The sequence below is a fragment of the Siphonobacter aquaeclarae genome (assembly GCF_900103285.1).
GTDB classification, from domain to species: Bacteria; Bacteroidota; Bacteroidia; order Cytophagales; family Spirosomataceae; genus Siphonobacter; species Siphonobacter aquaeclarae.
On record NZ_FNGS01000001.1, the window covers coordinates 346,030 to 403,700 of the forward strand.

Here is a 57,671-nt window from a genome sequence, read left to right on the forward strand (position 1 = left end):
AGAGAATATCCCTCCTTGTTTCCTTTCTAATCCTTAACTCAAAAACGGGAATACCCGCAAAAAACTCCGTCACTCGAATACGCTAACTGAAAATAACTTTCTCAATTTCCACTACCTCCCCTAACAACGTACACCCAACTGAAAACAAAAAACTGCAAACCGAAAACTGATCTCTCACTTTCCCACCATCTCCCGCAACCCCGCCACATCAATATGGGCAGTCCATTCCCGGATCATGCGGCGTTTGGCGATCATATCGGCGCTGTCTTCGTACCGGAGCCGTACCTGCAGGAAACGGATTGCCTCCGGCGGGAGTGACCGGCTGATCTGCCGCTCGTCGTAGGTTACCAGCCGGCGACCATTCCGCGCCTGTTCCTCGAACGTACTCTGCCCCCGGCTTTGGAGAAGCATGCCGGTAGGGTTGTCGACTACTGCCTGTTCGTGCCGCTCTTCAGCAGGCATGCGGTGCAGCAGGGAATCGATCTTCCGGAGAGAAGCTTCATAGGTGCGGACAGTCTTTTCCCGGCTTCTGAACCCGGACCGGATACTCTCCCGGGCGTCTTCCTTGTATTTTTCTCGCTCGGCCGGTGATTGGAAGCTGAGCTTGTCGGCCTGCCGGAGGGTTTCCTGAAGGCTTTCTTCCAGTTGCCGGTTGTATTGGTGGAACTGCGAAACCTCGTTTTTCACGACTTCATGCAGTATTCCGACGAATTCCTCCCGCGAAACAGGCCGCAACGGAAATTTCCCCGGAGGCGCGAGCAGGAGGGCTTCCCGGTGACGGTCGCCGCCGCCCTTCCGGATGCTGTAAAGCGGCTGCCCTTTGAGCGTACCGACCTGATAGGGCATGAAGTACACGGGCTTTCCGCCGGGTAGCTCCAGCCCGGCAGCCTCCATGAAACCGGTTAGTGAATTGACATAGCATTCGATCCAGGTACCTGTTTCGACAGATAATGTAGGCTTTCCGTTGAAACACCAGTAGTGGAAATAGGACGTTGAGACTGCGTACCGTCGCGCAGGATCCGCCCCGTATTCCAGATCATCAGAAATCCGTGGCCATGCCGCCGCACGTGCTTCCAGCCCTGCCGGCTGCGGATATGCCTGCCGGATCAGCGCGATTAGCTGCTGTTGGCGGACGGAAATACCGTCCTTTGCCATCTTTTTAGCATACACCCACGGCGTCCGGATCGTCATCAGGTACTCCGGCGTACAGGCAGATTGTGCACTGGCGACGCTCCCCGCCGCCAGCAATACCAGCAGTAGTTTCATCCCAGTTGGGGAATGCGGAATTCAACTGTCAGGGTTTTCTGAAGGATAGTCGGACAGGGATTCCCTGGTTTTTCCTGATAGACAACCCCTTCCAGCCGACCCGAAATGTACGTTTTGCCTCCGCTGGTTTCGACCCCGGCAATGATGAGTTTACCCGGTGATGCATGGTAGTCGCCCCGGCAATCGCCGTAGTAGCTGACCCAGCCTTCTTTTTTAGCTCCCCAGACCAGGACGGCAACGGCCTTACCCGCTTCGGTGTCGTCTCCGCCGCCGCTGAAGTAGGTGTAGGATTTGTCGCCTGACACGGGGCGGTCGTACAGCGTGATCGTGACATTTTCATTGGTTCCGATATTTCCGGTGAAGACAATGCCATCGTCAGAAAAGGTATACCCGGCAAACGTACCGTTGAGAAGCTGCCCGTCGACCGTCGCGTTGAAATACGTCTCCCCGTTGACCAGAATCGTACCCAGCAACACAGCTTTCCCGGTCGCTCCGGGGCGCTCCTGATAGCCTTTGGGAATGAAGTTGGTTACTTCCACACTGATTCCGACGGTCAGGCCGGTGGCCGGAACCTGTGCCGGCGCGGTATAGGTGGCGCTGACATTTCCGGGTTCAATGACCAGTTTTTCGTAGGTCGCCTTCCAGTTACGGATGTTTGACGCATTGTCCAGCGGACGGACGTCAGCGATTTCCAACGCTTGTTGTTTTCCGGTGAGATCGGCGATGAAAAACGGCGACATAATAGTCAGTTTCGCTGTCGCCCCCGGCTTGATCCGTTTGTTTGCGCCTTCCAGCCAGAAAGCGGCAAAAGGAGCCCAGTCGCTGAAGTGTGTCGTTTCAACGGTCAGCGTTCGCGCGGTGGCATCGAGTTTGGTATCCGGAAGAAATTGCCATATACCGTCGCCGCCCTGATAGGCAAGGTAGAGCGCGTCGGCGGAGGTACTATCCAGCGCCTCGGCCTCATAGGTATACCGGATCTGTACCGGTTTGCTGAAAGATGTGCCTTCGGGCAGGAGCCGGAATGATTTCCCGGGACTGCCCGGAAGGGTATTGACAACAGGTGTTATCGAAAAGGCAACCGGTGCGGCAACTGCGCCCGCCGGTATCGTCAGCGTAAGGCTGTTATCCGGGGAAGACAGGGTGCCGCCCTCGGGCCCGATGGTTTTTTGTACCGGCGTTCCGGCGAAATCGCCTTTTGAGCGAACGGTACCGCGGGTCGGTTCAGGAGTATGGGTTTCAGCAGTGTCGCGGCAGGCGGTCAACCCGCAGAGAAAAAGAATCGTGATCCAGAAGGATACTTTCATGGCGTCAAATTTTCCCAAAGGACTTATTTCGACCCCTTTTCGAAGACATCGCCGGTGTGAACTGCGCTTCCGGCTTCCCGAACCGTTCCACCGCCTGCATGAACCGGTTCATCGAAATGCGGTATCTTGCATCCAGACACGATCCTTTCCCATGAAAAACAGACTTGGACGCGTGATCCTGCTGGTTCACGACTACGACGAAGCCTTCGCCTTTTACCGCGACGTATTCGGCTGCTTTGCCCTTCACGACTCAACCACGCCGGAGGGGCAGCGCTACCTGCACGTCGGCTTTTCACCTGATGATGCCTTTGGTATCTGGCTGCTTCAGGCAACTTCCGGAGAGCAGCGGCAGCTGGTAGGCCGTCAGTCCGGCGGGCAGCCCTTCCTCGTCGTGTATACCGAGACCTTTGACGAGCTGCTCGAAAACCTCCGCCAATTCAACGTACCGCTGCTCGGCGAGCCGGTATCCTCTCCCGGCGCGCGCTTTGTTCACTGCCGGGATCTGTATGGAAATGAGATTATTGTTGTTCAGCTAATACCCTGAAAATGACCGCGCATTCGCACATACTGGAATTATTACTGGAGCTGGACGAACGACTGCTGGATCTGCTGGATACATTACCGGACCAGGATTGGAACCGTCAGACCGTCGCCCGTCAATGGAAAATAAAAGATGTAGCCGCGCACCTGCTCGACGGAAATATCCGGGGTCTGTCGCTCGGTCGGGATCAGTATTTCGGTGAAGTACCTGATATTCAATCCTATCAGGACCTGGTGGATTTTCTCAACCGCCTCAATGCCGATTGGGTACGGGCGATGAAGCGGGTCAGTCCCAAAATGCTCGTTACGCTGCTCCGTCAAACGGGCCGGCCGTATGTCGCCTACCTGGCATCCCTTGATCCGGATGAAAAAGCGCTGTTTTCGGTCGCCTGGGCAGGCGAGCACGAAAGCAGTAACCGCTTCCACATTGCCCGTGAATACACGGAAAAATGGCTGCATCAGCAGCAGATACGTGCGGCCATCGGCGATGTAACGCTGCTGTCAGCCAGGTACTTCCGGCCGTTCATCGATATCTTCATGCAGGCGCTGCCGCATACCTACCGGGATACGCTGGCGGATGAGGGTAGTACAGTCGAGATGCGGGTTTCGGAGGATAGCTGGGCGATTGGTCGGAGCGACGGGAAATGGCAGTTTCTTCCCGTTGCGCCTGCCGAACCCACCTGCCGCATAACGCTGGCGCCGGAAATCGCGTGGCCGCTGTTTTCAAAAAGTATCCGGCCGGAGGATATCCGGGAAGGAATATCGGTCGACGGCGATCCGATACTGGCAAAGGCCGGCCTGCACATGATTTCGGTCATGGCCTGAGAAAGGCGGGAAGGAGGTTGGCCGTTTGCAGGCTCGTTTTGTAGCTTTGGCGCTTCAAACCACTTTCGTATGGCCCAGCCGAAGCGTTCTGCTGCTCTGGTATTCATTTTCATTACGCTTCTCATTGACGTGACGGGACTTGGAATTGTCATTCCGGTCTTTCCGAAACTGATCGAACAGCTCATTCACGGAAACCTCAGCGACGCCTCCCGTTACGGCGGCTGGTTGACGTTTGCCTATGCCGCGATGCAGTTTCTCTGCGCGCCGGTGCTGGGTGGATTGAGCGACCGGTTTGGCCGTCGGCCGGTTTTGCTGGCCTCCCTGTTCGGCTTCGGGCTGGATTACATTTTGCAGGGACTTGCGCCAACCATCGTCTGGCTTTTTGCCGGCCGGCTCATTGCCGGTATCACAGGGGCGAGTTTCACAACGGCGAGCGCCTACATTGCCGACGTCAGTCCACCGGAAAAACGCGCACAGAATTTTGGGATGGTGGGAGCTGCATTCGGCGCCGGGTTCATCATCGGGCCGGCGATCGGCGGCTTTCTCGGATCATTCGGGCCGCGGGTTCCGTTTTTCGTGGCTGCCGGCCTGTCGCTGGCCAACGCGCTGTACGGCTATTTTATTCTCCCGGAATCGCTGGCGCCTGAAAACCGCCGGCCGTTCGACTGGAAGCGCGCCAACCCCGTAGGTTCCCTGCTTCACCTGCGTAATTATCCGATTATTCTGAGCCTGACCGCTTCGATGGTTTGCATCTATATCGCCGGCCATGCGATGCAGAGTACCTGGACGTTTTTCACGATGGAACGTTTCGGATGGGATGAAAAATGGGTAGGCCTGTCGCTTGCCGCTGTGGGTTTGGCTGTGGGTGTAGTACAAGGCGGCCTTTCCCGGATTATTATTCCGAAACTGGGACAAACCTGGTCGGTATACGTTGGTCTGGGATTATATGTAATTGGTTTTATCTGCTTTGCCTTTGCCGATAAGGGTTGGATGATGTTCGCGTTTCTCGTGCCATATTCCCTCGGAGGGATCGCCGGGCCGTCGCTTCAGGGTATTATTTCCAACCAGGTACCGCCGACGGAGCAGGGTGAGTTGCAGGGAGCGTTAACAAGTCTGATCAGCCTGACGTCGGTAGTAGGTCCTCCGCTGATGACCAACCTCTTTGCGCACTTCACCGCGCCGACGACATCGATCTATTTCCCCGGAGCCCCCTTTCTCGCCGGAGCCGTACTGACCGTTTTCAGCATATTATTTGCCGCTCGTACGCTCACGAAGCACGCGCCGGCCTGATCCGGCGCCGAAAACGACCTGCTCGTCGGCCGGAAGCAGGCATTCAGTGACGTCGTCTTTTTTTTCGGGACGAAAGCGGTTACTTTCAGGGAGTTCCTGTCGGCTTAACCCCGAACCCGCCGACACACTTCGTAACGCCTATGACGTTAAACGACCAGTTTACCAGCCGGCAAAAGTGGCAACTCGCCTTGAGCGTGTTTGTCATTTACTGGCCCATTCGCCTGTACGTGAACCTCGACTCCTGGAGTTGGGCGTACATGACAGGCCGGATTGCTATCTGGCTGATCGAGGTTCCGCTTACCATTCTCTTTTTCTATTTCTTCATCAGCCTGGCGGAATGGCTGCGGAGGCGGCTGTTGCGGTCGACCGACGCCCAGGTACTCACCGAAATGTCATTTCCGGTGCAACTGGCGACGCTCGGGGCGGCTATTGCTCTTGCGGTTTCCTTCAATATCGTCTTTCATTGGGTTTTGCGGTCGATGGACAGCTTTTTCCTCCTGCAATTTCCCAACCGGCCCAAAGCGCCACCGCCAAACTGGCCGGCTGATTTCCGGAATTACAACCGCGTATTACGGGGCCGCATGAACAACGGATTGACGGTAATGGCCATGCTGTCAGCCTTTTACCTGGCGGCCTACCGCCGGTCCAGCAACAAAATGCAGGAACTGGAAGTACGGGCCGAGCGACTGGAAAAGGAAAGCGTCAAAGCTCAGTTTATGGCGCTGAAGAATCAGGTAAATCCCCACTTTCTCTTCAATAGCCTGAGTATCCTGTCGTCATTGGTGGAAATTGACCCGCAGCTGTCGGTTCAGTTTATCAGCCGGCTGTCGAAGGCCTACCGGTATATCCTGGAACAGCGGGATAACGACAGTATTCACCTGAAAACGGAACTGGAATTCATCCGGGCCTATACCTTTTTGCTGAATATCCGGTTTGACGGAAAACTGCAGGTACATATCGATGTTTCCGAAGAAGAAGCCGGCCGGTACTTCATTGCGCCGCTTACGCTTCAGTTGCTGGTAGAAAATGCGGTGAAGCATAACCGGATGTCTGCAGGTAATCCGCTGATTGTCACAATCAAAACGGAAAATGACTACCTTGTTGTTTCGAATCCGATCCAGCTGCGGCCCGACGCCGAACATTCCACAGGAGTCGGCTTGCAGAACATCATCAACCGGTATGGATTACTGACCGACCGGCCGGTATCAGCCGCGCCGGAGGACGGTTGTTTCGTCATCCGTATTCCTTTGCTTACCGAACAGTAAACAAAACCTCTACTATGGATCAGCGCATTATTAACCTGTTTGACGAATACACGCATAAACCCCTCAGTCGGGAAGTATTTCTGAAGCGCTTGTCGCAACTGACGGGAGGTACTGCGGCGGCAGCGGCTATTCTGCCCCTGCTGGAGGTAAACTACGCGGCGGCGATGACGATCCGGGAAGATGATCCCGACCTGGTGGCGAAGGACATTACCTATCCCGGCGGCGATATGGACATGAAAGGCTATCTCGTCGAACCCAAAAAAGGCGGCAAAAAGGGCGCCGTCGTCGTCATTCACGAAAACAGAGGTCTGAATCCCCATATCCGTGATGTAGCCCGGCGTGTGGCGAAGGCCGGCTATATCGCGCTTGCACCGGACGCGCTTTCTCCCTTTGGCGGTACGCCGGCCAGTGAAGATGAAGCGCGGAACCTGATCGGTAAACTCGAAAAAGACAAAAACCTGACACATTTCACCCATTCGGTGGACTATGTGGCGACGTTGCCGAACAGCAACGGCAAAACCGGCTGCGTCGGCTTTTGCTGGGGCGGGGCGATGGCCAATCAGCTGGCGGTTCATTCCCCCAACCTGAAAGCGGCCGTCGCTTTTTATGGCCGGCAACCGGAAGCGGCTGACGTTCCGAAGATCAAAGCGGCGGTTCAATTGCATTACGGGGGACTGGACGAAGGGGTCAACAAAGGCATACCCGATTATGAGGCCGCGCTCAAAGCCGCCGGCGTCAAGTATGAACTCTACGTATACGAAGGCGCCCAGCACGCCTTTCACAACGATACCGCGCCGACACGCTACAACGAAGCCGCAGCCAAAACGGCCTGGGAGCGGACGCTTCGCTTTTTTAAAGACTACCTCTCCTGACCGATGCACTACAGGGAATGGCAGCCGCCTGCGTCGCTAAGCGGGTACGTCCGGTACTTCTGGATGCTCGAAAGCGATCAACCGGAGACATTCGTCTTCCGGCCTATTCCCGACGGCTGCCCGGGTCTGATTTTTCAGTCGGATTCGTTTTTCGATCAGGAAGGGAAAAAGCTTCCCGGCCTGTTTTTATATGGTCAGACAACCCGGCTGAACGAATTGACGTCGGCCGGGTTGTTTCGCACATTCGGCGTTTACCTCTATCCGCACGCTTTGCGGACGATATTTGGCCTGCGGGCGGACGAACTGACGGATTCCTGCCTGGACCTGACGCTTCGCCGCTACCGGGACGACAGCGCCCTGCATGAGCAGCTGAAGCATGCGACAGCTCCTGCGGACTGGATGAAGGTATTGTCCGACTACCTGCTTCAGGAAATCCGCCGGCATGAAGCGTCCCTCGATCCGGGTCTGCACCAGGCGCTGGAGCGGTTGCAGTGGGCGGGAGCGTCTCTCCGAGAGGTCCGGGAGGAGTTGCGTCTGTCGGAACGAACGCTGGAACGGAAATTCAAGGAGCACATCGGCATTTCGCCTAAGCTCTTTTCCCGTATCTGCCGGTTTCAGTCGGCCCTCGTTCAGCTTCGGCAGCAGTCGTTCGATAAACTCTCCGACATCGGGTATGAGCAGGAATATGCTGATCAGTCTCATTTTATCCGGACGTTCCGGGAGTTTTCCGGACTGACGCCGGACGAGTTTCGGCGGAGGTCGGCAGAGGTTGTCGAAAATTTTCCCATCGTCCGGCGGTAGTGTCGGGTTTGTTCTATTTTGCCGGTTATGCGCTGCTGAATTTTGCTCCGAACAAAAAACAGCATCAGCATGATCGCTTTAACTGCCGCCAGCGGAGGCCTTGGCTACGCCACGCTTCTTCACCTGCTTTCAACCGGCCGGCCCGTCGTCGCCATTGTCCGTGATCCGGAGCGGCTTCGTACCCGGCTCGATGCCGAAACCACTGATCTTTCGGAGCTTATCATTCGCCAGGCTGATTACAACGACCCCGGCTCACTCGACGACGCGCTGCGGGGCGTAACCCACCTCCTTCAGGTTTCCGCGTCGGATATCGGGGAGCAGGCGGAACGACAGGAATCGAACGTCGTGGAGGCTGCTTGCCGCCAGGGCGTCCGCCATATGGTCTATACCAGTACGCTGCATCCGGAATACGACGCGCACTTTCAATCAGCAGTACAATGCCGGCGCACGGAAGACCAGATACGGCAAAGCGGAATGACGTATACCTTCTTCCGGAACAGCATGTATTTCGAAACGCTTCCGCTCTTCATCGGGGCGGGATGGGAGGAAGGCACGATTCTTTTGCCTGTCGGCGGGGGTAAGGTGAGTTTCGTTTCAAGGGAGGATATTGCGGAGGCGCTGGCCCGGGTACTTGTTTCCAGTGGATATGAGAATCAGGCCTATAATATCACCGGAGAAGAAGCCTTCACGTTTGCCGACGTTGCTGATCTGCTGACTGCGCTCCGGCAACGCCCGTTCCGGTTTACGGATCTGTCGGCGGACGCATGGAAAGCCGCGCTTCCGGAAGGAATGATGCCTGAGGAAATGGCAGACTGGTTCCTGTCGATGCTGACCGGTATCCGGTACCAGGAATTTTCGACTGTTTCTGATTCGTTGCAAACCTTGTTAAACCGTCCGCGTCGGACACTTTCAAGCTACCTTCGGCATGTCTAATCTCGTTTCTACCCTCGTCCTCGGTCTGACCATCCTCGCCAGCGGATTGATAGCCGGTCTGTTTTACGCCTGGAGCTGCGCCGTATCACCGGGATTGAACCGGGTACCGGATACGGCATACCTGGCAACGATGCAGCAGATTAACCGGGCCATTCTCAACCCGGCTTTCTTCGCAACGTTTATGGGTACGCTGATACTGTTGCCGCTGTCGTGCCGGCTGTTTCGCGGGCATCCGATACCGTTCTGGCTGTTGCTGGCTGCGACGATACTCTATGCCGTCGGGGTATTCGGCGTCACGATGCGGAAGAATGTGCCTTTGAATGACCAATTGGACAAAACCGGGCTGACCGGCGCTTCGCCGACTGAGCTGAGGGAGTACCGGGATCGCTTCGAGGAACCGTGGAACCGCTGGAACGGCGTCCGGACATATGCGTCAGTGGCTGTATTGGGCCTCGTAATAATGGCCGCTCTCTCGGAATCGATCCGTCGGTCGTAGACTTTCCGTATTATTACGGTAGACTAACTCCGATCGACGTGATGAAACGACTTGTTCCCGCAATACTTTTCCTGGCAGCCGCAGCGCTTCCGTTGGTAGCGGTATCTCAGGAAAAGAAGAAATTTTCAGGAATCCTGGCTTCCGAAAGTAGGGAACCGCTCCGAAATCCCGAACGGGGATTCAGGTATGAGGTTTTTTTTATGGCGAATAACCTGGAAGCGCCTTATTTCCGAAAACAAAAAACACTTCCTGAAGCCGTACTTTATCGGGCTGATCCTTTCCGGGTGGACAGTACCTTGCTGGGTGTTACGAAGCTGTATGGGGAAAAAGACAGCGTATGTATTTCTCAACTGTACATCTACCTGACGGCATTTATAGGTAAGCGAATTCCGGATAAAGGCATACAAAACATACGATCTGTTTTTGAAGGCTTTCACCAGAGAGGTTTCAAAGCAGTACTCCGCATGGGTTATGATTATTCTCCGAATCTTACCCGGGTATCGCTGGCGGATATTGAGCGTCACATGGCGCAGCTAAGACCTGTTTTCGAGGAATACGAAGGCGTGATTCACGTCTTCGAAGCAGGGCTGATCGGTGCTTGGGGAGAGTGGCATCATACTTCAATGATTAACAGTTCAGATACAGCACGTGCTGTACTAACGGCGTTATTTAATGCTATTCCACCGTCCAGGCAGGTATTGGTGCGAATCCCGCATTGGAAAGATTTTACCAACCTTCCGTCAAACCTCGCAGGTAGAACCGGGTTTCACAACGACTTCTTTACGGCAGACGAACACAAGTTCGCAAAAGGCAATGATTACGTCCGCGGCACTCCTGCCTTCGATGCTGTTCAGAGGCAGTCGCCCTTCTATTTGATAGATGGAGAAATGCCTTACAGTTATAAAGGCGTAGATGAATGGTCTCTAAATCGACATTTCGATGTCATTAACGGAATCATCAGGCTTCGCGATCACCATTACACTACGTTCAGTATCGCGCACAATAACCTCGAAAACGATTCGACTAACATCCGGTACTGGCGCGTTTTCCCTCTTACAGAGGAAACCTTAAGGAGCAGGCAGCTACCGGTTTCAGACGGATATTTCCGGGATGCAAATGGAAAGGCAGTTGCCCGGACGGCTTTCGAATATATCCGGGATCACCTGGGGTATCGCCTGGAACTGCAGGAACTCACCTATACCGCCGAGTTGCCCGCCTCCGCGATGTGCAATTGGGCTGTCACATTGATTAACAGAGGTTTTTCAACCCTTCACAATCCGCGAAAAGTCTATTTTGTGCTGCTGGACACATCCGGTAATATAGTAGCGACGATTCCGGCAGATGCGGATTCCGGCAGTTGGCAGCCTTATAATCCGTCGGATTCATTTTCTTATGATCCCGTTGTGTACACCGTTTCAAGCGGAAACAGGAAATTACCGAAACTCCGGCCGGGAACTTATCGCCTTGGTTTGTGGATGCCTGACGGGACAGCACTTCTGAAAAATGACGCACGCTACGCCGTACGGGTAGCTAACAGCGGCGTACCATGGGTGAATGGCGTAAATGTTCTGACCGATATCCGGATTAAGTAAATCAAATCCGGATTTGAGTCGACCAGCCGCCGCCACGGCTCCATTTTTGCACCAAAATGCTATGCGGCTGCTACTTCTGTTCCTATGCTTTTATTCGGGGACTTTCGCTCAATCCGGTTGGAAGAAGGTTCCCCTGTCTGCTCCAAGGGAGCTATATCTGGAAAAGGGTCGTCCTTCGCAAAACTCAGGCTACTACATCTGGCAAACAACCATTACTCCCCGCGGTTGGCTGCTTCTTTTTCCGGGAATGGGTATGTCAGACCTGGAAGGCGAAGCAGCTATCGCCCGGAATATGGTTTCGTATGGGATTGTCACGGTCGTTCCCCGCATCAATAACCGGCTTTTCTGGGAACAGCAGGCGGAAAAAGCGATAGAAGATATTACTGCGGCAATACGGAACCAAGAAGGGCTGACAGACTCTCTGGCTGTCTTCATCGGCGGGTTTTCGTCCGGCGGCCACCTCGCACTGACACTGGCCGAGAATCGTCTGCTGTCCGGTCAGCGGGTTGACGCGGTTTTCGCCGTTGATCCGCCCACTGACCTTCTTGCCTATTATGAAATGGGGCAGCGGCGAATACAGATGAACGCCTGCCCTTTACTGATACGGGAAGGAAAGCAGATGGTTGAAATGCTGGGAAAGTACTTCGGAGGCTCTCCTTCGGCCGACACCTGCTCCCGGTATTCCGCCTACTCCCGCGCCGGTGGCGGTCGGGCCAAAGTCCTGACACAAACGCCTGTTCGCCTTTATGCCGAACCCGATACCGCGTTCTGGAAGAAAGAATTTTGCGGGGCTATTGAATACGAAGACCTCAATGCCGCGTCTGCGACCCGCTTCATACAATTTCTGCAGGATGCAGGCAACAAACAGGCAAAGCTGATTCTCACCCAACACAAAGGCTTCTGGCGCGGCCGGCGGTTTCCGCATGCCTGGTCCATTGCCGAGCCGGCAGAATTGGCGGAATGGCTGGGGTCGATGCTGAAAAAATGAAAGCCAGAGAGGAGAACGTCTTCTCCTGGCTTTTACAGCTTGAACTGAAGCGTTACATACACACTCCGACCGTCAGACGGGAGGATACCCGGTCCGGGATAACCCGTCGCCCGCCGCGTGAAATACATGCGGTTGGCCAGGTTATTGAGGCTTCCTTCCAGCCGAAAACGCTTCCAGGTGTAGGAGGCGGTCGCATCCCAGATGGCATAGGAGGGGATCAGGCCGACGACCGCCGAAACGCCGCCGTCCTTGGCATTCGTCGCGTCTGAATACTGTTGAGAGAGGTAGGTATATTGCAGCGATGCCCGGAATTTCCGGTAGCCGAAACGCACGCCGCTTTTCAGGTTGACGGCGGGTACAAATTCGACCTGGTTGCCTTTGACGCCCGGGATATCGCTTTTGTTGTAGGTTGACCGGATCAGAGCCAGATTTCCGAATACCACGCCGCTCCAGTCGGGACGTACCTCTGATTTCAGGAAATCCACTTCGCCATAGGATTCCAGACCGAATATCAGCGCCTGGCCAATGTTGCTGCGCATGCGCAGTACCCGGTCGTTTTCGTCGTAAAACTGTACCTCGCCGATCCGGTTGTTGTAGTTGAGCAAAAATCCACTGACGTCGTAGCTGAAAAGCGACGTACCCCTGCTGCGGATACCGGCATCCAGCGAAAACCCTTTTTCGTCTTTCATGTTCGGGTCGATGAACGAGGAGGGGTTGGAAATCCGCATGTCGCTGAAGGTAATGGAGCGGTAGTTCTGCGAAATGTTTCCGTATGCTTCGGCATGCTCATTCGGCTTGTAACTCAGACCGATACCTGCAATAACGAACTGACGACCGTTGGTACGCTGCTCCTGCGTTTTTTTGACATCGAGGATATTTCCGGCAAGGTCGTAGAGAATCGTACCATAGAATCCGTCGGCTTTTGTACGAATCCACTCAAATCGTACGCCGGGTGTAACCGATACTTTATCAGAGAGGTAGAAAATGTTTTCGGCAAAGACCGATACGTTCCGGTTCGGGAAGCGGTAGTCGTAGGAAATCCCCTGATTCGGATCAACAAAATGAAAATCAGCGGTTTTGGATGTACTACCGAGTCCTTGGACACTGTGGTTGAAGCCGTGGTAGTACCGGGCGCCGGCAAGGAGTACCGACTGCCGTGAAGCGACCGTATACCGTTTCAGGTAACGGCCTTCCGCTCCCCAGTTCGTAAAATCGCCTTTGATCAGGTCCCGTTCGGATTGATCGTCGACCGTCGCCACCCGGTTCGGCCGGAAACCGAGCGAATACCGGTAGGCCGACAAGCCAAATACCCGGAAATTGAGCTCATCGTTCGGCGTCAGCTGGTGATCGAGGTGCAGCGCCCATAAATTCCAGTTGACTTTGAACCAGTTACGTTCACGGTTGGTCTGCCGTGGGTCCTGCGCAAACATCGCGTCGCTCAACCCGCCCGGCTGGTGCGCCAGGTAGCTCATGTGCGTGATGTCGATTCCAACGCGGGTGCGGTCGCTGAGGCGGTAGTTCAGGTCCGTATAAAAGGTATAGTTGTCGAAGTCACTGTTTTTCCGCCAGCCGTCTCCCCGCTTGTACTGAAAAAAGGTATAGTGGCTGAAACGGCCGTTCGTTCCGGAAGCGCTGGTAAAGGCGTTGTAAAACCCGAAGGAACCGACGGTTTGGCGGGCAACGAGCTCAAACGGCCGGTCGCCGACAGGCTTTTTCATTTCGAAGTTGATCAGCCCGCCGAACTGCGTCCCGTATTGCAGGGAGGCGGCGCCGCGGACCATCTGTATCCGGCCGACGGCCTCAACCGGTGGCGTGTAGTAGCTTTCGGGGTAGCCGAGGGCGTCGGCGCTGATGTCGTATCCGTTCTGGCGGACATTGAAGTTCGACGTACGATTCGGATCCAGGCCCCGCCCGCCGATGCTCAGCTGAAGCCCGGCGCCATCGTTTTCCCAGATATTCAGCCCGGCCACGCGGGAATAAATCTGGCGGGCATTGTTCGTGGCGAGGTTGGCTACCAGCTGATCCGGAACGATTACCTCTGATTTTTTTCCTTCGTAAATACCCATGTTTTCGACCGAGCGCAGCCGCGTAAATCCGAAATCCGTTTGCTTGTCGGAAACGACTACTTCTTTCAGGTCTTTGGTGCGCGGTTCGAGGAACAGGATCAGCTGCGTTTCCTGCTGTCCGTGGGCGAAAGGAAAGCGGTGAGAATCATGCCCGCTGTGCGTAACGTCGAGCAGGTATTGCCCCGGGCGGATGTGCGCGAAGGAAAACCGCCCATCCACGCGGGTACGATGGGTCTGGCCGCCGAGACGGACGTCCGCGCCGGAAAGGACCGTACTGTCCCGTGCAGACAATACCCGGCCCGAAACCGTTGTCTGAGCCGATACCAGCTGTGTAAAAAGCAGTAAGAGACTAAAAACCGTAAATCGTATCATCAAAAGGCGTAATCCAGGATTTGGGTAAAAACGTATCGCGCTCGCGGGCCAGGTCGGTATCCGGCGCTACCAGCGGACGGCCGAACCGGCCGTTCAGCGCAACGTACGAATCGACGTATACCGAAGGCTGCCGGAAGCCCTTTCCGGCAAAATGATCCCGCAGAAAATGCGCGTACTGCAACAGCATATCCGGCTGCGTCGACATCATTTTTTCCTGCAGGGGAGTCAGAAACAGGGTATTGTTGACGATGATTTTCCGGCCGGTAGTGTCCTGCACGGTAAACTGGGCATACCCGGCTTTTTCCATGAGCATAACCCGCCAGGAAAACCGGTAGCCTTCTTCCGTCCAGAATAACTCTCCGGGATAGAGCAGGTACCGGAACGGAAACAGAAACTGAAACACAAAAAAGACCAGAAGGCCGGCCTTCAGTACCTTTTCCGCCGCCGGACGATAGGCATACACCGTCGCCGATCGTACCGGCATCGCCGGAACCAGCCGGCCAAGCCTGGCCAGCAGTCGTCCATGCCATTCCCCCGAAAAGAAAATCAACGCCGTAACGATCATCACATAGGGAAACATCCCGATCGGAAACAGCAGCGCCGTCAGCACATGAAAAACAACGACCATCGCATAGGCCCATACCCGCGTACGCGGCAGCAGGAGCCAGAGCGGAATCGTCAGGTCATACAGGCAGCCGATCCAGCTGAAGGCATAGGCAACCCAGCGCTTTTCGAGCAGGGGGCCGATTACCGGCATGTCGTTTCGGGCCGGCAGCCAGATACGCAGGGGCAGCGCTTCGAGCAGCCAGTCCGAATTAAGCTTGGCTATTCCCGCAAAAACGTACAAAAGCGCGACGAGCAGCCGAACCGAGCCGGTTGTCCAGTACGGGATCCGGCCTGCCCGGAGCGACGGCTTCCGCCAGGCGTCTACCGAAAACAGGACGTTCGCCGGTAGAAAAATCAGCATCAGGCAGACCAGGCTGACGAAGTAATAGTGATTCAGGTACGTCGTCTTGTCCATCAGCTCGATGTACGTGAAGCTGAGAAACAGGCCTGCGGCGGCCCACCGGTACCAGAGTCCGATCATGACCAGTAATGCGCATAGCCCGCAGACCGCAAAAACAGCATACGTGGCTTCGCCCAGCGGATGGACAAACCCGAACCCGTAGTAGGGAAAAAAGAACGCCGGCCGGATGTACAGCTCATCGATCCAGCCCTTCGTCCAGAATCGGACCACACTGGCCAGCAGCATAGCGCCCCAAACGATCCGGAAGACCACGAGGGGCGCTGCCGAAGTACTCTTTTCCACGTTAATCTCCGTCGTTATCCGTGTAGGTAATGGTGATGCTCATCGCCGTCGTCATGTCTACCTTGAGCATCCGGACTACCTTCTGCATTTCGGTGTAGACGTCCACGACGGCCGCTTTGTTCGTATTGATTTCGTCGTACAGACTGGCTTTGAGCGGCTGGAGTTTTTTCGCCGCGGCGTCCAGCTGGTTGAGGATGGCTGTGGTCAGCAGCTCGCCGGTTTTGCTGTCTTTGGCGTTGAGGCCGTTGAGGTAGCTTTTGAGCGACAAGCCTTCGGATCCGGTTCGGCGGCTTTTTCCATTGAAGAAATCCACGAAAGCCTGCTGGGCGGTCTGGGCGAGGAGTTTCGACAGGTCTTTTTTGTAAAAGCCTTCCACTTTCTCCGGCGCCGCTACGCCGTTGGTCATCGCACCCGACGGAATACCGATCTTTCCGGAACGGATATAGCGCTCATAATGAAGAACATACCCATTGACGAGCTGGGAAGTCGAACAGCCTGCATCCAGCCCGGTACAGTTCACAAACTTATCCCGGGAATTGCCCCATTCGGAAATAACCAGCCCGAGCATGAGGTTCATCTTGCTCACTACCTTCTTCAGATAAGCGATCCGCTGTGCTGCGTTTTCGTCCTTGGTATACTTGCCGAGGATAGCCGCGTCGTTGGCGCCAACGCCGTTGAGGAGGTAGTCCAGCGCCGGGAAACCCTGGCGCGGGTAGGAGTTGGGCAGATCCAGGTTCGGGTTATCTGCCTTGAGGTTGTCTTCGATGCCCGTGGCATTGGCCGGGTAAATATTGAAGTAGTAGCGAAGGGTCTGGGTATTGGCCGGACCGACGTCAAACAATTCAACCTTCTGCCACTCGACATAGGCATCCGCCCATCCCTGCCGCAGCGTAGCCAGCTTGTCGGCGTCGGGTTTGGCAGCGAAGGCATTGGTCCGCGCTGTCAGCGTGTCCAGCTTGACTTTGAAAGCAGCGTAGCCGGGAAGGATGATGTCGTCGACGGTATAAGTCAGCAACGCCTTGCGGTTGGTAGCGCCCTGATCGGGATCGGGGCCGGGACCATTGGAGCCTTTATCACCCGAGCAGGCGGTCATGAAAACAAGGCCGGTCAGGGCCAGAAAGAGGGAAAAGCGATTCATCTGTTATAACGGAAAAAACAGAGCAACCGGAGCTGCTCTGTTGGTCTTACAAAAGGAGTAACCTCCTAAAGGTTGAACTTGGCCTTGATCTTGGCCGACGCCGCATCGACTTTGGCGTTGGTCAGTCCCCAGAAACCTTTCGGATCCGAATCCACCAGGTCGTTGAGCAATCCGTCCGAGAATGCGTCATCCGCGCCGTTTACCTTGCAGAAACGCAGGGAATAGATAAATCCGGCGCCTTCCCCGAATGCGTGCGCACGGGCAGCGTCATTGGTAGCGTTGGTTTTCCATTTATCCAGGTAACCTCTGGCGGCGGCGGCAATGGCCTTCTCAAATTCTGTACGGATAAGCAGCGCCTGTTCTTTCAGGACGGTTTTATCGTTGTTGACGATGGCAGCACGACCCTTCAGGAATGCCGGGTGGAGTTTGGCAAAGCCTTCTTTGTTGTATTCCCAGACATAAGAGCCGAGGAAGCTTTCGCCACCGTTCGACGTGGGCGTGGCGTTCATGCCATACCGCGCGTTGAGCGTCAGGATACCGTAGGCTTCGTCCCAGTTATGTTCGAGCTGCGTGTATTTTTTGCCGGAGACAACCTTGCTGTTGTCCGCATTCAGGCTCTGATCGCTGAACAGCGTTTGAGCGATGTAATCAAGCTGGAAAGCGCCGATAAAGCTCTTGGCAATTACCTGGCCGAGCTCGATTCCTTTCGAGTCGACGAGGTAGGTGCCCAGTTTACCCGCTTTGCCTTCCGCTGCCGTCAGCTGTACCGATTTGGAAGCCTCGGCGATGGCGACAAAGTGATCATCCAGCCGTTTGCGGACTTTCTCGGGGTCCGTAGCAGAGAGGCCTGTTACCGTCCGCACCGCGAGTCCGGAGGTATTCAGCGCGGCGTCAGAGAACGGGCTGCCGGTGTTGGCAAACATATTCTTCAGGACTGTTCCGTCGAGTACGACTGTTGAACCGGCCGGCGTCACCGTTTTCATGTAGGTGTCCATCGCCCGGATCATGCTCAGACGGGCACGGCCCTGGCTCAGATCTACCGTTGACGCGCCGGTCTGGTCGACAAACAACCGCGCATAAGACGTCGTATCAGCCAGTTGTGCATAATCGATTTTGGTACGGAGGTTCGGTGCGACATTGTTGTCGTCATCGTTCGAACAGGAAGAAAGAAGCGTCAGAAGACAGACGGCAGGAACCGCCGCAAGTGTCCATTTCCGGGCGAGCATATGGGAGCTTGTTACAAACAGTGAATAGAATCGCTGGCAAAGTAACAGCATTATTTAGACTAATTACAAACACTGGCGCCGGATTTTTTCTCGCCCCCTGTAAGAACAAGTACTTAGTCAGCCGGGTTGACTTGTTTAGTTGTCGGGGAAATTTATTCGAAATCAGGGAGTTATCGGTCGTGTCCAGCCTTCCGGCGGACTTTTTTGATCCGGTGAAAAGTCAGGTAGTTGGCGTCGTGATTATTGCGCGCGCCGCCGTCGGCATCGTCAAACGCCGTCCGGCACGCGAAAAGGATATCGCGCCCGTCCCAGATCCAGTCGACATACTGAAACCCATGTTTAGCTACATCCGGATGTTGAAGTACGATCCGGTCCACCGACCAGCTCCGGAGATCTGCCGAGCGGACCAGCGCCAGCGTATTGCGGATGCCGGCGGGATTCTTTCCGGGGTTCGCCGCCTTTACATTCTCCGGAATCAGGTTTGCGAGCGCCCAGTAAATACCGGAGGCCGGGTCACGGCGAATCGCAAATTTCTTGCTTCCGCCGGGAAAGGAAACAAAGCCGGAGTCGGTACGGAAACCGGCCGTACGCCCGTCGCCGCTGACAGAGACCATTGCTGCTTTTTCATCCAGTGAAGAGCGGTCGTCTACCCGAAGAACATCCCATAGCCGCCCGTCGGGACCCGCCACTGCGTTGCCTTCGAGCCAGCCGCCAAAATGCCCGTCAAGGTAAGTGGAGTCGTAGCGGAGTACATTGGTAGGCGTCCAGTTTCCGGCTATCATCGGATCGGCGTCTGCCGGAATCGAAAGCAGGAAAGCGCCATAACGTTTTCCCCATTGCCGGATCGGCCCCATGGCGTCTTCCATCGCCCGCCAGAGCCGGCCGTTGTATTCGATGAGCGGCATCGGCGCGCAATGGTACTCTCCGGCAAGGAGCAGGCCGGTTTCAGGTCCCGACGGTTCTGACCAGGTATACCCGCCGTCGCCCGAGGTCCGGATAATGGTATTGCCGTGGTGTTTATCGGTACCGAGGAAGTAGAGTTTGTTTCGGTGGACGAATAGCTTCGACCAAAACTGCCCGTTGATTTCAGCGCGTAGCCGCCATGTTTTGCCTTTGTCGCCTGACCCGTATATCCGGGAAACAGGGCGGACAAATTCATTTGATTTCGGACCGAAGAGATCATGGGAAGCGAGGTACTCGCCGTTGGGCAGCACGCACAGGCTTGGCGAGCCGATATACAGGCCTGATGCCGCAGGACTATAGGCAATGACCGTACCAGGAACCTGCGCCCATCCGATCAGGGGCAGGAAGAGTAGCAGAAGCAGTTTTTTCATGTGGTTCAGAGGTAGGTCGAAAGATAGGATTTTTTCAGGGATGAATAGTCCGGCTCCGTCTTCCTGACGTACTACCTCAAACCGATCAATTCCAACTATGATGCCTTGGTTCCTGTTCTTTCTCGGCCTGGGTACATCTCCGTTTGCCATGCAAGAACGCCAGCTTACATTTTCTCCCGAAGGCCATACGCTTCACCATACGCAGGTTTTTTCTCCGGACGACCGTTGGATCGTCTTCGATAGCCGCAACCAGGACGACGCCATCATCCGGACAGGCGCCATCCGCATGGTCAATACCCAAACCGGTGAAACACGGCAACTATACCGCACTGAAAACCAGACAGAATATGGCCCCGGCGTTGGCGCAGCGACCTTCAGTCCCATCCGGAACCGCGTCCTGTTCATCCACGGTATCCGCAATGCAGGTCCGGAAAACCCGTACGGTATGACCCGGCGAACCGGTGTAGCTATTGATACCGACCAGCCCGGCGTCCGCCATTTTCTGGACGCCCGGAATATCAACGCCCCGTTTACGCCCGGCGCGCTGCGGGGCGGTACCCATGCGCATACCTGGAGCGCCGATGGGCAATGGATCAGTTTCACCTATAACGATTATATACTTGAGCAACTCGGCCGCCGGGACCCCTCGGTACACGATCTGCGTACCGTCGGCGTGATGGTACCTGCCGGTCCGGTTCATGTGCCGGATACCCATTCCCCGGAAAACAATGACGGGGAGCTGTTTTCGGTGGTGGTGACCCGCGTTACCGACCACCCCGCTCCCGGCAGCGATGAGATCGACAAGGCGTTTGACGAAGCCTGGATCGGGCGGGATGGATACGTCGGCAGCGACGGAAAGCGAAAAAAACGCGCGATTGCCTTTCAGGGAAATGTCCGGACAAGCAACGGAGAGACCAAAACAGAGGTCTTTGTCGTGGATTTACCGGACGACCTGACGCAGGCTGCTCCCGGTGAGCCGCTGCAGGGAACTGCGACTACCCGGCCCGGTATTCCGGCCGGCGTACAACAGCGCCGCGTGACATTCACCGAAAAAGGCGTACGCGGGCTGCGTCACTGGCTCCGGACGCTTCCGGACGGATCGATGATTTTGTTTTTGTCGGAAGACGAACACGGTCATACTCAGGTATTTGGCGTTTCGCCGAACGGCGGAAAAATCCGGCAACTGACGTTCCAGCCGTTTTCGGTTCAGACCAATTTCCAGGTACATCCGGATGGTACCCGCCTGGTTTACGGAGCTGATAACAGCGTTTTTGTGACGCGGCTTTCCGACGGAACCTTCGAACGGGTGTCGCGGCGATACCCGGATGGCGAGCAGCCGGTCAACGGCGTCGTCTGGTCCAACGACGGGAAGAAAATAGCCTTTAACCGCTACGTAGCCGGGGAAGGAGGGAAATTCCTTCAGATTTTTCTGCTGGAATAACCCGAGGGTGCAGGACAGGAGCAGGCCGCGTTTTCGAAATATTTGAACGTAAAAACCTCTGAACGAATCCCTGCCATGAAAGCTCTTTTCCTGCTTCTTTTCCCGGTTTGGCTTGGTGCGCAGACGCACGTGCGCGACCGCCTCGTGCCCGCTGACAGTGTTGTGCTGACCGGTTTTGCCGGCCAGCGCCTGGAGGCATCCTACCTCAACCGCATCCTCGTACAGGATGTGGACCGGCTTGTCGAACCGTTCCGGAACCGTACCGAAACCCGTTGCTGGCAGTCCGAATTCTGGGGGAAGTGGTTTACGTCGGCAGTACTTGCGTATCGCTACAAACCCGACCCTGCGCTGCGGGCGCTGCTCAACAAAGCGGTGACGGAGCTGATCAGTACCCAGACGAAAGACGGCTACATCGGCAACTATGCGCCGAAAAGCCACCTCGATCAATGGGATATCTGGGGGCGGAAGTACTGCCTGCTTGGGCTGCTTTCCTGGTATGACCTGACCGAAGATCGCCGGGCACTCGACGCCGCGCTCCATCTCACAGACCATTTACTGAAAGAACTTGATAACCAGCTGATTGTCCGGAAGGGCAATCACAGAGGTATGGCAGCGACGTCTATCCTCGAACCCCTGAGCCTCTTATACGGACGAACCGGCGACCCGCGGTACCTCGCTTATGCCAGGGAAATTGTCCGGCAGTGGGAAACGGCGGATGGTCCGCAGCTGATTGCCAAAGCGGGTACCGATGTCGCGCATCGCTTCGAAAAACCCAAAAACTGGTTTGGCTGGGAACAGGGGCAGAAGGCTTACGAGATGATGTCCTGCTACGAAGGCCTGCTGGAGCTATACCGCCTGACGGGCGATCAGACCTACCGGGAGGCGGTTGAAAAAACCTGGGAAAATATCCGCGATACGGAAATAAACGTAGCCGGTTCCGGTTCGGCGATGGAATGCTGGTTTGGCGGAAAGAAGTACCAGACCGTAGCGGTGCACCACTACCAGGAAACCTGCGTAACCGTTACCTGGATCAAGCTGAGCCTGCAACTGCTCCGGCTCACGGGGCAGATGAAATATGCCGACGCCGTCGAGCAGTCCTGGTTCAATGCCCTTCTCGGATCGATGCGACCCGACGGCGCCGACTGGGCCAAGTATACTCCGCTGGCCGGGCAGCGGCTCGAAGGCTCGGAGCAGTGCGGCATGGGCCTTAACTGCTGTACGGCGAGCGGTCCCCGCGGTCTGTTTGCCTTTCCGTTTGCCGCGGTGATGGAAGCATCTGACGGCGCGCAGGTTAATTTCTATACCGCCGGCGCCTTCCGCATCAAAACGCCAGGCGGTCAGTACCTTACCCTCACGCTGGATACCGACTACCCCGTCAGCGGAAAAGTACGGTTCAGGCTGGCGTTGTCGCGGCCGGAGGAATTTACCCTGACCTTCCGCATACCGGAGTGGTGCCGGCAGATGACGGTCAACGGGCAGGCCGTTTCCGGCCCGAAAACCGCTATCCGGCAGGAATGGAAGAATGGCGCGGTAGTTGAACTCAACCTGACGATGGAAGGCCGGGTACTGCGCATGGGCAAAGAACCCGAGATGGTGGCGCTGGTACGTGGGCCGATCGTCCTCAGCCGCGACGCCCGCTTTGAAGGTCCTGAAATGGAGGCGCTTCTTACGCCGCCCGGAAAAGAGGAGACCATTGCCCTGGACCCTGTCCGGGAGCCGGGTGTCTGGATGGCGTTCCGGGCCAATTTCCTTCCTGAATCGTACAGGGAAGGAGGAGCGAAGGCAGTGCCCGTTGTTTTCTGCGACTATGCTTCTGCCGGAAATAATCCCGAACACTCCCTTTTCCGCGTGTGGCTGCCGCAGCTGCTCGATCCCAGTCGCCTCCCCTGAAGCAATTGTTTTTGCTGTCTTGCGGGTATCTTCCATCAAATCGCCTCTTTTCTGTAAGAATTCAAGAAAAAATTAGCGGATATTCAGGGCGGCCGTCGCCCGGCCGGTACCATCCGACTCACTCTAAACCTGATTCCTGAAATGGAATTATCGATTCACAACTGGATGCGTGCGGAGCCCATCGAGACCACGATCCGCCGCATTTCCCGCCTCGGCTACAAGAAGCTGGAAATCCAGGGAGAGCCGTCCCTGTACGATACCACGCGCATCGGCAAGCTGCTCCGCGATCACGACCTTGGTTGCTGGGGTTCGGTGACGCTTATGCTGGAAGACCGGAATCTCCTGGCAAAAGACCCCGCGCAGCGGGCTAAATCGGTTCAGTATGTCAAAGACGTTGTCAGGATGGTTCGGGAACTGGACGGACACATGGTGTCTGTTGTCCCCGGAACGGTCGGGAAAATTGTACCGGACGGACGACCGGACGACGAATGGCGCTGGGCCGTCGACAGTATGAAGGAAGTATATGAATATGCAGAGTCAGTCGATATACTCCTTGGTATTGAGCCTATTAACCGGTTCGAGACCTACTTCATCAACCGTGGCGATCAGGCGCTGGCGCTGGCCGAGGCAGTAGGGCCGAAATGCGGCGTTTGCCTCGATACCTTCCACATGAACATCGAGGAAGACAATACCTATGACGCCATCCGGCGGGCCAAAGGGCGGCTGGTAGGTTTCCACGTGGCCGACAGCAACCGCATGGCGCCGGGTATGGGTACGCTCAACTGGCCCGAAATCATCCGGACACTAAATGAAATCGGGTATGACGACGTCCTGTCGGTCGAGTTTTGCGCTCCGCTGGACCGTACACCGGCCAATCCGTACCCCAATTCTATTGACGAACATCCTGAGGGACTTTCCCCCGAACAAAAGAAATTCCTGGAAGACCACGGCAGTTCTTCCGTTACCGAGGATTTCTATACCATGCTTACCCGTCAATCTTCCGAAACCCTTTTACCCCTGATTCAGCCTGTTTATGAAGATAAGTAATGTGGAAGCCTTCTGGCTCCGGTGTCCGATTCCCAGGGAAAAACAACATACGTCCGACTACGGCCTGCTGACGGATTTCGACATGACGCTTGTCGTTGTGACGACGGAAGACGGCCTCCAGGGCTTCGGCGAGGCGAAAGCGGCCGTCGGTTCATCCGGCGTCTGTTCCTCTATCGTCGGTTGCATTGAAAACGAACTTCGTCCGCTCCTGATCGGTAAAGACGCCAGTCAGATTTCCCGTTTGTGGGAACACGTATACAACGGCACGCGGGATCACTACGCGCTGAGCCGGGGCCGGAAATTTCCGGTGCTGGGCCGCCGCGGGCTGCTTATCTCCGCGTTGAGCGGTATCGATACGGCTTTATGGGATCTGAAAGGAAAGGCATTGGATACGCCCGTTGTAAACCTCCTCGGCGGCGCCTGCCGGGAGCGTATGCCTGCCTATGCGAGCGGCGGCTGGGCGGACGCGTCGCGCATCGGCGAGCAGCTCAATGGGTACATTTCGAAGGGTTTCGGTGGTGTGAAGATGCGTGTGGGCGTGATGGACGGGACCGTGCAGAACAGCATCGACCGCGTCCGGGCCGCCCGCGAAGCCATCGGTCCGGATATCAAACTCATGGCCGATGCCCACGGCACCTTCAGCGTTCCGGAAGCAAAGAAATTCTGCCGCGGCGTGGAAGACTGTGATCTCTACTGGTTCGAGGAGCCCTGCGGCCCGGATAACCGGCACGGCACTGCGGAAGTACGGGCGTCGACGTCCATTCCCATTGCCGCCGGGGAAAGCGAGTACACGGCGTTTGACATCCGGGACCTGATCGAAGTACGTGCCCTTGACGTCGTCCAGCCCGATTCCGCTATCATCGGCGGTATCACGGAGTCGATGCGGGTGGCGCAGCTGGCGCATACCTACCAGCTTGAGCTGGCGCCGCACTGCTGGGGTTCGGCGTTCTCGTTCATGGCCGGTGTTCATGTCGCGTTTGCGGCGCCGGCGGCGACGATCATCGAGTTTTCCCTTGGCGGTAATCCGATGATGTATGAGCTTGTCAATGAGCGTATTACCGTCGAAAACGGACAACTGATCGCTCCGACCGGTCCCGGCCTGGGCGTCACGCCCAACTGGGCATTTGTGGAGGAGTACACGCAAAAAATAGCCTTCTAAACCCATCTGCTATGGCCAGAGCCCTTAAAATCAACCACGTTACCCTGATTGTCGACAACCTCGAAAAGGCCGGGGCGTTTTACGCCGAAGAACTGGGCCTGGAGGTACTGCCGGCGTTTCATTTTGACTACCCGGTTATGTTCTTCAAGTTCAACGAAGAACAGCAGCTGCACCTGTCTGAATGGAAGGATACGCCGTCGTTCCGCGGGCATATCTGCGTGCAGATCGACGACTTCAACGCCGTTTTTCACCGGATGAAGGAACTCGGCGCAATTGATATTTCTCCCTGGGGAAAAGTACGGCAGTTGCCCGACGGCGCGATGCAGATGTTTGTCCGCGATCCGGCCGGTAACCTTGTCGAGATTTCCTCCCGCCCGGGAAGCGCCGTTGATCCGGCTATTTTTGAAGACGATCTGTATGAAGCGGGTCTGTATGTTTCAGGGCGGAATGATTTCCGCGGAGAACGTTCGGACAACGCCACGCTGTACCACGAACGCTCATGATGCCAACGATTTTACTGCTCGAGTCCGTTGCCGAAGAAGCCGACGCGCTTCTCCGGCAACGGGCCCGGGTTTTTACAGCCTGGGGAGAACGACCCCTGGCCGATATCCTTTCGACGGAACCCGTCGACGCCATTATTACCCGTGGCAAAGGCCTGATAGACGGGAAATTACTGGATCAATGCCCCTCTGTGAAAGTAGTCGCACGCTGCGGCGTAGGTCTCGATAACGTAGACGTTGCGGAGGCGACCCGCCGGGGAATCCGGGTAGTCAATGCCCCCGGTTCCAACGCGGCGACGATCGCCGAGCATACCCTGATGCTCATGCTGATGGCGATTCGGAATGGGTATCGTTCTGCGGAGGCCGTCCGGACCGACAGCTGGGCCTGGCGGAATCAGTACGCCGGCGATGAGCTTTCTGGCAAAACCCTCGGTATTCTGGGGCTGGGAAATATCGGCGGGCGGGTTGCGCGGCTCGGAGAAGCCTTCGGGATGAACGTCGTCACCTGGAGCCGCCGGGATACGCCGTACCGTGTGCTGCCGCTGGAAGAAGTACTGCGGCAATCGGATGTGATTAGTTTGCATCTGCCGCTTACCGACGAAACCCGTTATCTGTTCGACGCAGCACGTTTTTCGCTGCTGAAACCGGGAGCAATACTTGTTAACACGGCGCGTGGCGCGCTGATCGAACGGAACGCCCTGCTCTCGGCGTTGAACAGCGGGCAACTCGCTGCTTTTGCTGCGGATGTATTGGAGGAAGAGCCACCTGCCGTGGGAGATGTTCTTGTCCATCATCCGAATGCGGTGATCACACCCCATTCCGGTAGCCTGACGGCTACGACGTACCGGGCCATGTGCCTGTCGACCGTCACAAACGTCCTGGCCATACTTTACGGGGAGCCTTTCGAAGCGAAGAGCGTCTTCAACCGGAAAGAACTTTAAGGGAATTACGGACCCGACAACGAGGAGAATAAGGCCGCATCCGGCGCTTATTCTCCTTTTTTGTTGGCCAGACTGCCGGGTCTTCCTTGTTAAATGTTCCTCTTGCATCTGATAGCTAACCTGCGGTAATTATTGCAAATGCAGTAAAAACTACTCACTTTTTAAACCTCTTCAGGTGCGAAAAAAATACTATGTCAGGTTTCTTGGTTAAATAGGGTGCTTGATTACCGGAAATCATTATTTTTGGCTAACAACCTGCCTATTGCCGCGGAGACGACCGTCGCCCAACGAGTCCCGAAGGCATCTGAAACTTGTCAGCCTGATGCGAATCCTTCTTTTTCTTTTAGGGTGTATACCTGTGATGGTCGCCGCGCAGGACACGCACTACTGGTCGTCCCAGTTCAATCCCGGTGGTTTTGTCATGCCGGGCGCGACGGTCGCCGACACGCGTGACAGCGGTGTCTTTTTCTTCAATCCGGCGCTGCTGGCTTTTCGTCCGCAGCGGTCTATTTCTGTTTCCGGTAACATTTACCAGTACGCGACGCTGAAGATCCGGGAAGGTACCGGCGTTCACAAGCCACTGGTTTCCAGCGGAACAGGTATCTACCCCTCGATGCTGGCGGGCAGCGTACCGATAAAACGGGGCCGTGTTGTGATGGCTTACGGACTGCTGCATCATTACATCCTTTCGTACAAGGTTACCCAGCGACAGGATAAGCATATGGATGTATTGGATAACGCCTATAGTCCTGGTTCCGAGACTTTTATCGGGCAGTATGCCGCGCAGAACCTCATCAATGAAACCTCGGGATTACTCAGCGCCGCCGTCCGGTTGAAGCCGTCGCTGACGGCCGGTATTACGCTGGAAGGGATTATGCGCAAGCAGTTTCTGGACGAAGAAGTCAGTGCCCGTGCACTTGTCAATACCGGCAGTACCACTGATTTTCTTCCGTTGACAAACGTCGAGTCGGTTTACCGTGTCGAGTATACTTCGATCGGCGTGCGGCCCCGGCTGGGACTGGCGTACAACCGGGACCGTCATCATTTCGGGCTTACGGTTTCCCTGCCGCTTCTGAAACTCTCCGGGCGGGGTACGCTCGTCAGCGATAACCTGGTAACCAACCTCGTTCTCGGCGCCGGCCTGAGTCCGCTCAACCTGCTGGCCAATACCCGGCAGGAAAAACTGCATATCCGATACAAATCACCGGTAAGTATTGCGGCCGGATATACCTTCGATTATGGAAAAGGGCAACTTTTCGCCGCAGCAGAATGGTTTGCGGGATTGAAGGAATATGCCATCCTGACGCCCAGAAACGAGTACTACATCCGTCCGGATACCGCGCAGATTTCGGGAGAAGGACTACTGACCCTACGGGACGCCCGGCGGCCGGTCGTCAATGCAGCGTTGGGCATTACCTTCCCGGTGACGGAGAGAATTCAGGGTTATGCCGCTGCCCGTACCGATTTTACCTACACAGACCGCAGTCGTTTTTCGGTGCCGGACGGGCATACACCCTACACATCGTACTGGAATAACTACCACCTGCAGGTGGGTGCCAACATCCGCAAGAAAAAGATGGAAGTACGTCCCTGCCTGATGTTTACCTATGGCGGGATGAACGGCTACACCCAGCCGGTCAATTTTGATACGCCGAATGAGTCCAACCTGTTGCTGGGCGAGCAGGGAGTAAGCCGGGCAAGTTATTTTGTCGCCGGTTTTCAGCTGTCTTACATTCACGCGCTTTAGGTATGGCTGCCAAAAAATGGATCCGTCGATTGGTGATCACCCTCGTTGTACTGGGGGCGACTGGCGGCTTGCTGCATTGGCTGCTGTTGCGAAGCCTGAAGGAGGTTATTGCGTTTACGGTTGAGCAGCAGACCAACGGCGCATACGCGTTCCGGGCAGACGCCGTAGACGTGTCCTGGTCGGCGAAGCAGGCCCTGCTCAGGAATGCAGTCCTCCAGTGCCGTGATACTGCCGGGCGGCAGACATTTGCGAATGTCCGGATTGCTTCCCTGCAATTGACGGTTGATTCCTGGCGGGAGATTCTCCTCGACCGGAAAGTTGGCATCGGGCGGTTTGAGCTGACTGGCGCGACGGTAGAGTGGCACGACCGCCGTCCCAAAGAAGCTGCGAAGCAGGCGCCGTTTCACCCGTCGATGATTCTGGATGGTTTGAAAAAAGCGTTGGTTCACCTGCGCGTCCGTTCGTTCGACGCCTCCGGCGTTTCATTTGTGCTTTTCCGGGGATGGAGTGCGGAGCCGTTTGCCGTGCGTGATATTCGTTTTTCGATCCGGAATTTTGAAAAAATCAACAATGCTGACGGGCATATTTTCGGGTCCGATTCTGTCTCCTTTTCCCTCGGTCCTCAGCACTGGGTACTTCCGGAAAGCCACAGCAGAATCGCCTTTTCCGGATTGCGCTTCCTGGGCAACCGGCAGCATTTCGAAGTAGACTCGCTTTCCTATGCGGGCGAAGGGGCGTCTTTCGCCGCGGCAAAGGCCTTTTTTAATACCCGGCACCTGCCCGCGCTGTACCAGAAGGAGGAGCTGATTCTGGATACGGTGCGCTGCGTATCCCCGGTATTGAGCCTTCCCCTGCATGCAAAAAAAGAGCATGGCAGACCGGCGGCCCCTCCGTTCAAAAAAATACAAATCAATGTGATAGAAGTGACGGATGCGCGGCTTCACCTGAAAGGAGATAATGCCACTGCGCTTCGTACCGATAAAACAGATCTGGGCATCTACGGGTTGAAAGTCGTTCCGGGAAGTACCCATCCGGTCACGACCGACAGCATCCGGCTGGACCTCGATGACGTTGCCTTTTTGTCGAAAGACAGTCTGTCGCAACTGGTCGTCGCCCGGATGATCTTCCGAAAAAAAGACGCCTTCCTCGTCGGAGTAAAGTATGGGCCGGTTAACCCTGCAAAAGGCGGAATGCGGTTCACGGCTCCGCTGCTGCACCTGAAGCAGATACACCTGGATGAACTGCTGAAAAAACGGCTCGTAGCTCACGAAGCGGAGCTGGTATCGCCCGGCGTTTCCATTACACCGGTACCCGGGAAGAAAAAAGCGGCAGGCCCCGCCGGATTCTACGAAACACTGCACCATCTCGGCGAGTTGATTTCGGTTCGGGTGTTTCAGGTACGGGACGGGCAGTTGCAGATGCATGCGGGGGAAGAAAAACCGGTCGACATCCACCTGCGTGATTTTGATACACGCATTCTGTTGCGGGATTTTCTGGACGCCGACTCGCTTGTCGACATCAAACACGCGTTGCCGACGCTGACGATCGGGCAGATCGCCGTTCATACGCCGAAACTTACGCTCGACCTCGGCGGCTACCGGCTCGACGGTGTCAGGCGCCGGAACTGGCTGAAGGCTGCCGTGGCTCGCCTTGCCAACGGCACAACCGCCCGGGCATCCGGCGTGTACTGGGAAGCGTTTGACTGGGACGTTCTCCAAAAACAAAAGGCCATTCAGATCAACCGGCTGGAAATGGAAGATCTTGACGTAGCGATTCGTTCGACAGGCGCTCCCCGAACCGAAAAACCACCGCTGCCCGTCCTGAGGATTACTGAGCTGGCTGTAGCCCGGTCACGCTTCTCGGTGGAAGGACCGAATGTGCAGGCTTCCTGGAAGGGGCAAAGCTTTTTCCTGAACCATATCCGGACGCAAGGGTCTTACTTTCAATGGGATACGGCAAAGGTGCTGTTGACAGATATCGTTGTCAAAAAACCGGAGATGAACGCCTCCATCCGCCGGGTTGAGTTTGATAATCAACGAAGTACCCGCATTCAGGGGATCGAAGTAAACACGAAAAATAGCCGCAATAATGTCCCGGAAGCCGTTGTAACATCCCGTATCCGGTCGACCGATTTTCGGGAAATACCTGTTTCGGCGCTGGAAGCTACCGGAGGTACTACTGTTGTTACCGCAGGCGAGCGAAAAACCAAAGCCGGACAACAGCAGCCGCGGCGACCAATGCCGCAGTTGAACAGGGTGGCCCTTCACCTGCGAAACTGGAACGTCCGGTACCTTGGTAAAAAGGATTCCATCCACGCCGGGGCGGATATACAGGTACGCGGCCTTTCGGTTGGCGAGCCTATTCGCTACGATAGTGTACAGGTGAAGTTATCCGGGATACAGGTGGCGCGCGAGCGCCTTTCGGTACAGGTACCTGTTTTTGAAACGACACTGACGAAGGGAGAAGTGACGCGTGACGGCGCGGTACGCACCGCCGCGCTGCTCGAATGGAAAGGCGCTTCCGCTGCCTGGGCGAAGAATGATTCCGTCCGATTGCAGGTGAAAGACGCCGGCGGGACGTTCCGTGATGCCAATCTGGTACATCGCCCGAAAGAGCCGTTTCGCTGGCAGGACCTGGTTCCGAAAGCCCGGCTATGGTCAGGACCGGTGGCGTTTGATACGCCGAAGTCGCTTATCGGCGCGGAAGGCTATGCATGGTCGGGGAGTACTTTCAGCCTGCTCGGGTTTCACATTACGCCGCGCCAGAGCCGGGAAGAGACGTTCCGTACAGCTCAGTGGCAGGCGGATTACCAGTTGATAAAAGGAAAGGCCCTGCATATTTCCGGCATCCGGTACGGCAAAGGAGAGGAGGGTATCAACGTCCGGAAAATCGTTGCAGAGGAACCCGACCTGACTACGTCCCGCGATAAAAACATACCATTCCGCCACGGCATCGAAAAGCTGATGCCTACGCGTCTGATCGGGCAAATCGGGCAGAAATTGGCCGTAGATACGGTAGAAGTAGTACGTGGCCGGGTCACCGTACACGAATCGGTTCCGGGTACGACGAACTGGGGCCTGATTCCCCTCGAAAACATGTACGCGCTGATACGCGGGGTGACCAACCGGCCGCAACCCGGAGATAGCCTCCGGATGCTGGCGTCACTGCGGCTTTTTGATAATCACATCCGCCGGTTTTACTACCGGGAGGCGTATGCGGATAGTTTGTCGGGTTTCCGGGTGCAGAGCCATTTGTCGCGTATGTCGCTGCCGGGTTTCAATCCCATTGTTCAGAAGATGGCTTCTGTTGAAATCAGGCACGGTATTTCGGATACGCTGTATGCCAGCTGGGCGGGGAATAAATATGCGGCTTTTGGCGTCATGCATTTTTACTACAACGATCTCGCCGCCCGCCTGCTCGACAAAAAGGACCCGAACCGAAAGCCCCTGCTGCTGCGGGTGGAGAATTTCCTGGCCAACGCCATCATTCTTCATAAGCGTAACCGGCGACCGGTCTATGTCTTTTTTGAGCGGGACCGGGAGAAGTTCGTCTTCAACTACCTCGTCAAAGCCAAATTGCAGGGCGTACTCTCGGCGATTGGCGTGAAGAGCAGCCGGAAGTTCCTGCATAAGTACCGGGAAGTGCAGCGGCGGTATGGATTTCCGGATCAGTCGGGGGCGTTTGTGGTGGAAGGAAGGTAATCTTTCTGTCGGCAGAATCTCCAGGAAAGCAGCCGTTTCGTATCTGTCGGTTCTTGTTTTTGGCTTACGCCGGTAGCTATTCTATTATTCGGGAGAATTTTGTATTATACGTCGTGAATATTTCACCTCTGCCGAACCTTGTGGGTGCTGGAGAGGTCCCATTTGTCACCGCCACGTACCAATCCATCCTTATGAGTCTTGAAACCATCGTTTACTGCGAAGAAGTCACCGAAGCGCTGCTTCGGAAGGCCATCGAAAGACTGAATGAATTTGACATGACTGTGGAGCTGGATCCCGGTTTTACCCTGTCTTCCGGAAAACTGACCTTCCGGTACGAGTTGTCTGACCCTCCGATTGAAGCCCTGCGCGGCAAGCAGCTCAAAACAGGCATCAAGTTCTATATCAAAGATTTTGATTTAACGGAAGCCAAAAAGGCCCTGAACCCCAAACCGGGGCTCTGGGCCAGTTTGTTCGGAAAGAAGCGCCCTGAGGTGCCTTTTGCCTGCCCGGTGGCGGATTTACGCCTGGCGGAGTGCCGGCAGACGATCTCATTCGTCTGGCATGCCGGAGACAGTTTTCAGTTCCGCTTTGCCTCTCTGGCAAGCGCGGTACTCACCGAAATCGCCAACGGCGTTTGTTTCTATCCTGCCGACGACCTCTGGCACAACGCCGATAAGATCGTCGAAGAGGCGTTTGAAGAAGTACAAACCTACGAGAAGGCCGTCCGGGCGAAGGATTTGAAGTATGAGGAGTTTAAGGGGTGGGTGTGAGCGTAGTGCTGTGGGCTGCATAATAGGCGGTAAGCTGTAGGCTTTAAGCTATAAGCAAGTCCACCGGATGACGCTTGCTTATAGCCTATAGCTTACCGCCTATAGCTAATCCGCAGTTGGGTCCTTATATAACGCCCTGCCGGCGTCAGCTCGTCTTCCTTCCATTTGCCGTCGGCGGGAGCGCCGGGCTGGAGAAGGGCAGTTGTTTCTTTTTTGTCGGTGATGTTCCAGTTGGCCCAGCTGAGCCGGTGCTGCTCCATCCAGTCGTACCAGGTTTGGGTTTTTTCAGGGTCGAAAATCCCGTCTCCGTTTGATTCCCCGACGCCCCATTCGGTTACAAAAAGGGCCAGCCCGGCGGCCATAGCCTTCTCCGCTTTGGCGCGTAGTTTTTCCTGGTGGCTGGAATCGGAGGCGTAGAAATGAAAGGAATAGGCGATGTTCCGGTAGCCTTCGATGGGGGAAGCGGCGGCGATGTCTACGTCCTGGTCCCAGCGCGGACTGCCTACAACGATCAGGTTATCCGGGTCGTGTTTCCGGATTTCGGCGATGATGACTTCGGCGTAGGCTTTGATCACCTCCCAGGACTGATGATCCGGCTCATTCCAGATTTCATAGATGACATTCGGAACGCCTTTGTACCGCTTCGCCATTTCTGCGAAAAACAACCGGGAAGCTTCCTGATTCTTTTCGGCATGGTGATCGTGCCAGTCGATCAGGACATAGATGCCCTTTTTCACTGCCCGGTCGATCACCGGCAGGACTGTTTTCTTCTGGCCTTCCGGGTCGGAGAGATATCCGTTTTTCGGCTCGATGGCCATGGATACACGGACGAGAGAGGTTTTGAAGTCTTTGACGAGCCAGTCGACCACCTTCGGCGAGTAGTACTTTCGTCCGCCCCATACGCTCCAAGAAAAGCTGATCCCGCGAAGTTGAGGAGGAACGCCGTGCTGATCGACTATCCGGCCGCTTTCCACGCGTAGCGCGCCGTGGCGTCGTACCGGCGTTTGCGCAAACGCGCTGATACTGAGTAAAATAAAAAAGACAATTCGCATGAGAAGAAAAAAATGCCGGTGGAGCCCGCAGCCCCACCGGCGTGGCGGTTATTTGATCAGTACGAGGTCGTCAAAATAGAATACTTCGTCCTGTTTGTCAGGACCCTTGATCCGGAAGCCCAGAGATTTGAGCGTACTGCCGGCTTTCCAGAAGTCCATGTCTGTTAATTTGATTTTGAAATACGTCCAGGTGCCCGCTTTGACGTTGATCGCGTTTTTCTCGATGTAATCACCAAAAGCACCGGCTCCGGCATCGGTTGTGACGTACAGCGTATAGTCGGCCGAGGCGCCTTTGATCCATCCCGAAAGATAGGTATAGTCCGCCGAGTACGCGAGTCCCGGAAGCGAGAAGCCGATCAGGTGCCAGTTGCCCTTCTGGAAGTTTTTTCCGACAGAAGCAGTACCTGACTTGAACTCCGTTTTGGAAATCGCCGCCGCATCTCCCCAGGAGGCATCCGCGATACCTTTCGCATAGTCATCCGTAAAGATCGGGAAGACCTTATCCATGTTGACAAACTCCTGCGTCGTCTTCATGGCGCCTGTGGTATTCTTGATGTCCAGCGTGGCACGGGTAACGGTCGTCGCCGGCATTTTGATGACCATCGATTTCTTTTCCTTGGAGACGATTGTCACGGCGTCGCCGGTTCCGGAAAGTTTCACCGAGGAAACGTCGTCGAGGTTATTGCCCGTCAGCGTAATCTGGGTATCCTTGGTGAAGTTGTAGTTCGATACCTCGTTGATCGTCGGATACGCCAATACCCGGAACGAAACGGAAACCGATTTCCCGGCGCTGTTTGTGAACGTAATGTTCTGTTGCCCGCCGATGGCTTCCTCCGGAACCCGGAAAATGAGCGCCTTATCGGTGTTCAGCGTCGGCTGAAATCCCGCCGGGATATTTTCCTTTTCGAAAACGATGGTGCGCATGTCACCGAGGCCGGTACCGTTAAGGACGACCACCGATCCGCCCGAGGCGGAATCCGGTGCGAGAGCGGTGGCGACGGGCGTGCCGGGCTTGTATTCAGGCCGGCCGTCGGTGTCTTTCTCGCAGGCTGCGAGCCCTGCGAAAGCCAGCAGGGCAAAGGCGATATAGGAACGTGCTGTCATTGCTGTCTGTAATTATTTGTAGTACGGGACGGGGTCCTTGGCCAGTTCAGGGTCCTGTACGATTTCCCCGGCCGGAATGGGGAGGTACATGCGGTCTTCGGAGAAGTTGGTGACGTACGTGGGCGCTGTCACGGTACCGCGGTTCTGTTTTTCGATGATGGCTTTCGCTTTGGCGTATCCCTGGCGCTGGATGTCGTACCAGAAATCACCTTCGAAAGCAAATTCGACGCGGCGCTCGTGCAGGATATCGTCGTTGGTAATGGCTGTTTTCGGCATCAATCCGGCGCGGCTGCGTACCTGATTCAGCGCGGCCAGCGCCTTGGCATCAGCCGTCGAGGCATTGCCGCCCAGGATTGCTTCCGCGTAAATCAGCAGCACATCTGCGTAGCGGAGCAGTACCACGTTGTTGCCGGAGTTCTGACCCAGTACGGCGTCGCTGCCGAAACTCTTGCCCGGACCGGCGAAGTACTTGGCAATGTTGGCGCGTACGGCGTTGAGGTTGCCGCCGTCGGCTACCGGTTGCAGGGTATCATACCGGAAACCATTGGCCATGAACGCGTTGTACTTCGGCGCGTTGACACGTTGCGGCTTCCAGGCGGGGTTGGTCCAGCCGTGTTCCATAACCGACCATTTCCGACGCAGATCGCCGAACTCGTATTCTTTCAGGATGTCGAGCGAGGGTACATACATTTCCCAGGCGTCGGCTTCGGCGGTACGGAGGCAACCCGCGCCACGGTCCGGATTCTTGAGGTTACCCGTTCCCCAGGGATCCTGCGCCAACTGGTGCTGGATGGAGAACAGGCTCTCCTCGTTGTTGTTCATCGCGCTTTTGGTGAACATACCGTTGTAATCGCTTACGAGCTTGTACTTGCCGGAGTTAATGACTTCCTCGGCCTTGGTTTTGGCGTTGGCGTAGTCCTTCTCGTAGAGGTACAGCTTGGCAAGCATACCCTTGGCGGAGTATTTGGTCACCCGGCCGGGTACGTCCGATTCGGGTAGTCCCGCTTCGGCGGCGAGCAGTTCTTCCCGCGCAAACCGCAGTACATCTTTTTGCAGGTACCGGGGGATATTGAAGTTGCCGGAAAGGGCCGTCGCACCCGGATCGGTGATGATCGGGGCATGACCCCAGGTGCGGGCGATGTAGAAATACACCGTTCCCCGGATGAAATGCGCTTCGGCAATAGCCGGGTCGAGGTAGCTCGCGCCACCGCCCGTTGCCTTCTTTTCCTCAAACGTTTTGATCATCACATTGCAGTAGCCGATGATCTTGTAGAAGGCGCCCCATGCCGCGCCGATGCGTTCGGAAGCGGAAGACATGGAGAAGCTGAGGTACTCGGTGTCGGTGTAGGTAAACATATTTCCCGACATCACGTCGCCGATGGCATCCTGGGCGCGGCTTTCGTAGTTCCGCCACGGCAGGCCGCTGTAGAGCGTGCTGGTAGCGGCCCGTACTTCGTCGGCGTTGTTGTAATAGTTGCCGGTCGTCGTACCCGAAAGCGAGGGCCGATCGATGAAGTCTTTCTGGCAGGACGTCAGAAGCGCTCCGGCCGTCAGTAAGGTATAGATCGCTGTCTTTTTCATGCTGTGTCAGAATTGCAGATTGGCTCCGAGGGTGAATGTCCGGGGATTGGGATAGTGACCGGTATCGACGTTCATCAGCTTGATGCTGTTGTTGAACGCGCCGATTTCAGGATCGTAGCCGGAGTAGCTGGTGAACGTCTTGAGGTTCTGGATGCTGCCGTAGATCCGGATATTGGCCACTTTGATACGGTCCAGGAGGGTCTTCGGCAGGCGGTAGCCCAGCGTGATGTTTTGGATACGCCAGAAAGAGGCATCTTCCACATACCGGTCCGACATGGCCGTATTGTTCTTGTTGGTGACCGTGAAGCGGGGCAGGCTGCCGTCGGTATTGTCGTCGGTATAGCGGTCATTGACCGTCCGCATCTGGTTGGACCAGGCGCTGTTCATCCCCTCCAGCTGCCAGCGGAGGAAGTTGAATGCTTTCGCTCCCTGACTTCCCTGGAGAAACACTGACAGGTCGAATCCCTTGTAATTCAGGGTATTGGTGAAGCCCCAGGAGAACTTCGGCAGCGGACTGCCGATATAGGTCATGTCCTGTGCGTCTACTTTCCCATCGCCGTTGATGTCCTTGAAGCGGATATCCCCCAGCCACGTTTCGTTTTGGTTGACTTTGTATCCGAACTGCGGGAGGCTGGAGGCCAGTTCTTCCTGCGTGCGGAAAAGGCCGTCGGTCTTCAGGCCCCAGAACGAGCCCACCGGCCGGCCCGGCGTGGTGTGGGTGACGAGGTAGTTGCTGTAGTAGACCTTCCCGTCGAGCGCGGAGGCAGCACTGGCCGCCTTGTCATAGGTGTTGGTAAACTGGGTAAAGACGACGTTCGACTTCCAGGTGAAATCACCCTTCTTCACATTGACGGTATTGAGGCTGATGTCGATACCGGTGTTGGTCATCTGGCCGGCGTTGCCGAGGGGAGCCTTGAGGTCGTCCCACTGATCGCCGACGCCGATCAGGTTCGGGCCGGTGAGGAAGATGATCATGTCGGACGTTACCTTTTTGTAGACGTCGATCGTCGCGTCGATCCGGCCGTTGAGGAAGCCGACATCAATCCCCGCGTTGGTGGTGCGAACCGATTCCCATTTCAGGTTCGGGTTCGGAATGCCGTTGATCATGTTGGACGTCCCGAAGCCAACCGGTCCCGAGAAAAACTGCACCGCACCGACATAAGCCGGGTTGGGTGCCCCGCCGGGGAAGTTCTGGTTGCCGACTGATCCATAGCCTACCCGGACTTTGAGGTAGTTCATGACGTTGGTCAGAGACCCTTTGGCAAACTTCTCGTTGGTTACCGTCCAGCCCGCCGAAACGCCGGGGAAGTACCCCCACCGGTTGTTCGGACCGAAGTTGGATGAACCGTCCGCGCGGAAGCTCGCAGAGACGGAGTACCGGTCGTCATAGGTATAGTTCGCCCGGGCAAAGAACGATTCCATTGCCCAGTGACCCTTGCCGCCGTTGAGGCCCCAGGAGGTCTGGTCCGAGCTCCCGGTATTCAGGTCAAAGATATTGGCCTGGAGATCTACCTTTGATCCGGAAATCGCCTGATAATAAGAGGCTTGCGCCTGGTGCCCCAGTGTGGCCTGGATACCGTGTTTGCCGAAATACTTATTGTAGTTCAGGTAGTTGGTAAGCGACCAGTAGTAGCTGTCGGAACGGGAATCGATGAGTTTGCTGCGGAAGGAAGTCCCGCCGACGTTCCCTGATTTCTGAAAGGCTACATTGTTGTCCTGCCCGAGGGTATACGAGAGTTCGTTGCGCAGGGTCAGGCCCTTGAGCAGCTCGAGTTCGGCGTAGAAACTACCGAAAATGTTGTTGGTCGTCTTGGTATTGCCGCGGAACTGGCTGTTGCCCACGAGATTGGCGTTGTTATACTGAACCCCGCCGATGGTCTGGCCGCCGCCCCAGGAGCCGTCAATATTCTTGACCGGAATAAGCGGGCTCGTCACTGCGCCCCACCAGATGGTACTTTCCGCCGCATCGGCGAGGGATACGTTCTGAATACTCCGGGAAACGTTGGCGCTCAATCCTACTTTCGCCCAGCTTTTCAACTGATTATCCAGGCTGAAACGCGCCGAATACCGTTTGAAGTCGGAACCGAGCAGAATACCCTTATTGGTGAAGTAGTTGAGGGAGACGTAGTAATTCGTCCGGTCACGGCCACCCGAGAAACTCAGCTGGTGGTTCTGGATACTGCCCCGCTGGAACATAGCATCCTGCCAGTCGGTACCCCGGCCGAGGATAGACGGGTCTTTGAATTCATCCGAAACCGGATTACCGATGATCGGCAGTACCTGATTTTGGTAACGGGCAAATTCCGGCAGATCCATGAGATCGAGCTTGCGGGCTACTTCCGACACGCCGTAGTACACGTCGTAGTTGATTTTGCCGTCGCCCTGCTTGCCGCGTTTCGTCGTGATCATGATGACCCCGTTGGCAGCCTGCGAGCCATAGATCGCCTGCGCGGAAGCGTCTTTGAGGACGTCGATCGACTCAATATCATTCGGATTCAGCATTGCCATGACGCTGTTACCCGTTTGCCCGTCGCCTCCGCCCAATCCGGCATATCCGCTGGAAGCCGAGGTATTTCCGCCGACAAACGGCACGCCGTCAATCACAAAAAGCGGGTCGTTGCTGTTGATGGACGTAACGCCGCGAACCTTCACCGAAACTCCGCCGCCCGGCTGTCCGCCGTTGCTCGTCACCGTCACACCGGCAGCTTTTCCCTGAAGCAGCTGGTCTACACCGGCTGCGGGAATATCTTTCAACTCGGTAGCTTTCAGCGTAGTAATGGAGGAAGTGACGTCCGAGCGTTTCGCCGTACCATAGCCAATCACAACGACTTCGTCAAAGTTTTTCTCCGTACTCAGCAGGGTAACGGAGAACTGCGTACGTGAGCCGATTTCCAGCTCCTGTGTTTGTTTTCCGATGAAGGAAATCACCAGCGTGCGGGCCTCCGCCGAAACGGCTAGGGTAAACCGGCCCGAGGCGTCGGAAGTCGTACCGGTCTGCGTTCCTTTGACGTAAACGGACGCGCCGGGGAGCGTCACGCCTTTGTCATCGGAGATAACGCCCCGGATGGTTCGCTGCTGGGCCCACGCCGCCAGGCAGGAACTCAGCAGGAAGAATACCAGAAGAAGAGGTTTGGTCATAGTCATCGTGTTTAGATGTGCAGGACATGGAATGGCCGGCTCCGGCCCGGAAAGGCCGCAGAAAGCCGGGGTCGCCTGGCAACAGGAGACCGTAAACGGTACTGTTTTTCGGAAATGGATCAGGCGGTCCGGCCTGAGGGGTTAAGGGCTACTAATCGGTTCATGGGTAATGAAATCATGACGGAAGTTCCCCGTCCGGGTTCGCTCTGCCACATGACCTGTCCGCCGAGGTAGGTAATGCGGGAGCGAATATTGGCAAGCCCGTTGCCGGACGCTTCTTCCGGCACGCCGCCACGGCCGTCGTCGTCCACGCTGATAAGGGCTGTTTCGTCGTTAACGAGCAACTGCACCGTGATATGCCGGGCGAAGGCGTGTTTCAGGGCGTTGTTCAGCAGCTCCTGGATCACCCGGAAAATCATTCCGGAAGCCTCCTCGCTGAGCGGCGGCATCTCGCCGTAATGTTCAAGTACCAGTTCGGTCTGGTTGACGAGGTTGAGTTTCTGAACGAGGTCTTCCAGCGCGGGTATCAACCCGAACGTGGAGAGGGCATAGGGACGCAGGTCGTTCGAAATCAGTCGCGTTTCGGTACAGGCTTCGTCCAGAAACTGATTCAGCGGTTCGCGTACGCCGCCGGGGAGCTGCTCCTGATGGGCTTCGACAAAGAGCTTGATCCGGGATAGCTGAATTCCAAGGCCGTCGTGCAGGTCACGTGCGATCCGGCTGCGCTCGCTTTCCTGTCCTTCGATCATGGCCCGGAGCGACTTGAGTTCGAGGTCGTGAATCTGTTGCTGCGCGATGACGGCCTGTTGCCGGGCAATGAGCTTCTGCTGGCGACGCAGGTAGATCAGTACCCCGACGCCCACGACAGATAAAATCAAACCCACCACCAGCATCGAATTCAGAAACCGCTGATACTGACTCTGTTCGGCTACCAGCTGCTTTTCTACCGCCAGGGTTTTGATCTGGCTGTCAAGCTCCTGAAGCCGGATGCTTTTCGTTTGTTCCGACTGGTAAAACTGCGTTGCGAGTTCCAGTGCCTTGAGCTGTGACAGGTATGCGTTCCGAAAATCTCCCGCATCGGCGTAGCTCTCTCCGGTATGCCGGGAAATCTGCCGCATCATCGAGATGTTGTTCTCCTGCGTGGCAAACCGGTAGCTGTTCCGGAAGTAGTCCAGTGCAGCGGCGGTATTCTTCCGAAACTGCTCGGTGATGCCGAGGTAGAAATAGTTCAGACCCGTCAGCCAGTTTACGCCGAGCTTTTTCGACATGGCCAGGCTCGCCGAGGCGAAATACCGGGCCGAATCCGGGCGTTGAAACCGCAGGTATGTCGTCGACAGCAGGTTCAGCGCAAATGCCTGTGACTGAGCCAATCCCGCCCTGGCGCTGATCCGTTCGGCTTTCCGGAGGCGGGTGATGAGCGAAACGGGTACCGGTTTCGAATTTTGCTCGATATTCGCCAGTGCCAGCTCACAGTCAATGGTCCGGGGCAGATCCCCGACCCGCCGGAAGTACAGGTATGCCCGTCGGATATAGTTCACCGCATGTTTTTGCATGAATTCATCGTGCAGGTAGTAGTAGTCTCCCAGCTTGTGATGCAGGCGGTAATAGTCCGTCGAATCGCCCTCCAGGTGGAAATACTTGAGACACTGGAAATAAGCGTCTACTGTATACTTATTATAACCATACTGCTGCTGGTACAGCCAGCCGAGGTGCTCGTAGGCCCTTGCCGCGTCTCCGAATTTCTTGTCCGCCAGCAGGATCCGGATTTGCCGGTTGGTACTGTCTATCCCGGGAGGTAATGCCCGGGCCGCCGTACCGATCAGCAGCAACAGCCAGAGTATCCTCTTCATCAGTCGATATAGTTCAGTTCCATGGCCGTCTTGATCAGCAGTGCCGTATTCGGAACATCGAATTTCAGCAGGAGACTGCTGCGATGGAACTCAACGGCTTTTACGCTGACAAACAGTTGATTGGCCATTTGTTGCGTCGTCAGCCCCTGGGAAATCAGGTTCAGTACTTCCGACTCCCGCGGGGTCAGGTTCGGACGGAGACCTGCCGCCGGCTTGCGTTGCTTGGGACTGTCGTGGAGAAGGATCGTCGTGATGGTATCGTTGAAGTACGTTTTCCCGGCGCAGACTGTTTCAATTGCCTGGAGGAGTTCCGACTTCGTCGTGTTTTTCAGCAAGTATCCCTTCGCGCCCTTCCGGACGACCCGCTTGATCAGGCTGGCGTCGTCGTGCATGGTCAGCGCGATCACCTGCACGCCGGGATACACCCGGGTAATGTACTCGCAGAGCGAAAGGCCGTCTTCGATGCGCGGAAACGAAATATCGAGCAGAATAACATCAACTTCCGTTAGCGCGAGCCGGCTCATGACCGCCTCCGCGGAATAGCACCGCTCGGTCACCTCAATGCCTGCCGAACCGGAAATCAGGGACTCGATTCCTTCGACAAAAACATTATGGTCGTCAGCAATCAGAACACGTATCATACGCCGCGCGGTAAAACAGGTTTAGAGGCAGTGGTAATGGTAAATTGCATAGCAAAAATAGGATTTATTGAATGGTGACTCAAATAGGGGAAACCCGATTCCGAAGAAAACTAGGGAAAACCCTATGACAAAAATGGCTCCCGGACCGGTCCGAAACAGGCATTCACCGAAATGTTTTGTATCTTTGCAACTCAATAGTTCTCTTTAGCCCTTTATGTGATACCCCGGCAGTTTCCATCCGACTTCTTTCGAAACTGATCATAGCTTCGCTGCCGCTTGTGCGGGCGGGCTTCTTTCCGGACACATATGTGATACCCTTCTTTTCTGATACGCTTCAGGCGTCCTGATCCGGTTGCATTTTCCAACCGGCCTCCTTTTCTTTTTTCTTTCGATAAACTCCTGTCTTTCACATGAGTATCGTTCTTTCTATGGTGGACTATCTCCGTCCGGACGGAGAACCCCTGTTCCAATCCCTTGATCTGGTTCTGGGCGACGGCGAAAAAGCCGCGCTCGTGGGCCATAACGGCGTAGGCAAGTCTACGCTGATCCGGCTGATGGCCGGAGAACTGATGCCGGCAGCCGGCGCCGTGACCATCGGCGGCACCCGCTGGACAGTCCCTCAGCATACCGGCCAATACGATGAAATGCCTGTTATCCGGGCACTCGGCGTTGAGCCCCAATGGCTTGCGCTGCGGGCTATTCTGGGTGGCGATGCCGCTGAAATACATTTTGAAAAGCTTCAGGACGACTGGGAGCTGGAAGACCGCGTCGCCGAAGCGCTCGCCGGGTGGGGGCTTGGCGACGTTGACCCCGAACGCCCGATGGGCAGCCTCAGCGGCGGCGAAAAAACCAAGGTATTTCTGGCCGGCGCGCAGATTCACCGGCCGGATCTGCTGCTGCTCGACGAGCCTTCCAACCACCTGGATCAGCAAAGCCGCCAAAAATTGTATGAATTTATTAAAACGTGGACGGGGTCTCTTCTCGTCGTCAGCCACGACCGTACCCTCCTCGACCTGATGGATACGACCCTGGAGCTGACGACCCTCGGGCTGGAGGTATTCGGAGGTAACTATACCTTCTACCGCGGGCAGAAGGACGGTCAATTACAAGCCCTTCAGCACCAGCGGGATGAGCAGGAAAAAGCCCTGAAACAGGCCCGCCAGAAGGCAAAGGAATTGGCCGAGCAGCGGCAGAAAAAGGAAGTCCGCGGGAAGGCTCATGGGCAGAAACAGTCGCTTCCCCGGATCGTTGCCGGTAACCTCCAGCGCCAGGCCGAAGTCAGCTCCGCCCGGATGAAGGAAGTCCACGAAAACAAGATGAGCGGCCTGTCTGACGAGCTCCGGCAGACCCGCTCCCGCATCGAAGAATTATTGCCCCTCCGGCTCAGCCTTGGTACCCCGCACCTGCATAAGGGGAAACTACTGGCCGAAGGAAGGGATGTGCAGGTGGTTTATAGCGACCGGGTACTCTGGACATTGTCGTTTCAGATTCGTTCGGGAGACCGTATCCGGATAGCCGGACCGAATGGTTCCGGGAAAACGTCGCTGCTTCGGTTGCTCACCGGCAGCCGGCAGCCGGATGCCGGCGTACTCTGGCGGGCCGAAGTACCTTTTGCCTGGCTGGATCAGGATTACTCCCTGTTGGACCCGGCGCTACCCGTTTTGCGACAGGTCGAACGGTTCAATTCCCGCTTGTTGCCGGAACATAGCCTGAAATCCCTGCTGCACCAGCATCAGTTTCCCGCAGAAAAATGGTATACGCCGACGAGAGATCTCAGCGGCGGCGAGAAGCTCAAGCTGGCCCTGTGTTGCCTGGCGGCCGGGACAGAAGCGCCTGAACTGCTGTTACTTGACGAACCGACCAATAATCTGGACATTCGCAGTCAGGAATTGTTGACAACAGCCATCCGGGAATACCCCGGGACGGTGCTGGTCGTTTCACACGATGTAGCTTTTCTTCGCGAGATCGGTATTGAGCAGGAAATGACGTTGGCGTGATGAATAGCCCGTTCGTCTCATTTGCCGGTATCGCCGGTAAAGAAGGTTGACATTCGGAACCGGTTTGCATCAAAACGAATGCGGACGGGTAGGATAGGGTCTGAAATGTATCGTATTTTTGGCGAGACGCATTCCGGAGCATGTCCTGCCCGTTGTGCCAAACAGCCAGGCTCAATCCATGAAAATTCTGTTAGTTGAAGACGAGGAGCGGTTGGCTTCCTTTATCCGCAAGGGAATTTCGGCGGAAGGCTATGAAGTGGAAGTCGCGTATGACGGCCGCACGGGTCTTTCGCTTTTCCGCCGGAATATTTACGATCTCCTGATCCTGGACGTAAACCTGCCGCAGCTCAACGGATTCGAGCTGTGCCGGCTGGTCCGTTCCGAAAACGAAACAATTCCGGTGCTGATGCTGACGGCGCTGGACAGCCTGGCCGATAAGGCCGACGGATTCAATGCCGGCGCCGACGATTACCTCGCCAAACCATTTGAGTTTCAGGAGCTTCTGCTGCGCGTTCGGGCGCTTACCCGCCGGAACGGCTCCCGCCAGCGGCAGGTACTGCAACTGGCCGATCTGGAGCTGAACCTGGATACCAAGACCGTTACCCGCGGCGGCAAGCGGATCGACCTCACCACGCGGGAGTATGCCCTGATGGAGTACCTCATGCTCAACAAGGGAAAAACCATTTCCCGGGTCGACATCAGCGAGCGGGTCTGGAGTCTTAAATTTGACAGCAATACCAATGTTATTGACGTGTATATCAGTTATTTGCGAAAGAAAATAGACAAGGATTTTTCGCCGAAACTGTTGCATACCGTCGTCGGAATGGGCTACGTTCTCCGCGAAGAGTAGCCCTTCCCATACCCGTACCTGCATGCTTATCCGCAATCGCCTGACGATCATTTTTACCCTCCTGGCGATGGCCATTCAGGTCACGCTGTGCCTGCTCGTTTTCTACTTCTATTCGCTGTACCGGCAGGAAGAGTTTTTCAGCCGGCTGGAAGGAAAAGCAGAGGTAGCTGGTCGCGTCCTGATTTCGCGCCGGCACCTGCACGACGATTTTTTCAAGAACATGGTCCGGACAGATCTCCTGACGATCGTCGAAGAGCAGATCAGCATCTATGACAGCGATCAGAAACTGGTCTTTACCAACCGGATGCTGAAGGAGTCGGACTACTACAAGGAGAAAATACCCTTTTTGTCCGGAAATACGCTGTCTACCTTCCGGATCGGGCACCTGGAGTCGATCGTGATGCCGTACCGGGACCGCGGTCAGCAGTTTTACATCTTTGTTTCGGGGTTTGACCGCATCGGCTTTGCGAAGCTCGGCGCCCTCCAGCAGATTCTGGTACTGGCGAATTTGCTGGGTTTTGCGCTGATCGTACTGGCCGGCTGGTATTTCTCGGGCCGGGTACTGAAGCCGATCTCCCGGATTGTCGACGAAGTGGAAACCATCACCGCCCGCCACCTGCACAAACGCGTGAACGAGGGCAACCGCCGGGACGAAATCGCGCAACTGGCGATGACCTTCAACCAGATGCTCTTCCGGCTGGAAGATGCCTTTGTGTCGCAGCGCAGCTTCGTTTCCCATGCTTCTCATGAATTGCGTACCCCCCTGACCAATACCCTCGGTACGCTGGAAACATCTCTCCGGTACGATCAGAACCCGGCCGACTGGCGGGATAGCATGGAAGTGGCGGTGGAAGAACTCAAGAAAGTTATCGCGCTGACAAACGGTCTGCTGGGGCTGGCAAAGGTAACAGATGGCCCGGTGGCGCTGTCGACTGTGCAGGTAGACGACTGCCTCATGACGGCCATCACCCAGGTACAGGGGAAATACCCCGGCCGGAATCTGCCGCTCCGGTTTTCGGCGGACGAAGAGGACATTCTCACCGTCAAAGGTAATCCGACACTCCTCGGCACGGCCTTTCTGAATGTACTCGACAATGCCTGCAAGTATTCGTCCGGGGATGTATCGGTGGAACTGAGTTCCGGAAACGATCAGGTAGTCGTAAGCGTTACCGACCGCGGGCGCGGTATTTCAGACGCCGATACGGCGCATATCCTGGATCCGTTGTACCGGGGGAAGAACGTAGAGGGCGTACCAGGCTACGGAATCGGCCTGGCGGTGACACAGAAAATCGTCGAACTTCACCAGGGTGTATTAGAGATTCAGTCGCGGGAAGGGGAGGGAACCACCGTTTCCATTAAACTTCCGGCCTACGTATAGCGAATTTCATGGAATTGAGCCGATATAATATTGTACTATATAAAGATTGAATACAATTGCCGAAATGCCGTATTAAGACGGTTTTGGGGGACGTAAACCGCTCTTTTTGACACGATTAGGCCTATTTCAGACACCCTGGATTCTTCAATCTCTTCCCCGATATTAAACTTTTCTAATATCTTCTAATTTCCTTCTCACACCGTTTTAATGTTCCGGCGCTTGCTTTGTTGCAAAGCAATGAAGATACAAGCTTATGCAACGCCGGAGTTTCCCCTCGATTTTGCTTTACGGCTTTGGGCTGGCATTGGCGCTTTCCCTGGTGTTTAACGGATTTCTGCTGGGCGAGCTGAGTCGCCTGCAGGGATTTGATGACTTCTCGTCTTCCGGTCATACCGTGGTAGACGACTCGCTCTGGCAGCAGCAACTGACCGACTGCCAGCGGGCTAATCAGGAAAAGGATAGCCTCATTCACCGCCTGGTCCAGGTTCCCAACGCACCCCCGCCGGTCCGACCGGTCCGTCGCCTCAAATAAAAATTTCTTCCCTACTCATCAAACCGTCTCACTATGCAGGTAAAACGCACCACCTCTTATCGGACTGCCCTTTCGGCATCCGACACCCGCACCTGAGGCCGCAGCCGACGTGCACTCCGGGTGGCAACAGCTGCCGACTCAAACGACCGTTCCCCTTTTAAAAAGAAGACTATTATGAGAAAAATTCTCATGCTGTTGAGTGCCTGTGCCCTGCTTTCGAGCTGCGCCGAGCATCAGCACGAAAAAGAAGAAGAAGTGAAGTACCTCGTAACCAGTCCGCTCAAAGCTGACACCACGGTTACCAAAGACTATGTATGCCAGATCCGCGCGATCCGCCACATCGAAATGCGCGCCCAGCAACGGGGGTATATCCAGAACATTTATGTAGACGAAGGTCAGTCGGTGCGGGAAGGACAGGTAATGTTCCAGATCATGCCGAAACTGTATGAAGCCGAGCTGCAAAAAGCACAGGCGGAAGCCAGCTTCGTCGGCATTGAGTACAAGAACACGAAGCGCCTTGCTGACAGCAACGTTGTGGCTCCGAACGAACTCGCGATGGTAAACGCGAAGCTCGACAAAGCCAAGGCGGAAGTTGCGCTTGCGCAGGTTCACCTCGGTTTCACGAAGATCAAAGCGCCGTTTACGGGAATCATGGATCACTTTCAGGTACGGCTCGGTAGTCTCGTGGACGAAGGCGATCTGCTGACGACGTTGTCTGACAACAGCAAAATGTGGGTCTACTTCAACGTGCCGGAAGCCGAGTACCTCGACTACAAGGCCAAGCAAACCGATACCCGGAAGATGCAGGTGAAGCTCCGGATGGCTAACAACGAGCTGTTTGATCACCCCGGCGTAGTGGAAACGATCGAAGCGGATTTTGACAACGAAACCGGTAACATCGCTTTCCGGGCTACGTTCCCGAACCCGAAGGGACTCCTCCGCCACGGCGAAACGGGTAATATCGAAATGACGATTCCGCTGCGTAATGCGCTGATTATCCCGCAGAAAGCCACGTTCGAAATACTTGAAAAGAAATATGTCTACGTCGTTGGCGCGGACAACAAAGTACACTCCCGCGAAGTATCTGTCGCTGCCGAAATGCCTGACCTGTATGTTATCGGCAACGGTCTGAAGGATGGCGAACGCATTCTCCTCGAAGGAATCCGGAAAGTGAAGGATGGCGATAAGATCCAGTTCCAGTACGAAGGTCCGCAGTCGGTTATCCCGAAACTGAGAGTATACGCCGAGTAGAGGGTATGTGTCACTAAACAGGCAAGAATATGTTCAGACAATTCATACACCGGCCAGTACTCGCGATTGTGATTTCGCTGGTCATCATATTCATGGGCATTCTGGCCATCAACAGTCTACCCATCTCGCAGTTCCCTGAAATTTCCCCGCCAATGGTTATCGTCCGGGCATCCTACCCCGGGGCGAGCGCCAAGGTACTCACCGAGTCTGTGCTCATTCCGATGGAGCAGGCAATCAACGGGGTACCGGGGATGAAGTACATGACTTCCGATGCGACCAGTGCGGGGGAAGCCAACATCCAGATCATTTTTAACCTCGGTACCAACCCCGACCAGGCGGTCGTGAACGTCAATACCCGGATTGCGCAGGTATTGAACCGCTTACCGGTCCTGGTACAACGGGAAGGGGTTATCGTGAACCGGATCGTGCCGAACATGTTGATGTACGTCAACTTGTACAGTAAGGACAAGAACGCCAACATGAAGTTCCTCTTCAACTATGCCGGGGTAAACATGCTTCCGGAGTTGCAGCGGATTTCGGGTATCGGTCAGGCGAGTATCCTCGGTTCGCGGCAGTATGCCATGCGTATCTGGCTGAAGCCGGACCGGATGCGTGCCTATAATATCTCTGCCGACGAAGTCATGGACGCGCTCGGTGAGCAAAGCGTGATCGGGTCTCCGGGTCGTATCGGCCGGGCCGACGGAAAGCGTGCCGAAGCGTTGGAGTATGTATTGACGTACCAGGGGCGGTTTAACGAAGTGGATCAGTATAAAAACGTCATTGTCAAGGCGAACGCCAACGGGGAAATCCTGCGGTTGAAGGACATTGCGGAAGTAGAGCTCGGCAGCGAGTACTATGACCTTTACTCAAACCTGAACGGACTCCCGTCAGCGGCTATTCAGCTGAAGCAAACGTACGGCAGTAATGCCAAGGATGTGATCCGCGACGTTAAGGCGAAACTGGATGAACTCAAGAAGACCTTCCCGCCGGGAATGGACTACGAGATCAGCTATGACGTTTCGAACTTCCTTGACGCGTCCATCGAAAACGTTATTCACACCCTGCGGGACGCGTTTATTCTCGTGGCATTGGTGGTGTTCGTCTTCCTGGGCGACTGGCGGTCAACGCTCATTCCGACCCTTGCCGTACCGGTATCGCTCGTCGGGGCCTTCATTTTCATGCAGGCGTTCGGACTGACGATCAACATGATTACGCTCTTTGCCCTTGTATTGGCGATTGGTATTGTGGTCGATGATGCCATCGTCGTCGTCGAGGCTGTCCACGCCAAGATGGAAGAAGAGCATCTATCGCCCTACAAAGCCGTTAAGAAAGTACTCCGCGAAATCTCCGGCGCCGTTATTGCCATTACCCTGTTGATGACTGCGGTATTTGTGCCGGTAGCGTTTATGACGGGTCCTGTCGGGATTTTCTACCGGCAGTTTGCGATTACGATGGCGACGTCGATCGTTATCTCCGGTCTCGTCGCGTTGACGCTGACACCGGTACTTTGCGCGATGATTCTCCGGAATCACCACGATCATCCCCGGAAGAAAAACATCATTGACAAAGGTATCGACGCCTTCAACCGCGGTTTTGAGAAACTGACGGGCCGGTATGTCGGACTGCTGCGCATGATCGTCAACCGCCGGATGGTGACCTGGGGTATTCTGCTGGCCTTCGGCGCGGGGATCTTCGGTATTTCGACGACGCTGCCTTCCGGTTTTATTCCGAGTGAAGACCAGGGCATGATCTATGCCATTATCCAGACGCCTCCGGGATCGACACTGGAACGTACGAACGACATCGCAATGCGTCTCCAAAAGATTGCCGAGCACGTGGAAGGTATCCAGTCTGTTTCGGCGCTGGCAGGGTATGAAGTATTGACGGAAGGTCGCGGTTCCAACGCCGGTACCTGTCTGATCAACCTCAAGCCGTGGGGCGAACGCGAGCACAACGTCAACGAAATCATGGAGGAACTCGAAGAGAAGGCCAGGGTGATTCCGGGTGCGACGATCGAGTTCTTTGATCCTCCGGCCGTACCGGGTTACGGCGCCGCGGGCGGTTTTGCCCTGCAGCTGCTCGATAAAACCAACTCGGGCGATTACAAGCAGCTGGAGCGGGTAACGGAAGATTTCATGGCGCAACTCAAGAAGCGCAAGGAGCTTTCCGGTCTGTTTACCTTCTTCAGTGCGAATTATCCGCAATACGAGCTGGAAATCGACAATAAACTGGCCATGCAGAAGGGTGTATCCATCGGTCGGGCCATGAACACGCTCTCGATTCTCATCGGTAGTACGTATGAACTCGGTTTCATCAAGTTCCAGCGCTTTTTCAAGGTATTCGTCCAGGCTGCGCCGGAATACCGGAGTCTGCCCGAGGACATCATGAACCTGTATGTGAAAAACAACCGGGACGAAATGGTACCCTTCTCTGCCTTCATGAAGATCAAGAAGACGCAGGGGGCCAACGAAATCAACCGGTATAACATGTATACAACGGCCGCCTTCCGGGGTCAGCCGGCGAAGGGTTACAGCTCCGGGGAGGCAATCAAAGTCATCCAGGAAGTAGCGAAGAATACGCTGCCGCGCGGATACGACATTGACTGGGGCGGTCTCTCGAAAGATGAAACCATGCGCGGAAACGAGGCGGTCTACATCTTCCTCATCGTATTGGCCTTCGTCTACATGGTACTTGCGGCTCAGTATGAAAGTTTCCTGCTGCCGCTGGCGGTCGTGTTCTCGCTGCCTTGCGGGGTGTTCGGATCGTTCCTGCTGATCAAGATGATGGGCCTCGCCAACGACATCTATGCACAGGTCGGGTTGGTCATGCTCGTGGGTCTGTTGGGTAAGAACGCCGTCCTTATCGTCGAGTTCGCGGTGCAGAAACACCGGGAAGGCGAGACGGTTCTCAACGCCGCTATCGAAGGAGCCAAGGTACGTTTCCGCCCGATTTTGATGACGTCCTTCGCCTTCATCGCCGGGTTGATTCCGCTGGTACTGGCGCATGGCCCGGGCGCTATCGGTAACCGGACGATCGGTTCTTCCGCTCTCGGAGGGATGTTGTTTGGTACGGTCTTCGGCGTCCTTATCGTTCCGGGATTGTACTACATCTTCGGCAAACTGGCCGAAAACCGCCGCCTGATCAAACGCGAGGAAGAGAATCCGTTAACCGAAGAATTCACTCACAATGTATAAAAGGATCGCACGCATAGGACTGGGAGTCGCGTTCCTGTCGATCGCCATCACCGGGTGTAAAACCCCGGTGCTGGTGACCCGGACAGAGAACCGGAATGTTCCCGGCAGTTTTGACTCGTCTCAGGATTCCACCAACACGGCACGGATGAAATGGCGGGAGTTTTTTACCGACCCGAACCTCGTTTCCCTGATCGATACCGCCCTGCATAACAACCAGGAGCTGAATATCACCCTGCAGGAAATCGAAATCTCCCGGAATGAAATCCAGGCGCGGAAAGGGGAGTACCTGCCGTTCGTTGGCCTGCGCGGAAGCATGGGCGTCGATAAGGTAGGCCGGTACACGGTACAGGGTGCGACGGAAGCGACGACGGAAATCAAGCCGGGTAAGGAAATGCCCGATCCTGTTCCCAACTTCCTGGCTGGCGCGTTTGCTACCTGGGAAATCGATATCTGGAACAAGCTGCACAACGCAAAAAAGGCAGCGGTCAACCGGTACCTGGGTTCGATTGAAGGCCGGAATTTCCTGGTGACAAACCTGATTTCCGAAATCGCGAACTCGTACTACGAGCTGCTCGCGCTGGATACCCAGCTGGATATCCTGAACCGGAACATCGAGATTCAGACCAACGCCCTCAAGATTGTCCGCCTGCAGAAAGAGGCTACCAAGGTGACCGAGCTGGCCGTCCGCCGGTTCGAAGCCCAGGTACTCAACACGCAGAGCATGCAGTACACCATCCGTCAGCGGATTATCGAAACGGAAAACCGGATTAACTTCCTCGTTGGCCGGTATCCGCAGCCGGTTACGCGTACCGTGGGTGGATTTGAAAACATGCTGCCGGCGGCTGTGAAAGCCGGTTTGCCGTCACAGCTGCTCGCGAACCGGCCGGATATCCGGCAGGCGGAGCAGGAGCTGGCCGCGACGAAGCTGGATGTGCAGGTTGCCAAGGCGCGTTTCTATCCGTCGCTGGGTATTTCAGCGGGCTTCGGGTACAACGCCTTTAACCCGGCGTATATCATCCGCACGCCGCAGTCCCTGTTGTTTTCTCTGGCAGGCGACCTGACGGCGCCGCTGGTCAATAAAAACGCCATCAAGGCTGCCTACTTCAATGCCAATGCCAAGCAGATTCAGGCTGTTTTTAACTACGAACGGACGATTCTGAACGCCTACATCGAAGTGGCCAACCAGTTGTCGAACATCACCAACCTGGAAAAGAGCTACGACCTGAAGTCAAGGGAAGTGCAGGCGCTGACCCAATCGGTGACGATCTCCAATACGTTGTTCATGTCGGCCCGCGCCGATTACATGGAAGTACTGCTGACCCAGCGCGATGCGCTCGAATCCCGCTTCGACCTGGTCGAAACCAAAATGAAGCAGATGAATGCCATGGTAAATATTTACCGGGCACTGGGAGGCGGCTGGAATTAACGTACCTGATTTCCGCCATCAGGCCGGGGCCGTTGCATCCTGTATGCAACGGCCTCTTTGTTTTGGTTTGAATTTCTTACTTTTTGGTTTGATCGTTGTTAGCCGATACGGCGAAGACGCGTGTAGTTTTGTATCGTCGCAGGTCAGAACTATGCGGCATCGCCAGCCGGTCCGTTTCGGTACCCTGACCAGCGCCATTGCTCTCATTCTTCCTTTTTCTTTCATCAAGCCATGCCAACTGTTTCTGTGCAGGCCATCGGCAACCTCGCTGCCGAAGCGCCGCTTCAATCCCTGACCATTGCGCGTCGGGATGTAACTCCACACGACGTGGAGATTGAAATTCTGTATTGCGGTGTTTGCCACTCCGACCTCCATCAGGCCCGCGGCGAGTGGGGCGGTACGGTGTACCCCTGTGTTCCGGGTCACGAGATCGTAGGTCGTGTCGTGCGCGTCGGTGCACATGTAAAAGCGTTCAGGGAAGGAGACCTTGCGGCCGTTGGCTGCCTCGTCGATTCCTGCCGGGAATGCCAGCCTTGTCACGACCACCAGGAGCAATTCTGCGAACACGGAGCTACCTATACGTACAACAGCCCGGATAAACACCTCGGCGGTCATACCTATGGCGGATATTCCCAGCGGATTGTAGTCGACGAAGGCTATGTCCTCCGCGTTCCGGACAATCTCGATCCGGCGGCGGCCGCACCGTTGCTTTGTGCCGGTATTACGACTTATTCGCCGTTGAAACGCTGGAAAGTAGGTCCGGGACAGAAAGTGGGAGTTGTCGGCCTCGGCGGTCTCGGCCACATGGGGATCAAGTTGGCGAAGGCAATGGGCGCGTATGTCGTTGTATTCACGACGTCACCCTCCAAAGCAGAGGATGCCCGCCGGCTCGGCGCGGACGAAGTAGCGCTGTCGACCGATCCGGCGCAGATGAAACAGTGGCGCATGAAGCTGGATTTCGTCCTCGATACCGTTTCGGCCCCGCACTCGGCAGATGAGTACCTCAGTACCCTGAAGCTCGACGGAACGATGGTACTCGTCGGCCTGCCTACCGAACCCCTTGCTGTTTCGGCTTTCAACGTGATTGTTCCCCGCCGCAATTTTACGGGCTCCTCCATCGGCGGGATTCAGGAAACCCAGGAAATGCTGGATTTCTGTTCGGAGCACAACATCGTCTCCGACATCGAACTCATTCGCGCGGATCAGGTCAACGAAGCCTGGGAACGGCTCCTCAAAGGTGATGTAAAGTATCGGTTTGTGATTGATATGGGGAGTTTAGGGCAGTAGGTGATGAGCAGTAGGCGATAAGCGATAAGCAATAGGCTATAAGCTATAAGCAGTAGGCTGTAAGCTATAAGCAATAGGCTGTAAGCCGGGTTAACGGGCCATTGCTTACAGCCTACTGCTTATAGCCTATCGCCCCAAAATTGCCTACTTTTGTGTTTTTTCCCGCGCTACGCATGAAGGAAAACAAACGACTACTCATTCTTCTCCTCGGTTTGCTGACGGCCGTCGGGCCGCTTTCGATTGACATGTACCTGCCGGCGTTCCCGGTTATTGCGGCGGATCTGCATACGACTGTAGGGCGTGTGTCTTTGTCTCTTTCCAGCTTCTTCGCGGGAATTTCAGTAGGGCAGCTTATTTATGGCCCTCTGCTGGAGCGTTTTGGCCGGAAGAAGCCGCTGACTGTCGGACTTGTTATTTACCTGCTTGCGTCTTTTTGTTGTGCGATGGCGCGTTCGGTCGATAGCCTCATCGTTTTCCGGCTGCTTCAGGCAACCGGCAGCTGCGCCGGGCTGGTAGGCGCGCGGGCCATCGTCCGGGATCTTTTTCCGGCAAAGGAAAATGCCAGGATATTTTCGTCACTCATGCTCGTGGTCGCGGTCTCGCCGATCATCGCTCCTACGCTTGGAAGTTACATGGCGGCTGCATGGGGCTGGCGACCGGTATTTTTTGTACTGGCCGGGGTTGCCGCATTACTACTCGTTGGCGTCTATTTCCGGCTGCCGGAAAGCAAGCAGCCCGACCCTTCCTTTTCGCTGAAACCGGCTGCGGTATTGGGTAACTTCCGGAGTATTCTCTTTCACCCGGTATTTTATGTTTGCGCGTTTACGGGAGCAATTGCCTATGCCGGTTTGTATGCCTACATCAGCGGCTCACCGTATGTCTACATGGAGCTTTTCCGGATTTCGGAGACCTACTATGGATGGATTTTTGCGCTGATCGCAGCCGGACTCATCGGATCTACGCAAGTCAATACCGTTTTGCTCAGGTACTTTTCCAGTGAGCAGCTGATACGGGCAGCCTGTCTCTGCCAAAGCCTGGTAAGCCTGATACTTGTCACGACTACCTGGCTCGGATGGACCGGGCCGGCATTCATGACTTTTCTGCTGTTTCTGTTCGTTTGCGGACAGGGTATCATCTTTCCGAACTCATCGGCTTTATCACTGACGCCTTTCGCCCGCACAGCCGGTAGCGCCTCAGCGCTGATGGGCGCGTTGCAGATGTTCATCGGCGCGGGAGCTTCGGCGCTCGTCGGCGTATGGCAGGACGGCACGGCGGTACCGATGACTGTTGTCATGGCGGCCTGCTCGGTTACCGCTTTTCTCCTGTTTTCTATCGGACGAAAGAAGCTGCCGGATCTGACGTTGATGCTGATGAGTGAGGAGAAAGGGGACGAGCCCGCAGCGCATTAGCGGAGACGGTAGAAAATGCCCGCCCTGACCACATTCAAATAGGCTTCTGTCGCACCGCCAAGCCACCCTTCCCGGTAGTTCTTAATGCCGATGGAATATCCGGCATTGATGCCCGCCCGACGGTAGCTGAAGGCCAGTTGTAGCCGCGGACGGATATCTGTCCGAACGGTGGACGGATCCCCTGAAATAGGTTGCTCCCCGCCGTTGGCATGGAAGTGGCCGCTTTCTTTCGCTTTCAACCGAAATCCGAAATCAATTCCTGCGGTTAGGTCCAGGCTAACGGACTTTCTGCCAAAGCGATAACCGGCAAACGGATGAAGGAGCAGGAAATCACTTTCTAGAAACGCTGTTCCGGTAGCGTCATAACCAACTGTTGAAAAATCCCCGTAAATCGTGAAACGATCAATATGAACGGCACTACGAAGCCGTTCATAGCCCAGATCCGCCCCATAGATAAAATGCCTTTTTCCAACGCGCTTAATGGTTCCGGAGAAACCATAACCCCAGGCGGGCCGGCTACCAAGGGAATTATTGACATGCACCGAGCTATTCATCATTTCCTGGGAAACGAACGTATGCGAGTTAGCTGAAGCGCCACTGAAGTGAGATAAAGTGGTTGACAAGCCAACGGCAACTTCGGTAGACTGGGCAACGGCATCGAAACAAATACCCGAAACAATAAGGAGTAGTAAAAGCTTTTTCATCTGAGGGGTCAGTCAGGGGTTGGAAAAGAAACAAACGGTGAACCGTCTGTTCAAAGCTACTGTCCTTCTGCAATATTTCGTTAATCAGACCGCGGTATTCCTTATGCTCCGCCGGGATTGACGAGCCAGCTCACGTTCTGCTCCGACCTATGCTCCCTCCCGATGATCTCACTGTACAACTCCGGTCGTCTGGCCTTCCGGTACCGGTAGCCTCCCGCGAGAGTCAGTTTTTCAGGCGTGAGGTTGGCGACGGCGATGTCGTCGCCCAACGCCCTGCACTCCGCCAGTACGTCGCCGAAAGGGTCCAGGATCATGGAACAGCCGTTTTTCAATTGGTCGTCGTCCATCCCGATCGGGTTGGAAAAGACGACATAGATGCCGTTGTCGTATGCTCGTGCAGGGAGCCACTTCATGAGCCAGGCGCGACCCTTCAGTCCGTCGAACTCGATACGGAGCGAAGTAGGGTCAGCCGCGCGGTTTTCCCATAGCTTCGGGTCGGCGAATCCGGCTCCCGGGCGCGTCGATGGCGTCATCATCGTCACATGCGGCATAAAGAGAATATCGGCGCCGAGCAGGGCCGTCGCCCGTACATTCTCCACAATGTTGTTGTCGTAGCAAATCAGTATCCCGCATTTCCATCCCAGTATGTCAAACACAACATACTCATTACCAGGCAATAAATGTGGATTGATGAACGGATGCAGCTTCCGGAATTTCGCTTTCAGTCCGGTTTTGTCTACGCAGACATAGGCTTTGAATAACCGGTCTTCCTCATCCTTTTCGAATAGTCCGGCGAGGATAACCATCTCATACTCTGCTGCAATCTGAATCAGCGCTTCCATACTTTCTCCTTCCGGGATGCGTTCAGCGATGGCGAGCAGGCCTTCCCGCGAAAGATGCCGGGCAAAGGTATAACCTGTGACGGAGCATTCATGAAAGGCGATTACCTGAGCGCCCTGTTCGGCTGCCTGTCCGGTCAGTTCACGGATACGGGCCAGGTTATAGGATTTGTCTCCGCTGGCGTTTTCAAACTGAGCCGTTGCAATGCGTAGTGGTTCCATCTTTCTGTGGTTGTTGATGCCCCAAAAGTAGACGGACCCTCACGGCAATAATTGGATAAATCCGACAAACCGTCAGACGGGGAGCAGGTTAGCAGCGAGCCGCCCGGGATTGGCCAGGTACTGTCCCGGCGTCAGGCCGGTCAGGTCCGAAAATTCCCGGATATAATGCGCCTGGTCGTAGTAGCCGGCCTTACAGGCGACGTCCATCAGGCTGAGATGGGGCTGCAACCGTTTCATTTTCAGACTTTTCTGAAGACGCAGGATACGGGAAAAAGGCTTGGGTGACATGCCTACCAGCTGGTGAAACCGCCGCTCCAGGGTTCGTTCGGTCAGGCAGCTTGCTTCGGCCAGCGAACGGATGGAGAGTGGCTCGTCTGCCGCGTTCATGCGACTGACGACATAC

The 57,671-nt window shown here is 55.7% G+C and carries 44 protein-coding genes (1 of these 44 running past the window's edge); 28 read left to right on the forward strand and 16 right to left on the reverse strand.

Annotated features, from left to right (window positions below):
* Window positions 1-174 precede the first annotated feature (174 nt).
* Window positions 175-1,266 carry a hypothetical protein gene (locus BLR09_RS01340; protein WP_093196732.1) on the reverse strand — a complete coding sequence of 364 codons (1,092 nt, stop codon included), beginning with the start codon at window positions 1,264-1,266 and terminating at the stop codon, window positions 175-177.
* Window positions 1,263-2,570, reverse strand: a complete 1,308-nt coding sequence (locus tag BLR09_RS01345) for a hypothetical protein (protein ID WP_176785401.1) — start codon at window positions 2,568-2,570, stop codon at window positions 1,263-1,265. The genes BLR09_RS01340 and BLR09_RS01345 overlap by 4 nt, the downstream gene beginning before the upstream one ends.
* A 151-nt stretch (window positions 2,571-2,721) precedes the next feature.
* Here BLR09_RS01345 and BLR09_RS25410 point away from each other — a divergent pair, with 151 nt between their 5' ends.
* The 10 genes from BLR09_RS25410 (at window position 2,722) to BLR09_RS01395 (ending at window position 12,172) form a co-directional block, all read left to right on the forward strand.
* Window positions 2,722-3,114: a VOC family protein gene (locus BLR09_RS25410; RefSeq protein WP_176785402.1), complete on the forward strand. Its 393-nt coding sequence runs from the start codon at window positions 2,722-2,724 to the stop codon at window positions 3,112-3,114.
* A 2-nt stretch (window positions 3,115-3,116) separates the two neighbouring features.
* Window positions 3,117-3,935: a maleylpyruvate isomerase family mycothiol-dependent enzyme gene (locus BLR09_RS01355; RefSeq protein ID WP_093196738.1), complete on the forward strand. Its 819-nt coding sequence runs from the start codon at window positions 3,117-3,119 to the stop codon at window positions 3,933-3,935.
* A gap of 69 nt (window positions 3,936-4,004) precedes the next feature.
* Window positions 4,005-5,225 carry a TCR/Tet family MFS transporter gene (locus tag BLR09_RS01360; RefSeq protein ID WP_093196740.1) on the forward strand — a complete coding sequence of 407 codons (1,221 nt, stop codon included), beginning with the start codon at window positions 4,005-4,007 and terminating at the stop codon, window positions 5,223-5,225.
* A gap of 140 nt (window positions 5,226-5,365) precedes the next feature.
* Window positions 5,366-6,490: a sensor histidine kinase gene (locus BLR09_RS01365; protein WP_093196742.1), complete on the forward strand. Its 1,125-nt coding sequence runs from the start codon at window positions 5,366-5,368 to the stop codon at window positions 6,488-6,490.
* Window positions 6,491-6,504: 14 nt separating this feature from the next.
* Window positions 6,505-7,362: a dienelactone hydrolase family protein gene (locus tag BLR09_RS01370; RefSeq protein ID WP_093196744.1), complete on the forward strand. Its 858-nt coding sequence runs from the start codon at window positions 6,505-6,507 to the stop codon at window positions 7,360-7,362.
* Window positions 7,363-7,365: 3 nt separating this feature from the next.
* The gene (locus tag BLR09_RS01375) at window positions 7,366-8,163 is read left to right on the forward strand and encodes a helix-turn-helix domain-containing protein (protein ID WP_093196746.1); all 798 of its coding nucleotides are present in this window, start codon (window positions 7,366-7,368) and stop codon (window positions 8,161-8,163) included.
* Between the two features lie 69 nt (window positions 8,164-8,232).
* Window positions 8,233-9,096 carry an SDR family oxidoreductase gene (locus BLR09_RS01380; protein WP_143010982.1) on the forward strand — a complete coding sequence of 288 codons (864 nt, stop codon included), beginning with the start codon at window positions 8,233-8,235 and terminating at the stop codon, window positions 9,094-9,096.
* Window positions 9,089-9,592 carry an anthrone oxygenase family protein gene (locus tag BLR09_RS01385; protein WP_093196749.1) on the forward strand — a complete coding sequence of 168 codons (504 nt, stop codon included), beginning with the start codon at window positions 9,089-9,091 and terminating at the stop codon, window positions 9,590-9,592. The genes BLR09_RS01380 and BLR09_RS01385 overlap by 8 nt, the downstream gene beginning before the upstream one ends.
* Before the next feature lie 41 nt (window positions 9,593-9,633).
* Complete coding sequence (locus BLR09_RS01390) at window positions 9,634-11,184, forward strand: DUF4874 domain-containing protein (protein ID WP_093196751.1); 1,551 nt, start codon at window positions 9,634-9,636, stop codon at window positions 11,182-11,184.
* 61 nt (window positions 11,185-11,245) lie between these two features.
* Window positions 11,246-12,172, forward strand: coding sequence for an alpha/beta hydrolase (locus tag BLR09_RS01395; RefSeq protein WP_218126565.1), 927 nt, complete (start codon window positions 11,246-11,248; stop codon window positions 12,170-12,172).
* A 32-nt stretch (window positions 12,173-12,204) separates the two neighbouring features.
* Here BLR09_RS01395 and BLR09_RS01400 read toward each other — a convergent pair whose 3' ends face one another.
* The 5 genes from BLR09_RS01400 to BLR09_RS01420 form a co-directional block, all read right to left on the reverse strand.
* A complete protein-coding gene (locus tag BLR09_RS01400) occupies window positions 12,205-14,610 on the reverse strand; it encodes a TonB-dependent receptor (protein WP_093196755.1) in 2,406 nt (801 codons plus the stop codon).
* Entirely contained in the window at window positions 14,588-15,862 is a 1,275-nt protein-coding gene (locus BLR09_RS01405; RefSeq protein ID WP_093196757.1) for an HTTM domain-containing protein, read from the reverse strand. The genes BLR09_RS01400 and BLR09_RS01405 overlap by 23 nt, the downstream gene beginning before the upstream one ends.
* 58 nt (window positions 15,863-15,920) lie before the next feature.
* Entirely contained in the window at window positions 15,921-17,057 is a 1,137-nt protein-coding gene (locus BLR09_RS01410) for an imelysin family protein (protein ID WP_093196759.1), read from the reverse strand.
* 65 nt (window positions 17,058-17,122) lie between these two features.
* Window positions 17,123-18,334, reverse strand: coding sequence for a DUF4856 domain-containing protein (locus BLR09_RS01415; RefSeq protein WP_245689849.1), 1,212 nt, complete (start codon window positions 18,332-18,334; stop codon window positions 17,123-17,125).
* A gap of 119 nt (window positions 18,335-18,453) precedes the next feature.
* The gene (locus tag BLR09_RS01420) at window positions 18,454-19,617 is read right to left on the reverse strand and encodes a glycoside hydrolase (RefSeq protein WP_093196763.1); all 1,164 of its coding nucleotides are present in this window, start codon (window positions 19,615-19,617) and stop codon (window positions 18,454-18,456) included.
* 97 nt (window positions 19,618-19,714) lie between these two features.
* Here BLR09_RS01420 and BLR09_RS01425 point away from each other — a divergent pair, with 97 nt between their 5' ends.
* The 9 genes from BLR09_RS01425 to BLR09_RS01465 all read left to right on the forward strand — a co-directional run bounded on the left by BLR09_RS01425 (window position 19,715) and on the right by BLR09_RS01465 (window position 32,813).
* Complete coding sequence (locus BLR09_RS01425; RefSeq protein ID WP_245689850.1) at window positions 19,715-21,058, forward strand: DUF3748 domain-containing protein; 1,344 nt, start codon at window positions 19,715-19,717, stop codon at window positions 21,056-21,058.
* Window positions 21,059-21,133: 75 nt separating this feature from the next.
* Entirely contained in the window at window positions 21,134-22,948 is a 1,815-nt protein-coding gene (locus BLR09_RS01430; protein WP_093196765.1) for a glycoside hydrolase family 127 protein, read from the forward strand.
* A 141-nt stretch (window positions 22,949-23,089) separates the two neighbouring features.
* On the forward strand, window positions 23,090-23,995 hold the full coding sequence (locus tag BLR09_RS01435) for a sugar phosphate isomerase/epimerase family protein (protein WP_093196767.1): 906 nt from the start codon (window positions 23,090-23,092) through the stop codon (window positions 23,993-23,995).
* Window positions 23,982-25,154, forward strand: a complete 1,173-nt coding sequence (locus tag BLR09_RS01440) for a mandelate racemase/muconate lactonizing enzyme family protein (RefSeq protein WP_093196769.1) — start codon at window positions 23,982-23,984, stop codon at window positions 25,152-25,154. The genes BLR09_RS01435 and BLR09_RS01440 overlap by 14 nt, the downstream gene beginning before the upstream one ends.
* A gap of 11 nt (window positions 25,155-25,165) precedes the next feature.
* A complete protein-coding gene (locus tag BLR09_RS01445) occupies window positions 25,166-25,657 on the forward strand; it encodes a VOC family protein (protein ID WP_093196772.1) in 492 nt (163 codons plus the stop codon).
* The gene (locus BLR09_RS01450) at window positions 25,654-26,595 is read left to right on the forward strand and encodes a 2-hydroxyacid dehydrogenase (RefSeq protein WP_093196774.1); all 942 of its coding nucleotides are present in this window, start codon (window positions 25,654-25,656) and stop codon (window positions 26,593-26,595) included. The genes BLR09_RS01445 and BLR09_RS01450 overlap by 4 nt, the downstream gene beginning before the upstream one ends.
* 322 nt (window positions 26,596-26,917) lie before the next feature.
* Window positions 26,918-28,342 carry a hypothetical protein gene (locus tag BLR09_RS01455; RefSeq protein WP_143010984.1) on the forward strand — a complete coding sequence of 475 codons (1,425 nt, stop codon included), beginning with the start codon at window positions 26,918-26,920 and terminating at the stop codon, window positions 28,340-28,342.
* Window positions 28,343-28,344: 2 nt separating this feature from the next.
* The gene (locus BLR09_RS01460; RefSeq protein WP_093196778.1) at window positions 28,345-32,043 is read left to right on the forward strand and encodes a hypothetical protein; all 3,699 of its coding nucleotides are present in this window, start codon (window positions 28,345-28,347) and stop codon (window positions 32,041-32,043) included.
* A gap of 191 nt (window positions 32,044-32,234) precedes the next feature.
* Window positions 32,235-32,813: a hypothetical protein gene (locus BLR09_RS01465; protein WP_093196780.1), complete on the forward strand. Its 579-nt coding sequence runs from the start codon at window positions 32,235-32,237 to the stop codon at window positions 32,811-32,813.
* A gap of 92 nt (window positions 32,814-32,905) precedes the next feature.
* On the opposite strand, the gene BLR09_RS01470 is transcribed toward BLR09_RS01465, so the two are convergent.
* From BLR09_RS01470 to BLR09_RS01495, 6 genes are all read right to left on the reverse strand, one after another.
* On the reverse strand, window positions 32,906-33,865 hold the full coding sequence (locus BLR09_RS01470; RefSeq protein ID WP_093196781.1) for a glycoside hydrolase family 5 protein: 960 nt from the start codon (window positions 33,863-33,865) through the stop codon (window positions 32,906-32,908).
* A gap of 48 nt (window positions 33,866-33,913) precedes the next feature.
* On the reverse strand, window positions 33,914-34,969 hold the full coding sequence (locus tag BLR09_RS01475) for an IPT/TIG domain-containing protein (protein ID WP_093196783.1): 1,056 nt from the start codon (window positions 34,967-34,969) through the stop codon (window positions 33,914-33,916).
* A gap of 12 nt (window positions 34,970-34,981) precedes the next feature.
* Complete coding sequence (locus BLR09_RS01480) at window positions 34,982-36,550, reverse strand: RagB/SusD family nutrient uptake outer membrane protein (RefSeq protein ID WP_093196785.1); 1,569 nt, start codon at window positions 36,548-36,550, stop codon at window positions 34,982-34,984.
* A 6-nt stretch (window positions 36,551-36,556) separates the two neighbouring features.
* The gene (locus BLR09_RS01485) at window positions 36,557-39,688 is read right to left on the reverse strand and encodes a SusC/RagA family TonB-linked outer membrane protein (protein ID WP_093196787.1); all 3,132 of its coding nucleotides are present in this window, start codon (window positions 39,686-39,688) and stop codon (window positions 36,557-36,559) included.
* A 119-nt stretch (window positions 39,689-39,807) separates the two neighbouring features.
* Entirely contained in the window at window positions 39,808-41,538 is a 1,731-nt protein-coding gene (locus BLR09_RS01490) for a sensor histidine kinase (RefSeq protein WP_093196789.1), read from the reverse strand.
* Window positions 41,538-42,179, reverse strand: coding sequence for a response regulator (locus BLR09_RS01495; protein WP_093196791.1), 642 nt, complete (start codon window positions 42,177-42,179; stop codon window positions 41,538-41,540). The genes BLR09_RS01490 and BLR09_RS01495 overlap by 1 nt, the downstream gene beginning before the upstream one ends.
* 410 nt (window positions 42,180-42,589) lie before the next feature.
* On the opposite strand from BLR09_RS01495, the gene BLR09_RS01500 reads away from it, so the two are divergent.
* From BLR09_RS01500 to BLR09_RS01540, 9 genes are all read left to right on the forward strand, one after another.
* Window positions 42,590-44,176: an ABC-F family ATP-binding cassette domain-containing protein gene (locus BLR09_RS01500; RefSeq protein ID WP_093196793.1), complete on the forward strand. Its 1,587-nt coding sequence runs from the start codon at window positions 42,590-42,592 to the stop codon at window positions 44,174-44,176.
* Window positions 44,177-44,354: 178 nt separating this feature from the next.
* Window positions 44,355-45,026, forward strand: a complete 672-nt coding sequence (locus BLR09_RS01505; protein WP_093196795.1) for a response regulator transcription factor — start codon at window positions 44,355-44,357, stop codon at window positions 45,024-45,026.
* Window positions 45,027-45,048: 22 nt separating this feature from the next.
* Window positions 45,049-46,404 carry a sensor histidine kinase gene (locus BLR09_RS01510; protein ID WP_093196797.1) on the forward strand — a complete coding sequence of 452 codons (1,356 nt, stop codon included), beginning with the start codon at window positions 45,049-45,051 and terminating at the stop codon, window positions 46,402-46,404.
* A 253-nt stretch (window positions 46,405-46,657) separates the two neighbouring features.
* Complete coding sequence (locus BLR09_RS01515; RefSeq protein ID WP_093196799.1) at window positions 46,658-46,936, forward strand: hypothetical protein; 279 nt, start codon at window positions 46,658-46,660, stop codon at window positions 46,934-46,936.
* Between the two features lie 174 nt (window positions 46,937-47,110).
* Window positions 47,111-48,187, forward strand: coding sequence for an efflux RND transporter periplasmic adaptor subunit (locus BLR09_RS01520; protein ID WP_093196801.1), 1,077 nt, complete (start codon window positions 47,111-47,113; stop codon window positions 48,185-48,187).
* Between the two features lie 29 nt (window positions 48,188-48,216).
* Complete coding sequence (locus BLR09_RS01525; protein WP_093196803.1) at window positions 48,217-51,381, forward strand: efflux RND transporter permease subunit; 3,165 nt, start codon at window positions 48,217-48,219, stop codon at window positions 51,379-51,381.
* Entirely contained in the window at window positions 51,374-52,807 is a 1,434-nt protein-coding gene (locus BLR09_RS01530) for a TolC family protein (RefSeq protein ID WP_093196805.1), read from the forward strand. The genes BLR09_RS01525 and BLR09_RS01530 overlap by 8 nt, the downstream gene beginning before the upstream one ends.
* A 231-nt stretch (window positions 52,808-53,038) precedes the next feature.
* Window positions 53,039-54,094, forward strand: coding sequence for an NAD(P)-dependent alcohol dehydrogenase (locus BLR09_RS01535; RefSeq protein WP_093196807.1), 1,056 nt, complete (start codon window positions 53,039-53,041; stop codon window positions 54,092-54,094).
* 173 nt (window positions 54,095-54,267) lie between these two features.
* Window positions 54,268-55,503: a multidrug effflux MFS transporter gene (locus BLR09_RS01540; protein ID WP_093196809.1), complete on the forward strand. Its 1,236-nt coding sequence runs from the start codon at window positions 54,268-54,270 to the stop codon at window positions 55,501-55,503.
* On the opposite strand, the gene BLR09_RS01545 is transcribed toward BLR09_RS01540, so the two are convergent.
* From BLR09_RS01545 to BLR09_RS01555, 3 genes are all read right to left on the reverse strand, one after another.
* Complete coding sequence (locus BLR09_RS01545) at window positions 55,500-56,207, reverse strand: outer membrane beta-barrel protein (RefSeq protein ID WP_093196811.1); 708 nt, start codon at window positions 56,205-56,207, stop codon at window positions 55,500-55,502. The genes BLR09_RS01540 and BLR09_RS01545 overlap by 4 nt on opposite strands.
* 101 nt (window positions 56,208-56,308) lie before the next feature.
* Window positions 56,309-57,268: a nitrilase family protein gene (locus BLR09_RS01550; protein WP_093196813.1), complete on the reverse strand. Its 960-nt coding sequence runs from the start codon at window positions 57,266-57,268 to the stop codon at window positions 56,309-56,311.
* A gap of 72 nt (window positions 57,269-57,340) precedes the next feature.
* Window positions 57,341-57,671, reverse strand: the final stretch of a protein-coding gene (locus tag BLR09_RS01555) for a helix-turn-helix transcriptional regulator (protein ID WP_093196815.1). 449 nt of this gene lie beyond the right edge of the window; only the last 331 of its 780 coding nucleotides appear in the window; the start codon falls outside the window, past its right edge — the gene reads right to left on this strand; its stop codon occupies window positions 57,341-57,343.

Excerpts from the sequence above, each read along its gene's own strand:
- BLR09_RS01340 (WP_093196732.1), bottom strand. The coding sequence starts at position 1,266 with ATGAAACTACTGCTGGTATTGCTGGCGGCGGGGAGCGTCGCCAGTGCA.
- BLR09_RS01345 (WP_176785401.1), bottom strand. The coding sequence starts at position 2,570 with ATGAAAGTATCCTTCTGGATCACGATTCTTTTTCTCTGCGGGTTGACC.
- BLR09_RS25410 (WP_176785402.1), top strand. The coding sequence starts at position 2,722 with ATGAAAAACAGACTTGGACGCGTGATCCTGCTGGTTCACGACTACGAC.
- BLR09_RS01355 (WP_093196738.1), top strand. The coding sequence starts at position 3,117 with ATGACCGCGCATTCGCACATACTGGAATTATTACTGGAGCTGGACGAA.
- BLR09_RS01360 (WP_093196740.1), top strand. The coding sequence starts at position 4,005 with ATGGCCCAGCCGAAGCGTTCTGCTGCTCTGGTATTCATTTTCATTACG.
- BLR09_RS01365 (WP_093196742.1), top strand. The coding sequence starts at position 5,366 with ATGACGTTAAACGACCAGTTTACCAGCCGGCAAAAGTGGCAACTCGCC.
- BLR09_RS01370 (WP_093196744.1), top strand. The coding sequence starts at position 6,505 with ATGGATCAGCGCATTATTAACCTGTTTGACGAATACACGCATAAACCC.
- BLR09_RS01375 (WP_093196746.1), top strand. The coding sequence starts at position 7,366 with ATGCACTACAGGGAATGGCAGCCGCCTGCGTCGCTAAGCGGGTACGTC.
- BLR09_RS01380 (WP_143010982.1), top strand. The coding sequence starts at position 8,233 with ATGATCGCTTTAACTGCCGCCAGCGGAGGCCTTGGCTACGCCACGCTT.
- BLR09_RS01385 (WP_093196749.1), top strand. The coding sequence starts at position 9,089 with ATGTCTAATCTCGTTTCTACCCTCGTCCTCGGTCTGACCATCCTCGCC.
- BLR09_RS01390 (WP_093196751.1), top strand. The coding sequence starts at position 9,634 with ATGAAACGACTTGTTCCCGCAATACTTTTCCTGGCAGCCGCAGCGCTT.
- BLR09_RS01395 (WP_218126565.1), top strand. The coding sequence starts at position 11,246 with ATGCGGCTGCTACTTCTGTTCCTATGCTTTTATTCGGGGACTTTCGCT.
- BLR09_RS01400 (WP_093196755.1), bottom strand. The coding sequence starts at position 14,610 with ATGATACGATTTACGGTTTTTAGTCTCTTACTGCTTTTTACACAGCTG.
- BLR09_RS01405 (WP_093196757.1), bottom strand. The coding sequence starts at position 15,862 with ATGCTGCTGGCCAGTGTGGTCCGATTCTGGACGAAGGGCTGGATCGAT.
- BLR09_RS01410 (WP_093196759.1), bottom strand. The coding sequence starts at position 17,057 with ATGAATCGCTTTTCCCTCTTTCTGGCCCTGACCGGCCTTGTTTTCATG.
- BLR09_RS01415 (WP_245689849.1), bottom strand. The coding sequence starts at position 18,334 with ATGCTGTTACTTTGCCAGCGATTCTATTCACTGTTTGTAACAAGCTCC.
- BLR09_RS01420 (WP_093196763.1), bottom strand. The coding sequence starts at position 19,617 with ATGAAAAAACTGCTTCTGCTACTCTTCCTGCCCCTGATCGGATGGGCG.
- BLR09_RS01425 (WP_245689850.1), top strand. The coding sequence starts at position 19,715 with ATGATGCCTTGGTTCCTGTTCTTTCTCGGCCTGGGTACATCTCCGTTT.
- BLR09_RS01430 (WP_093196765.1), top strand. The coding sequence starts at position 21,134 with ATGAAAGCTCTTTTCCTGCTTCTTTTCCCGGTTTGGCTTGGTGCGCAG.
- BLR09_RS01435 (WP_093196767.1), top strand. The coding sequence starts at position 23,090 with ATGGAATTATCGATTCACAACTGGATGCGTGCGGAGCCCATCGAGACC.
- BLR09_RS01440 (WP_093196769.1), top strand. The coding sequence starts at position 23,982 with ATGAAGATAAGTAATGTGGAAGCCTTCTGGCTCCGGTGTCCGATTCCC.
- BLR09_RS01445 (WP_093196772.1), top strand. The coding sequence starts at position 25,166 with ATGGCCAGAGCCCTTAAAATCAACCACGTTACCCTGATTGTCGACAAC.
- BLR09_RS01450 (WP_093196774.1), top strand. The coding sequence starts at position 25,654 with ATGATGCCAACGATTTTACTGCTCGAGTCCGTTGCCGAAGAAGCCGAC.
- BLR09_RS01455 (WP_143010984.1), top strand. The coding sequence starts at position 26,918 with ATGCGAATCCTTCTTTTTCTTTTAGGGTGTATACCTGTGATGGTCGCC.
- BLR09_RS01460 (WP_093196778.1), top strand. The coding sequence starts at position 28,345 with ATGGCTGCCAAAAAATGGATCCGTCGATTGGTGATCACCCTCGTTGTA.
- BLR09_RS01465 (WP_093196780.1), top strand. The coding sequence starts at position 32,235 with ATGAGTCTTGAAACCATCGTTTACTGCGAAGAAGTCACCGAAGCGCTG.
- BLR09_RS01470 (WP_093196781.1), bottom strand. The coding sequence starts at position 33,865 with ATGCGAATTGTCTTTTTTATTTTACTCAGTATCAGCGCGTTTGCGCAA.
- BLR09_RS01475 (WP_093196783.1), bottom strand. The coding sequence starts at position 34,969 with ATGACAGCACGTTCCTATATCGCCTTTGCCCTGCTGGCTTTCGCAGGG.
- BLR09_RS01480 (WP_093196785.1), bottom strand. The coding sequence starts at position 36,550 with ATGAAAAAGACAGCGATCTATACCTTACTGACGGCCGGAGCGCTTCTG.
- BLR09_RS01485 (WP_093196787.1), bottom strand. The coding sequence starts at position 39,688 with ATGACCAAACCTCTTCTTCTGGTATTCTTCCTGCTGAGTTCCTGCCTG.
- BLR09_RS01490 (WP_093196789.1), bottom strand. The coding sequence starts at position 41,538 with ATGAAGAGGATACTCTGGCTGTTGCTGCTGATCGGTACGGCGGCCCGG.
- BLR09_RS01495 (WP_093196791.1), bottom strand. The coding sequence starts at position 42,179 with ATGATACGTGTTCTGATTGCTGACGACCATAATGTTTTTGTCGAAGGA.
- BLR09_RS01500 (WP_093196793.1), top strand. The coding sequence starts at position 42,590 with ATGAGTATCGTTCTTTCTATGGTGGACTATCTCCGTCCGGACGGAGAA.
- BLR09_RS01505 (WP_093196795.1), top strand. The coding sequence starts at position 44,355 with ATGAAAATTCTGTTAGTTGAAGACGAGGAGCGGTTGGCTTCCTTTATC.
- BLR09_RS01510 (WP_093196797.1), top strand. The coding sequence starts at position 45,049 with ATGCTTATCCGCAATCGCCTGACGATCATTTTTACCCTCCTGGCGATG.
- BLR09_RS01515 (WP_093196799.1), top strand. The coding sequence starts at position 46,658 with ATGCAACGCCGGAGTTTCCCCTCGATTTTGCTTTACGGCTTTGGGCTG.
- BLR09_RS01520 (WP_093196801.1), top strand. The coding sequence starts at position 47,111 with ATGAGAAAAATTCTCATGCTGTTGAGTGCCTGTGCCCTGCTTTCGAGC.
- BLR09_RS01525 (WP_093196803.1), top strand. The coding sequence starts at position 48,217 with ATGTTCAGACAATTCATACACCGGCCAGTACTCGCGATTGTGATTTCG.
- BLR09_RS01530 (WP_093196805.1), top strand. The coding sequence starts at position 51,374 with ATGTATAAAAGGATCGCACGCATAGGACTGGGAGTCGCGTTCCTGTCG.
- BLR09_RS01535 (WP_093196807.1), top strand. The coding sequence starts at position 53,039 with ATGCCAACTGTTTCTGTGCAGGCCATCGGCAACCTCGCTGCCGAAGCG.
- BLR09_RS01540 (WP_093196809.1), top strand. The coding sequence starts at position 54,268 with ATGAAGGAAAACAAACGACTACTCATTCTTCTCCTCGGTTTGCTGACG.
- BLR09_RS01545 (WP_093196811.1), bottom strand. The coding sequence starts at position 56,207 with ATGAAAAAGCTTTTACTACTCCTTATTGTTTCGGGTATTTGTTTCGAT.
- BLR09_RS01550 (WP_093196813.1), bottom strand. The coding sequence starts at position 57,268 with ATGGAACCACTACGCATTGCAACGGCTCAGTTTGAAAACGCCAGCGGA.